Origin of the sequence: Bradyrhizobium sp. SZCCHNRI2009 (genome assembly GCF_032485115.1) — a bacterium.
Taxonomy (GTDB): domain Bacteria; phylum Pseudomonadota; class Alphaproteobacteria; order Rhizobiales; family Xanthobacteraceae; genus Bradyrhizobium.
The window spans coordinates 1-56,007 of sequence record NZ_JAUEUH010000015.1 but is presented as its reverse complement, the minus strand read 5'-3'; the positions used below and the strand labels follow the sequence as shown (position 1 = coordinate 56,007).

The 56,007-nt window shown below is 66.1% G+C and carries 54 protein-coding genes (1 of these 54 only partly in view); 30 read left to right on the top strand and 24 right to left on the bottom strand.

Features of this window, described 5'->3' with window-relative positions; all coding sequences use genetic code 11:
* Positions 1-593: the 3' portion of a hypothetical protein gene (locus tag QX041_RS33410; protein ID WP_316168047.1), read on the top strand. The gene continues 307 nt to the left of window position 1, outside the view; the window shows 593 of its 900 coding nt (coding positions 308-900); its start codon lies beyond the left edge, outside the window; it ends in the stop codon at positions 591-593.
* 62 nt (positions 594-655) lie between these two features.
* Here the strand turns inward: QX041_RS33410 and QX041_RS33405 are convergent, their stop codons facing one another.
* The 3 genes from QX041_RS33405 to QX041_RS33395 all read right to left on the bottom strand — a co-directional run bounded on the left by QX041_RS33405 (position 656) and on the right by QX041_RS33395 (position 2,829).
* A complete protein-coding gene (locus QX041_RS33405) occupies positions 656-1,132 on the bottom strand; it encodes a hypothetical protein (RefSeq protein WP_316168046.1) in 477 nt (158 codons plus the stop codon).
* A 294-nt stretch (positions 1,133-1,426) separates the two neighbouring features.
* Positions 1,427-2,023, bottom strand: a complete 597-nt coding sequence (locus QX041_RS33400) for a Fic/DOC family protein (RefSeq protein WP_316168044.1) — start codon at positions 2,021-2,023, stop codon at positions 1,427-1,429.
* 467 nt (positions 2,024-2,490) lie between these two features.
* Positions 2,491-2,829, bottom strand: a complete 339-nt coding sequence (locus QX041_RS33395; protein ID WP_316168043.1) for a putative quinol monooxygenase — start codon at positions 2,827-2,829, stop codon at positions 2,491-2,493.
* A 584-nt stretch (positions 2,830-3,413) separates the two neighbouring features.
* Between QX041_RS33395 and QX041_RS33390 the strand changes: the two genes are divergently transcribed.
* The 4 genes from QX041_RS33390 to QX041_RS33375 all read left to right on the top strand — a co-directional run bounded on the left by QX041_RS33390 (position 3,414) and on the right by QX041_RS33375 (position 7,996).
* Entirely contained in the window at positions 3,414-4,652 is a 1,239-nt protein-coding gene (locus QX041_RS33390) for an FAD-binding protein (protein WP_316168042.1), read from the top strand.
* Positions 4,649-5,971, top strand: a complete 1,323-nt coding sequence (glcF, locus tag QX041_RS33385) for a glycolate oxidase subunit GlcF (protein ID WP_316168041.1) — start codon at positions 4,649-4,651, stop codon at positions 5,969-5,971. Before QX041_RS33390 ends, glcF begins: the two co-directional genes overlap by 4 nt.
* Before the next feature lie 75 nt (positions 5,972-6,046).
* Positions 6,047-6,514, top strand: coding sequence for a hypothetical protein (locus tag QX041_RS33380; RefSeq protein ID WP_316168040.1), 468 nt, complete (start codon positions 6,047-6,049; stop codon positions 6,512-6,514).
* Between the two features lie 486 nt (positions 6,515-7,000).
* The gene (locus QX041_RS33375) at positions 7,001-7,996 is read left to right on the top strand and encodes a TorF family putative porin (protein WP_315753412.1); all 996 of its coding nucleotides are present in this window, start codon (positions 7,001-7,003) and stop codon (positions 7,994-7,996) included.
* An 85-nt stretch (positions 7,997-8,081) separates the two neighbouring features.
* Here QX041_RS33375 and QX041_RS33370 read toward each other — a convergent pair whose 3' ends face one another.
* Positions 8,082-9,842 carry an ABC transporter ATP-binding protein/permease gene (locus tag QX041_RS33370; protein WP_316168039.1) on the bottom strand — a complete coding sequence of 587 codons (1,761 nt, stop codon included), beginning with the start codon at positions 9,840-9,842 and terminating at the stop codon, positions 8,082-8,084.
* Between the two features lie 322 nt (positions 9,843-10,164).
* On the opposite strand from QX041_RS33370, the gene QX041_RS33365 reads away from it, so the two are divergent.
* Positions 10,165-11,829 (top strand): L-lactate permease, encoded by a 1,665-nt coding sequence (locus QX041_RS33365; protein WP_315825401.1) that lies wholly within the window; start codon positions 10,165-10,167, stop codon positions 11,827-11,829.
* A gap of 198 nt (positions 11,830-12,027) precedes the next feature.
* Complete coding sequence (locus QX041_RS33360; protein WP_315825400.1) at positions 12,028-12,387, top strand: META domain-containing protein; 360 nt, start codon at positions 12,028-12,030, stop codon at positions 12,385-12,387.
* 340 nt (positions 12,388-12,727) lie between these two features.
* Here the strand turns inward: QX041_RS33360 and QX041_RS33355 are convergent, their stop codons facing one another.
* From QX041_RS33355 to groES, 3 genes are all read right to left on the bottom strand, one after another.
* Positions 12,728-13,918: a hypothetical protein gene (locus tag QX041_RS33355; protein WP_315825399.1), complete on the bottom strand. Its 1,191-nt coding sequence runs from the start codon at positions 13,916-13,918 to the stop codon at positions 12,728-12,730.
* Positions 13,919-14,058: 140 nt separating this feature from the next.
* On the bottom strand, positions 14,059-15,702 hold the full coding sequence (groL, locus tag QX041_RS33350) for a chaperonin GroEL (RefSeq protein WP_315716666.1): 1,644 nt from the start codon (positions 15,700-15,702) through the stop codon (positions 14,059-14,061).
* Positions 15,703-15,823: 121 nt separating this feature from the next.
* Positions 15,824-16,120 (bottom strand): co-chaperone GroES, encoded by a 297-nt coding sequence (gene groES, locus QX041_RS33345; RefSeq protein WP_008961387.1) that lies wholly within the window; start codon positions 16,118-16,120, stop codon positions 15,824-15,826.
* 330 nt (positions 16,121-16,450) lie between these two features.
* Here groES and QX041_RS33340 point away from each other — a divergent pair, with 330 nt between their 5' ends.
* Positions 16,451-16,960 (top strand): hypothetical protein, encoded by a 510-nt coding sequence (locus tag QX041_RS33340; protein WP_315716667.1) that lies wholly within the window; start codon positions 16,451-16,453, stop codon positions 16,958-16,960.
* Between the two features lie 115 nt (positions 16,961-17,075).
* On the opposite strand, the gene QX041_RS33335 is transcribed toward QX041_RS33340, so the two are convergent.
* Entirely contained in the window at positions 17,076-17,855 is a 780-nt protein-coding gene (locus QX041_RS33335) for a protein phosphatase CheZ (protein ID WP_315716668.1), read from the bottom strand.
* Between the two features lie 307 nt (positions 17,856-18,162).
* On the opposite strand from QX041_RS33335, the gene QX041_RS33330 reads away from it, so the two are divergent.
* Entirely contained in the window at positions 18,163-18,954 is a 792-nt protein-coding gene (locus QX041_RS33330; RefSeq protein WP_316168038.1) for a L,D-transpeptidase, read from the top strand.
* A gap of 89 nt (positions 18,955-19,043) precedes the next feature.
* On the opposite strand, the gene QX041_RS33325 is transcribed toward QX041_RS33330, so the two are convergent.
* From QX041_RS33325 to QX041_RS33300, 6 genes are all read right to left on the bottom strand, one after another.
* Positions 19,044-19,847 (bottom strand): DUF2076 domain-containing protein, encoded by an 804-nt coding sequence (locus QX041_RS33325; RefSeq protein ID WP_316168037.1) that lies wholly within the window; start codon positions 19,845-19,847, stop codon positions 19,044-19,046.
* A 211-nt stretch (positions 19,848-20,058) separates the two neighbouring features.
* Positions 20,059-20,901 (bottom strand): ChbG/HpnK family deacetylase, encoded by an 843-nt coding sequence (locus QX041_RS33320; protein WP_315753418.1) that lies wholly within the window; start codon positions 20,899-20,901, stop codon positions 20,059-20,061.
* Positions 20,898-21,941 carry a glycosyltransferase family 2 protein gene (locus tag QX041_RS33315; protein ID WP_315716673.1) on the bottom strand — a complete coding sequence of 348 codons (1,044 nt, stop codon included), beginning with the start codon at positions 21,939-21,941 and terminating at the stop codon, positions 20,898-20,900. Before QX041_RS33315 ends, QX041_RS33320 begins: the two co-directional genes overlap by 4 nt.
* 70 nt (positions 21,942-22,011) lie before the next feature.
* Entirely contained in the window at positions 22,012-22,989 is a 978-nt protein-coding gene (gene hisG, locus QX041_RS33310) for an ATP phosphoribosyltransferase (protein WP_316168036.1), read from the bottom strand.
* A complete protein-coding gene (locus tag QX041_RS33305; protein ID WP_316168035.1) occupies positions 22,986-24,146 on the bottom strand; it encodes an ATP phosphoribosyltransferase regulatory subunit in 1,161 nt (386 codons plus the stop codon). Before QX041_RS33305 ends, hisG begins: the two co-directional genes overlap by 4 nt.
* 119 nt (positions 24,147-24,265) lie before the next feature.
* Positions 24,266-25,018: a 16S rRNA (uracil(1498)-N(3))-methyltransferase gene (locus QX041_RS33300; protein WP_316168034.1), complete on the bottom strand. Its 753-nt coding sequence runs from the start codon at positions 25,016-25,018 to the stop codon at positions 24,266-24,268.
* Between the two features lie 208 nt (positions 25,019-25,226).
* Here QX041_RS33300 and QX041_RS33295 point away from each other — a divergent pair, with 208 nt between their 5' ends.
* From QX041_RS33295 to ubiA, 3 genes are all read left to right on the top strand, one after another.
* On the top strand, positions 25,227-25,661 hold the full coding sequence (locus QX041_RS33295; RefSeq protein WP_315716677.1) for a hypothetical protein: 435 nt from the start codon (positions 25,227-25,229) through the stop codon (positions 25,659-25,661).
* A gap of 266 nt (positions 25,662-25,927) precedes the next feature.
* Entirely contained in the window at positions 25,928-26,605 is a 678-nt protein-coding gene (locus QX041_RS33290) for a hypothetical protein (RefSeq protein ID WP_409998679.1), read from the top strand.
* The gene (gene ubiA, locus QX041_RS33285) at positions 26,602-27,534 is read left to right on the top strand and encodes a 4-hydroxybenzoate octaprenyltransferase (protein WP_316168033.1); all 933 of its coding nucleotides are present in this window, start codon (positions 26,602-26,604) and stop codon (positions 27,532-27,534) included. Before QX041_RS33290 ends, ubiA begins: the two co-directional genes overlap by 4 nt.
* On the opposite strand, the gene QX041_RS33280 is transcribed toward ubiA, so the two are convergent.
* Positions 27,535-28,059 (bottom strand): DUF6101 family protein, encoded by a 525-nt coding sequence (locus QX041_RS33280; protein ID WP_315753424.1) that lies wholly within the window; start codon positions 28,057-28,059, stop codon positions 27,535-27,537.
* A 284-nt stretch (positions 28,060-28,343) separates the two neighbouring features.
* On the opposite strand from QX041_RS33280, the gene QX041_RS33275 reads away from it, so the two are divergent.
* From QX041_RS33275 to lpxK, 6 genes are read left to right on the top strand one after another with little or no spacing between them, the layout of a single operon-like run.
* On the top strand, positions 28,344-29,732 hold the full coding sequence (locus QX041_RS33275; protein ID WP_409998678.1) for a TldD/PmbA family protein: 1,389 nt from the start codon (positions 28,344-28,346) through the stop codon (positions 29,730-29,732).
* Position 29,733: 1 nt separating this feature from the next.
* Positions 29,734-30,537, top strand: a complete 804-nt coding sequence (locus QX041_RS33270; RefSeq protein WP_316168076.1) for a 3'(2'),5'-bisphosphate nucleotidase CysQ — start codon at positions 29,734-29,736, stop codon at positions 30,535-30,537.
* 58 nt (positions 30,538-30,595) lie between these two features.
* Complete coding sequence (locus tag QX041_RS33265) at positions 30,596-30,835, top strand: DUF4170 domain-containing protein (protein WP_009031572.1); 240 nt, start codon at positions 30,596-30,598, stop codon at positions 30,833-30,835.
* Between the two features lie 17 nt (positions 30,836-30,852).
* Positions 30,853-31,593: a lysophospholipid acyltransferase family protein gene (locus tag QX041_RS33260; protein ID WP_316168032.1), complete on the top strand. Its 741-nt coding sequence runs from the start codon at positions 30,853-30,855 to the stop codon at positions 31,591-31,593.
* Positions 31,529-32,893, top strand: a complete 1,365-nt coding sequence (locus tag QX041_RS33255; protein WP_410051907.1) for a 3-deoxy-D-manno-octulosonic acid transferase — start codon at positions 31,529-31,531, stop codon at positions 32,891-32,893. The genes QX041_RS33260 and QX041_RS33255 overlap by 65 nt, the downstream gene beginning before the upstream one ends.
* The gene (lpxK, locus tag QX041_RS33250; protein WP_316168030.1) at positions 32,886-33,911 is read left to right on the top strand and encodes a tetraacyldisaccharide 4'-kinase; all 1,026 of its coding nucleotides are present in this window, start codon (positions 32,886-32,888) and stop codon (positions 33,909-33,911) included. The genes QX041_RS33255 and lpxK overlap by 8 nt, the downstream gene beginning before the upstream one ends.
* Here the strand turns inward: lpxK and QX041_RS33245 are convergent.
* Complete coding sequence (locus QX041_RS33245) at positions 33,881-34,108, bottom strand: DUF2093 domain-containing protein (RefSeq protein WP_315716685.1); 228 nt, start codon at positions 34,106-34,108, stop codon at positions 33,881-33,883. The two genes, lpxK and QX041_RS33245, sit on opposite strands and share 31 nt — an antisense overlap.
* Before the next feature lie 201 nt (positions 34,109-34,309).
* Between QX041_RS33245 and QX041_RS33240 the strand changes: the two genes are divergently transcribed.
* Entirely contained in the window at positions 34,310-35,140 is an 831-nt protein-coding gene (locus tag QX041_RS33240; RefSeq protein WP_315716686.1) for a dienelactone hydrolase family protein, read from the top strand.
* A 7-nt stretch (positions 35,141-35,147) separates the two neighbouring features.
* Here QX041_RS33240 and xseA read toward each other — a convergent pair whose 3' ends face one another.
* Positions 35,148-36,764 carry an exodeoxyribonuclease VII large subunit gene (xseA, locus tag QX041_RS33235; RefSeq protein WP_316168029.1) on the bottom strand — a complete coding sequence of 539 codons (1,617 nt, stop codon included), beginning with the start codon at positions 36,762-36,764 and terminating at the stop codon, positions 35,148-35,150.
* Positions 36,765-36,957: 193 nt separating this feature from the next.
* Between xseA and QX041_RS33230 the strand changes: the two genes are divergently transcribed.
* From QX041_RS33230 to QX041_RS33195, 8 genes are all read left to right on the top strand, one after another.
* The gene (locus tag QX041_RS33230; protein WP_316168028.1) at positions 36,958-37,884 is read left to right on the top strand and encodes an alpha/beta hydrolase; all 927 of its coding nucleotides are present in this window, start codon (positions 36,958-36,960) and stop codon (positions 37,882-37,884) included.
* Positions 37,885-37,897: 13 nt separating this feature from the next.
* Positions 37,898-38,446 carry a hypothetical protein gene (locus tag QX041_RS33225; protein WP_315753434.1) on the top strand — a complete coding sequence of 183 codons (549 nt, stop codon included), beginning with the start codon at positions 37,898-37,900 and terminating at the stop codon, positions 38,444-38,446.
* Between the two features lie 4 nt (positions 38,447-38,450).
* Entirely contained in the window at positions 38,451-38,765 is a 315-nt protein-coding gene (locus tag QX041_RS33220) for a transcriptional regulator (RefSeq protein WP_315716689.1), read from the top strand.
* Between the two features lie 69 nt (positions 38,766-38,834).
* Positions 38,835-40,118: a phosphoribosylamine--glycine ligase gene (purD, locus tag QX041_RS33215; protein WP_315825390.1), complete on the top strand. Its 1,284-nt coding sequence runs from the start codon at positions 38,835-38,837 to the stop codon at positions 40,116-40,118.
* Positions 40,119-40,234: 116 nt separating this feature from the next.
* A complete protein-coding gene (locus QX041_RS33210; RefSeq protein ID WP_316168027.1) occupies positions 40,235-43,465 on the top strand; it encodes an AAA family ATPase in 3,231 nt (1,076 codons plus the stop codon).
* A gap of 50 nt (positions 43,466-43,515) precedes the next feature.
* Complete coding sequence (locus QX041_RS33205; RefSeq protein WP_315825388.1) at positions 43,516-44,010, top strand: hypothetical protein; 495 nt, start codon at positions 43,516-43,518, stop codon at positions 44,008-44,010.
* Entirely contained in the window at positions 44,007-44,723 is a 717-nt protein-coding gene (locus QX041_RS33200; protein WP_316168026.1) for a class I SAM-dependent methyltransferase, read from the top strand. Before QX041_RS33205 ends, QX041_RS33200 begins: the two co-directional genes overlap by 4 nt.
* Positions 44,723-46,015, top strand: coding sequence for a cytochrome P450 (locus QX041_RS33195; RefSeq protein ID WP_316168025.1), 1,293 nt, complete (start codon positions 44,723-44,725; stop codon positions 46,013-46,015). Before QX041_RS33200 ends, QX041_RS33195 begins: the two co-directional genes overlap by 1 nt.
* Positions 46,016-46,036: 21 nt before the next feature.
* On the opposite strand, the gene QX041_RS33190 is transcribed toward QX041_RS33195, so the two are convergent.
* Positions 46,037-46,483 carry a nucleoside deaminase gene (locus tag QX041_RS33190; protein ID WP_315716695.1) on the bottom strand — a complete coding sequence of 149 codons (447 nt, stop codon included), beginning with the start codon at positions 46,481-46,483 and terminating at the stop codon, positions 46,037-46,039.
* Positions 46,484-46,614: 131 nt separating this feature from the next.
* Between QX041_RS33190 and QX041_RS33185 the strand changes: the two genes are divergently transcribed.
* A complete protein-coding gene (locus QX041_RS33185) occupies positions 46,615-48,735 on the top strand; it encodes a pseudouridine synthase (RefSeq protein ID WP_316168023.1) in 2,121 nt (706 codons plus the stop codon).
* A gap of 9 nt (positions 48,736-48,744) precedes the next feature.
* Positions 48,745-49,299 (top strand): 16S rRNA (guanine(966)-N(2))-methyltransferase RsmD, encoded by a 555-nt coding sequence (rsmD, locus tag QX041_RS33180; RefSeq protein ID WP_316168022.1) that lies wholly within the window; start codon positions 48,745-48,747, stop codon positions 49,297-49,299.
* Between the two features lie 35 nt (positions 49,300-49,334).
* Here the strand turns inward: rsmD and mutL are convergent, their stop codons facing one another.
* On the bottom strand, positions 49,335-51,188 hold the full coding sequence (mutL, locus tag QX041_RS33175; RefSeq protein ID WP_316168021.1) for a DNA mismatch repair endonuclease MutL: 1,854 nt from the start codon (positions 51,186-51,188) through the stop codon (positions 49,335-49,337).
* 198 nt (positions 51,189-51,386) lie between these two features.
* On the opposite strand from mutL, the gene QX041_RS33170 reads away from it, so the two are divergent.
* Positions 51,387-51,698: a ribbon-helix-helix domain-containing protein gene (locus QX041_RS33170; protein WP_315716699.1), complete on the top strand. Its 312-nt coding sequence runs from the start codon at positions 51,387-51,389 to the stop codon at positions 51,696-51,698.
* 196 nt (positions 51,699-51,894) lie between these two features.
* Here QX041_RS33170 and QX041_RS33165 read toward each other — a convergent pair whose 3' ends face one another.
* The 5 genes from QX041_RS33165 to arfB form a co-directional block, all read right to left on the bottom strand.
* The gene (locus QX041_RS33165) at positions 51,895-53,463 is read right to left on the bottom strand and encodes a GMC family oxidoreductase (protein ID WP_315716700.1); all 1,569 of its coding nucleotides are present in this window, start codon (positions 53,461-53,463) and stop codon (positions 51,895-51,897) included.
* A gap of 36 nt (positions 53,464-53,499) precedes the next feature.
* A complete protein-coding gene (locus tag QX041_RS33160) occupies positions 53,500-54,048 on the bottom strand; it encodes a gluconate 2-dehydrogenase subunit 3 family protein (RefSeq protein WP_315716701.1) in 549 nt (182 codons plus the stop codon).
* A gap of 49 nt (positions 54,049-54,097) precedes the next feature.
* The gene (locus tag QX041_RS33155) at positions 54,098-54,493 is read right to left on the bottom strand and encodes a VOC family protein (protein ID WP_315716702.1); all 396 of its coding nucleotides are present in this window, start codon (positions 54,491-54,493) and stop codon (positions 54,098-54,100) included.
* 1 nt (position 54,494) lies between these two features.
* On the bottom strand, positions 54,495-54,812 hold the full coding sequence (locus tag QX041_RS33150; protein WP_315716717.1) for a c-type cytochrome: 318 nt from the start codon (positions 54,810-54,812) through the stop codon (positions 54,495-54,497).
* A 221-nt stretch (positions 54,813-55,033) separates the two neighbouring features.
* Positions 55,034-55,453, bottom strand: coding sequence for an alternative ribosome rescue aminoacyl-tRNA hydrolase ArfB (gene arfB / locus QX041_RS33145; RefSeq protein ID WP_315716703.1), 420 nt, complete (start codon positions 55,451-55,453; stop codon positions 55,034-55,036).
* Positions 55,454-56,007 lie beyond the last annotated feature (554 nt).

The following is a 56,007-nucleotide window of genomic DNA, read 5'->3' as shown; positions in this document are numbered from 1 at the left end:
AATCGAAGCCAATCAGCCAAGTCGCCGAAGATAAGGATACGCAACGCACGATTGATGCTCTCTCGACCCAAGTGCGCCAGATGAGTCGCGATCTTGCGAAGGCAAATCAAGAAAGAGATGAAGCTCTCTCCAAGTCTGCTTCGGCGACTCCTCCGAGCGGAGGGCCAATAAGATGGAACTCGCCGGAGGCGCAGCAGCTCTTTGTAGTAAGTTGGGCCGCGGACGGATTCGTCGTGAATGGCGCGCTTTTTTGGGGGACCAGCACCGAGTCAGTTTCGATCACAGAGGCATATGTCACCTCAGGGCTGACAGGGCACAAGCTGCAGCTTCAGGCTAACGTCGCGAACAAGGGTTACTTTCCCGTTGATAAGGTTGATATCCCGCCTGGTGCACCCGTCCATCTTGACGCCGTTTGGAATCCTCCCATCCCCATCAAAGCTTTCATGAACGAGTGGGGCAAGTTCCGCGCGGTGATTGTTTATAACGGCACTAGGTATGAACGAGATTACGACCTCGATTTGGTGCGAAAGAAGCTGCAGGAGCACGCGCCGGATATGTTCGGGCCTCAGATGACCCCGCGGGAAGACAAGTAGGCCGGGGAAAATCCGGGGAAAGCCCATTCCGGAGCAGTTTCTATAGGGCGGATTCCGGTGAACTAAAGGGCCTTTTTCTTCGATGGCCTCGTGCGAGTTTCACTCGTGTAAGAGAGGGGGCCAAAACTAAAGTTGAAGGACTTTCTGTGAAATGTTTCGAGGGCGTTGTTCGCTGTCTCGATGGCGGTGTTGGCCTGATGGACGACTTTGGAAACCTCGATTGTCTGCTCGGGTGAAAGATTGCCGCGATCAACTAGAGGAATAATGGCGGCAAGCATACCTTTAACATCCTCAAGATTGCCGTGTACTTGCTCGATCTGATCGGATGCCTTGTCCTGAGCGAATCGGTTCGTTTGTTGGTACTGGATGCGTAAAAAATTCCACCAGAATAGTCCGACACCGACAAAGGCAGCCGAAAAGCTGACCCACGACGAGGTTACGTTAGGCCAAGTTGAATAGGTTGCTATCGCCGCGGGAGGTCCAAACTCGATTACACATCGTAGTGCGATCCTGAGCCAAATTCGATAATCGAGCAGCATAGTGCCCCCAATAACAGGACGCCCGAGCGACGTACCAAAGCGTGCACTATTTCAGAGCCGCTACCAAAACGAAAGCCCTACTAAGACAGCTTTGTTCTGCGCTGACTGTCTCCTTTTCGCCGGTCCTTAGGAACGGGGGCGGTGATCCCGCCATGAGGTATGGCATTGCGGTGCAAACGCTCGACGCAGATCGCGCACGGCCCGCCTTGCTCTTATCGTCGTCCACGGGGATTACGGTGACTCTGCTGGTCTACACTAAATTGCGACGCTTTCACCGGACGGAAGGCTTGCCGGTTACGACAACTCTCTCGGATCCTCATCTTCAATGAGCCCTTGAATGGCGGCGGCGAGAGGCGCCTCATCGCCGTCGAAGCTCGCAATCATCGCATGCAGAAAGGCATCCGGATCGAGGGCATCGAGGTCGATGGTGTGCCCGGCCTGATCTGCCAGCAGAAGAAAGAACGAGAGCTGCGTGCGGCCGTTGCCTTCCCTGAAGGCATGGATCACGTTGAGGGTTGCGAGAAACTCTGCCGATTTCCTGGCAAACTCCGTCGGCGAAAGGTCCTGCAGGAAGTTGTCGTTCGCGAGTTTCGTGAAAAGCCGCTTCGCCTCTCTCTCGATATTCTCGGGGAAGCAGAACGTGCTCTCGCCTTTTGAAATGCGGACGGTGCGCGGCTCTCCCGCCCAGTCGTAGACGTCTTGAAAGAGATGGCGGTGGACGGCCTTGAAATGCTCGAAATCAAGATCGCCGGCCGGGAGTTCCTCGTCGGCCCTTGCGTCACTGACCTCGGCCTCGAAAGCCGCGAGTTCCTCGGAGGCCCGGATGTCGAGCTTGTTCTTCAGGACGGTCGTGCCGGGATAGCAGTACTCGTCGGCGACCGCGTCGTACATGGCGGCCTAGGGTTTACGATAGGCTTCGATGATCGACTTCCGGCGTTCCTCTGGGGAAAGGGCCTTACCCGTCGAAGACGAGGCTCCCTTCATCTTGGGAGAGTACTGGATTCCCTCGACGGCGCTGATCTTGCGAAACCGGGCGCTGCCGATCACGAAGCCACCGGCTTTGGTCTTCTTCGAAGAGGGTTTCTTTGGGGCCATGACGAAACACTAGCACAAGTAGGGCGATGTCGCACGACGAGAAAATAGGAGATCGGGGAGCGTGGCTGGAAGCCGTAAAGGAATGCCTTTGGTAAGCGATCTTCTCTCACAAAATGGAGGCATTGCGACCTCCAGCGCCCCGCGGCGTCTCTGCTCGATCGCTTCCGCCGCGGAGTACAGGATGCTCCGCCGGCGCGGAGCATGACAGCATCGGGGGGCGAGAGTTCGACCCATCCAAGAGCGCGATTCAGGTAAATGCTCGTCTAGATCAGCCCATACTGCATCCGCTCGCGCCGTGCCAGCAGCGGCAGGGCCTGGCCGGCGATATACGTCTTGAAATGCTCGCTCTCCTGGTGGGCCTTGAACGCGGCTTCGTCGCGGAACAGCTCGTAGAACAGGAACTGCGCCGGGTTGTCCTTGGCGCGGGAGATCAGGAACAGTTTTGCGCCGGGCTCGCGCTGCGCCTCGGGCAGGAAGCGCGACAGGATCTCGGCGACGCGGTCGGCCTCGCCGTCCCTCGCCTCCCATTGCGCCACCACCAGCAGGCCGCCGCCGCTGACGGCCTCGTTCACGGTTTTCGTCTCGACTGCATATCCGGTCATCGTGATCGGTCCTTTCGTTGAAGTGCTGCAAGGGCATTGATACCTCGGCTCGCGTGACCGATCCTTCGATGGCGGACGAAGGATGGATGTGCACATGAGGGCGTAGGGCGGATTGGCCGAAGGCGTCATCCGCCATGTGTCTCGGAAGGTCGGCGGGTTACGCTTCGCTCACCCGCCCTACGGGCTGGGGAGCACGCGATGCCGGGGCTTGTTCCGCCTGCGCGGCCCGGCGCCTCGCGGGGCGAAGGCCCGGCATCGACGTCTTTCCTTCTCCGGGTTCGACGACGTGGATGGCCGGGCCTTCGCCGCGCCGAAGCGGCTTCGGCCGCGCAGGCCGGGACAAGCCCGGCCATGACGACGTTGAAACAGCTCGGCCGGACTCTGACGGCGTTATATGCGATAGTCCCGCAGGCAGCGAGGCCTCGATGCCGCAGAGCACGACGGCGGGGCCATGCAGATCGCGTGTGAACGTTCCGTCCGGCCCGCCCTTGTGTCCGGCTCGCAACGCTTTAGAAAGGCCCCAACACGGGTGGCCGCGCGTTGCGCTCGACCATCGCCATCATCAACGAGCGAGGCGAGCAGCGGTGGACGCTCTCAAGGTACGCAACGCAGCCGACGTGGAGGAGGTGGTCCGGTCGGCGATCGCCAGCGAGCAGCCGCTCGACGTCATCGGCCATGGCTCGAAGCGCGGAATCGGGCAGGTCACCTCGACCAATGCCGTGCTCGACCTGTCGGCGCTGAGCGCGGTCGTCTCCTACGAGCCGAACGAGCTGATCATCACGGCGCAGGCCGGGGCGCCGCTCGCCGATCTGCTGTCGCTGATCGATTCGAAGAGCCAGCAATTCGCGTTCGAGCCGATGGACACGGGACCGCTGCTCGGCACGGCCGGCCGCGGCACGCTGGGCGGGATGATTGCGGCGGGGCTGGCTGGTCCGCGGCGCATCCGCGCCGGCGGGGTGCGCGACCATCTGCTCGGGGCGCATGCCGTCTCCGGCTTCGGCGAGAGCTTCAAGACCGGCGGCAAGGTCGTCAAGAACGTCACCGGCTACGATCTCTGCAAGCTGCTGGCGGGCTCCTGGGGCACGCTGGCGGTCATGACCGAGGCGACCCTGAAGGTGATGCCGCGGCCGGAGTCGGAGCGCAGCCTGGTGCTGCGCGGGCTCGATGACCTCAAGGCCAACCGGGCCATGACGGCGGCGCTCGGTTCGCCGTTCGATGTATCCGGAGCCGCGCATCTGCCGGCCTCGACCTTGCGGCCGGAGGTCGAAGGCCTAAGCCCGACCGGCTCGCCGCGCGAGGCGGTCACGGTGATCAGGCTGGAGGGCATCACGGCCTCCGCCGCGCATCGGGCGGCGTCGCTTGCCCGGCAGCTCGCGACCTACGGTGCGGCCGAGATCATCGCGGACGACGCCTCCGCCGATGTCTGGAGCGCCGTGCGCGACGTGCTGCCGTTCGCCGCCAACGGCCCGCTCGGGGCCTGGACGGTGTGGCGGATCGTCTGCCCGCCGGTGTCGGGCGGCGCCATCGGGCAGGCGTTGACGCGCCAGACCGGCGGCGAGGTGATCTATGACTGGGGCGGGGGGCTGATCTGGGCCGCGCTGCCGCCGCAGCCCGATGCGTCCGCGGGGCTGGTGCGCAAGCAGGTGGAGGCCGTCGGCGGCCACGCCACCCTGCTGCGCGCGTGGGACGAGATGCGTCTGGCGGTCGACGTCTTCCACCCGCAGCCGCCGGGTGTCGCCGCGCTGGAGGAGCGGGTTCGCGTCTCCTTCGATCCCAAGACCATTCTCAACCGCGGCCGTATCCGGCGGAGCGTTGCGTCATGAAGACCGAATTCACCTTGGCGCAGCTCGCCGATCCCGACATCGCGGTCGCCGACAAGATCCTGCGCGCCTGCGTGCATTGCGGGTTCTGCACCGCGACCTGTCCGACCTATGTGCTGCTCGGCGACGAGCTCGACAGCCCGCGCGGGCGCATCTACCTGATCAAGCAGATGCTGGAGAAGGACCAGGCGCCGACATCAGACGTGGTCAAGCACATCGACCGCTGCCTGTCCTGCCTGTCCTGCATGACGACCTGCCCCTCGGGCGTCCACTACATGCATCTGGTCGATCAGGCGCGGGTGCGAATCGAGCAGCGCTACCAGCGCCCGCTGACGGACCGGTGGCTCCGCGCCGTGCTCGCCTATGTGCTGCCGCGGCCGCGCGAGTTTCGGCTGGCGATGACCCTGGCGCGGCTCGGCCGGCCGTTGAAGGCGCTGCTGCCGGCGTCCTCCGCGTCGCGAACACCTGCGCCGGGCCTGCTGCGGCGCGTCAGGGCGATGCTCGACCTGGCGCCTGCCGCGGCGCTGCCGCCGCCGGGGCCGGCGGGCGGCAGCGTGTTCGCGGCGCAGGGCGCGCGGCGCGGCCGCGTGGCGCTGCTGCAGGGCTGCGCGCAAGCGGCGCTCGCGCCACGCATCAACCAGGCTGCGATCAGCGTCCTGACACGGCACGGCGTCGAGGTCGTGCTGGTCAGGGACGAGCAATGCTGCGGTGCGCTGACCCACCACATGGGGCAGGATGCCGACGCGCTGGCGCGGGCGCGCGCCAATGTCGACGCGTGGACCGCGGAGATGAAACGCGGCGGTCTCGACGCCATCCTGGTGACGACCTCGGGCTGCGGCACCGTCATCAAGGACTACGGACACATGCTGCGCGAAGACCCGCAATATGCGGCGGCCGCGGCCGCCGTGTCGGCGATGGCGAAGGACATCACCGAGTATCTCGCCGGTCTCGAACTGGCCTCCGCCTCTCGGCGCGACGACATCGTCGTGGCCTATCACTCGGCCTGCTCACTGCAACATGGGCAGAAAATCACGAGCATTCCGAAAGAATTGCTTTCCAAGTCCGGATTCGTGGTGAAAGATATACCGGAGAGTCATTTGTGTTGCGGTTCGGCGGGGACCTACAACATTCTCCAGCCTGACATCGCGATGAAGCTGCGCGATCGCAAGGTCGCCAACATCGCGACCGTCAAGCCGAATGTGATCGCGGCGGGCAATATCGGCTGCATGATGCAGATTGCCAGCGGCACCTCTGTCCCCGTCGTGCACACCGTTGAGCTTCTCGACTGGGCGACGGGCGGTCCGCGGCCAGGAATGATTTGACGGATGGGCGCGTGCTGACTGCCGGCCCGTCCCGCCGGACGAGCTGATCGAACGGCGGCAACTGGAGGGTTTCTGATGGCGAAGGACAAGAAGGCGAAGAAGGACAAGAAAGAAAAGAAGAAGCTGATGGCGCAGGCCAAGTCAGCGAAGAAGGCGACGAAGAAGTCCGCCAAGAAGGCTGCAAAGAAGTCTGCACCGAAGTCCGCGAAAAAGGCCGCCAAGAAGGCTGCCAAGGCGCCCGCCAAGAAGGCGAAGAAGACCGTGAAGGCCGCGGCGAAGAAGGCGGCCAAGAGCCCGGCCAAGGCGCCTGCCAAGAAGGCTGCTGCGAAGAAGGCGCCCGCCAAGAAGGCCAAGACGTCGGCCGCAAAGGCTCCCGCCGCGCCGAAGAAGAAGGCCGCCAAGAAGCGGGCTCCCAAGATGGCTCCGCTGGTCGAGACCCCGGCAGTGAACGAGACCGAATCGGCTGCCGAGACCAGCTGGGCGATGCCGAGCGCGGCCCCCGAGGAGCACGAAGACGGCGAGGGGACCGCCTCCGGAAACTGATCTTTCCGGTCCGGATCGTTCTCACCACCAGACGAATTCACATCGGGAGGCCGCGGCGGCAACGCTGCGGCCTTCTCGTTTGTTGCCGGCGCCTGTCGTCTGGCTTCTGGCGTCTGCGTCGGCTCCTAATTGCCGATGGATCTGTTCGTCGGAGCCGTCGCCCCGCAGATCTACGGCCGGGCGAATCCGACCTCGTTACGCCGCGTCGTTTTGCTTGGGACACCACGATTCCAGCGCGTCGGCACAACCGAATGTGCGTCCTGGCGTGCGTTCGGACACGGAGATTTGTTGTTCAAATGCAACACGCGCTGACTACCTGCCGTAGAATTGTCAAAACGCCCAAAAAGGCGGCAGATGCCGCGCTTTTTTGCTTCACGTGCGGCGAGACCCTGGCACAAATTGTGTCTGGATGACGCAGCCGGTCTTGTTTGCGCCCTGGGGGGCCAAGGTGGGGCAGGCTTTTCGAAATAGGTAATGGGGATCGTCATGAAGAAGTGGGCTTTGCTGGCAACGGCGCTGGCAATGGTTTCGGGATCGGCTTCGGCGGCGGACATGGCGGTCAAGGCCTACAAGGCTCCGCCTCCGGTCGCGTTCGAGCCGTGGGACATCGCGTTCGGCGCGGCGATCATGAACGACTACGTGTTCCGCGGCGTCACCCAGTCGAACCACAAGCCGTCGGTCGCCGCCTATTTCGAGCCGCGCTACAACGTCAACAAGGACCTGCAGTTCTACGTCGGCGTCGCCGGCGAGAGCATTTCCTTCCCGAACCGCGCTGCTGCCGAGATCGACATCTACGGCGGTGTCCGCCCGACCTTCGGCGCCTTCGCCTTCGACATCGGCGTCTGGGGCTATCTGTATCCGGGCGGGACCTGCTATTACGGCGGTGGCGCCACGACGGACTTCGCCGGCCGCGCCCTGAGCGCCGAGTGCCAGGCCAACACCCTGACCAACCTCAACGTGATGAAGAAGGACGTCTCGTTCTTCGAAGTCTACGGCAAGATGAACTACACGGTGAACGATAACTGGACGTTCGGCATCACCGAGTTCTACTCGCCGAGCTTCCTGAACACCGGCGCCTGGGGCAACTACGCATCGGTCACCGGCAAGTGGACCGCGCCCAGCACCACCTTCGGCTCCAGCGGCGTCGGCATGTATGTGTCGGGTGAGTTCGGCCGCCAGTGGTTCGGCACCTCCGACTCGTTCTACGGCACGGCCGCCTTCCCGAATGGTATCAAGTATGCCGACTACAACACCTGGAACATCGGTGTCGGCTTCACCTACAAGGTGTTCACGCTGGACCTGCGCTACTCCGACACCAACCTCTCCAAGGGTGATTGCAACGCCTTCACCAGCGACTTCACCGGCAGCGGCACGACCAACGTGACCGCGATCAACCCGACCGGCGTCGGCTCGAAGTGGTGCGGCGCGACCGGCATCGCCAAGCTCTCGGTCGACCTGACGGCGATGACCAACCTGAAGTAATCACCGCAAGGCGGATCGAACTCATCACGAAGGGCGGCAGAGCAATCTGCCGCCCTTCTGCTTTGCTGGCGCAGCGGCGCTCGCGTCAGCTGCCTCCATCCGCGGTCGCGTCGGCCGCCTGTCCGGCCGGCCGCAGCGAGAACCGGTCGCCATCCCGAATCAGCTCGACCTTTCGATCGTGGAACTCGTGCAGGGTCGAGCGGTGGCCGATCGAGACGACGGTGGTCTGCGGCAGCCGTTCGGCGATGACCCGATAGAGCCTGGCTTCGCTCGGCTCGTCGAGCGAGGCCGTGGCCTCATCGAGGAAGAGATATTGGGGCGCATGCAGCAGCGCGCGGGCAATTCCGAGCCGCTGCTGCTCGCCGAGCGACAGCATCCGGTTCCAGTGCGAGTCCTCGTCCAGGCGGTCCGCCAGTTGCGGCAGACCGACGGCCACCAGCGCCTCCCTGACCTGCTCGACGCTGAAAGCGTCCGCCGCCGCGGGATAGACGATCGCCGCCTTGAGCGCGCCGATCGGGAAGTAGGGCCGCTGCGGCAGCATCATCAGCTTGGCATGCGAGGGCACGCTGATGGCGCCGCTGCCGAACGGCCAGACGCCGGCGATGGCGCGGAACAGCGTCGACTTGCCGGCGCCGGAGGGCCCGGTCAGCAGCGTGCGCTCGTTGTTGCCGATGCTGAACCCGTCGGCCGCGACCAGCGGCAGGCCATTGGGCAGCTTCAGCAGCAGCTGGGCGAGATCGATGCTGTCGCCGGCATGGTCGACGACATCGATCGTCTGCGGCTCGCCCGAGAGCTTGTGCGCGCTCTCGATGGACATGTCGAAGCCGTCGAGGCGGGCGACGGTCGAGCGCCAGTCGGCAAGCGTCCGGTAAGTCGTCACGAAGAACGACAGCGCGCCCTGCACCGTCGAGAACGCGGACGCCGTCTGCATGATGCCGCCCATCTGGATCGACTTGGCGAAGTAGGCAGGCGCAACGAGCACATAGGGAAAGATCACGGCCGCCTGCGAATAGCCCGCCGTGAAGGCCGTCAGCCGCTTGGTCCGGCTCATGATCTGGTACCAGTTCTGCACGACCCGGCCGAAGCGGGTTCCGAGCTGACCTTGCTCGGCGCCTTCGCCGCGCAGCAGCGCGATCTGCTCGGAGCTTTCGCGCACCCGCACCAGGTTGAAGCGGAAGTCGGCCTCGTAGCGCTGCTGCTCGAAGTTGAGATTGACCAGCGGCGAGCCGATCCAATGCGTCAGGATGGTCCCGAAGATCGCATAGATCAGCGCGATCCAGACCAGGTAGCCGGGGATCGCGATGTCGGTGCCGAACAGCTGCAGTGGGGCATCGGTCGACAGCCCCCAGAGCACCACCATGAACGATGCGAGCGAGACGATCGAGCTGAGCAGGCCGATGGTGATGTTCAGCGTCTTGTCGACGAACAGCTGCACGTCGTCGGCAATGCGCTGGTCCGGGTTGTCGGCGATGTCGCCCTTGAGCTGCATGCGATAGTGCGTGGCGTTGTCCAGCCAGCGGCGCAGGTAGACGTCGGTCATCCACCGCCGCCAGCGGATCTGCAGCCATTGATTGAGATAGAGCTGGTACACGGCCAGGATGATGAAGATGGTCGCCAATACGGCGAACACGCCGATTTCCCAGATGAAGCTGTTCCAATCATACTGCTGCAGCGCGTTGAAGAACCTGTTCTGCCACTGGTTCACCAGCACCTGGATCGCAACGAGCGACAGTTCGATCGCAATGACGGCGGCGAGCAGGACGCGCCCGGCGACCTTGTCCTCGGAGCGGAAGTAGGGAATGGCGATCCGCCAGACGGTGGCGACGGTCGAGCGCAGATTGTTCACAGAGGGGCTGCTCCTGAGAAAATGTCTTAACGGGCTGACGAAAAACGAGAAAATCGCTGGTGTCGCCGCCTGCCTAGACTAAAGTCGTAATCTGGCGGGTGGCCGCCGGCTTGTCGGTCGCGTGTGACAAACCGTAGCATGGGGCAGGGGAGAGGGACTGCGACCGCCGCCAGATTTCGCGAGAATTTGAGCAGAGTTGGGCGTTGCCGGTTTTGTGATCTGCTTTTCCGACCTGTGCCAGGCTTGGGGGCCTGGGCGAGCAGACCTGATCCGTCCCGCCGGCCTCAGGTCCAACAACAAGAACGTGGGGGGAGAAGTCACGATGTGGAATCAAATCTACGACCCGCTGGGGAGCCCGGCGCTGTCGACGCTGGCCGCCGCCGTCCCGGTGGTGACGCTGCTGGTGCTGATCGCCAGCGGCAAGGTCAAGGCACACATCGCGGCGATCATCGCCGTGATCCTGACCAACCTGATCACGATCTTCGTCTTTACGATGCCGGCCAACATGTCGCTGCGCGCGACGTTTCTGGGCGTCATCACCGGGTTCTTTCCGATCGGCTGGATCGTCCTGAACGTCATCTTCCTCTACCAGGTCACGGTCTCCACCGGACGGTTCGAGCTTCTGAAGCGCGCCATCGGCGGCGTCACGGAGGACCGGCGGCTGCAACTGTTGCTGGTCGCCTTCTCCTTCGGCGCGTTCTTCGAAGGCGCGTCCGGCTTCGGCACCCCGGTGGCGATCACCGGTGCCGTGCTGATCGGTCTCGGCTTCTCGCCGCTCGCGGCCTCCGGCCTGTCGCTGATCGCCAACACCGCCCCGGTCGCCTATGGCGCGCTGGGCACGCCGATCCAGGGCCTCGCCTCGGTCACCGGTCTCGACCCTTACATCCTCGGCGCGATGGTCGGCCGGCAGCTGCCGGTGTTCTCGCTGATCGTGCCGTTCTGGGTGATCTGGGCGTTCGCGGGCTGGAAGGGCATGAAGGACATCTGGCCGGCGATCCTGGTCACCGGCGTCTCCTTCGCGGTGCCGCAATTCCTGATCTCGAACTACATCAATCCGTGGATCGTCGACATCGGCGCCTCGCTGATCTCGATGGGCGCGCTGATCCTGTTCCTGAAGGTCTGGCAGCCCAAGCAGCTGTGGCTGTCGCCGGCGTTGCGCGGGCGTGACGAATCGGCCGCCACGATGACGGCGGCGAAGCCGCTGGACCGCACGCCGCTGACGCAAGCCGAGCTCTGGGGCGCGCTGCTGCCCTGGATCATCGTCTGCGTCATCATGCTGATCTGGGGCAACGGCGCCTTCAAGGCCTGGGCGAACTCGATCTTCACCTGGAACTATCCGGTGCCCGAGCTCGACAAGCTGATCAACAAGATGCCGCCGGTGGCTGCGAAGCCGACGCCGGAAGGCGCGGTGTTCTCGTTCACCTACCTGACCTTCACCGGCACCGGCATGCTGATCGCCGCGATCATCTCCGGCTTCCTGATGGGTGTCGGACCGGGCAAGCTGATCGCGGAATACGGCCGCACCATCCGTCTCTGCGCGATCTCGCTGATCACGATCTCGGCGATGCTCGCGATCGGCACGCTGACCCGGCTGTCCGGCGTCGATGCCACGCTCGGCTTGGCCTTCGCTGCGACAGGCGTGCTCTATCCGTTCTTCGGCACCTTGCTCGGCTGGTTGGGCGTGGCGCTGACGGGATCGGATACGGCCTCGAACGTGCTGTTCGGAAACCTGCAGAAGATCACCTCCGAGCAGCTCGGCCTGTCCCCTGTCCTGATGGCGGCCGCCAACTCCTCCGGCGGTGTCATGGGCAAGATGATCGATGCGCAGTCGATCGTCGTCGCCTCGACCGCCACCAACTGGTACGGCCACGAGAGCTCGATCCTGCGCTACGTCTTCCTGCATTCGATCGTGCTGGCCTGTCTGGTCGGCCTGTTCGTCACCTTGCAGGCCTATGTCTATCCGTTCACGGCGATGGTGCTGAAGTAGCAACACCGGCAGCGACAAAAGCCCCGCGCCGTAGCTGCGGCGCGGGGCTTGCTATGTTTGGAACACATTTGTGCGGGAGCCGTGCTGGCGGTCGCCGGGCCGATCGCTTAAGAGGCGAGCCCTGCACGTGATGATGTGTCGAGAGGAACGATGCGAGTAGTGAAGCGAGCTTGCGCCAAACTGGCTGCGGCCCTGTTGATGTCGGCCGTGCCCCTTGCCGCCGCCTCGGCGGAGGAATTTCCCTTCGGCATGGAGATGACGCTGGATGCGCTGCCGCAGCCGGGCTCGAAGCGGGTGCCGGATCTCGACATCGGCGACAACGGTGATGCTGTGCTCGAGCTGTGGTGCAAGGGCGGCAAGGGGCAGTTCTCGGTCGCCGGCAACACCATCGTGTTCATCGCCGGCAAGATCGAGGACCGCAACTGCCCGGTGGCGCGCGCGCAGGCTGACGACGAACTGATCGCGGCGCTGAGCGCGGTGACGAACTGGAAGCGTCAGGGCGACCTGATCATCTTCATCGGACCGAAGACGCTGCGCTTCCGGCTCAACACCAATTGAGCCGAGACGGCCGTTTCCAAAGTCCTGGTGGGGACTGTCGAGGGCTCAAGCTCGAGCATGATGCGTTCCACTTTCCGCATCATGATTTGAGCAAACAGCCTTGCGCACGCTCGCGCTTCCGCAGTGTGCACCCTTGAGGTCTGCCCCGCGGTCACCCTCCCCTGGAGGGGGAGGGTCGCCTCTCATGAGCGCAGCGAATGGGAGGCGGGGTGGGGTGATCTCTCCACGTGCCCCGGTGCCCGCGGCGTCACCCCGCTCGCCCGCTTCGCGCGCGATCGACCCTCCCCCTCCAGGGGAGGGTGGCATCTGAGATCGCGGCGCCATGCCGTCATGGCTCGCCTTACTTCCAGACCGAGTTGTCCGCATCCCAGCGCTTGGCCTTGAAGGCCTTCGCCAGCTCGTCGATGGCGCCGCCATCATCCCGCGTGTCGCCTTCCTCGTCGCCCGAGGATTCGTCCGACAGGATCAGCTTGGCGCTCGAGGCCTCATCGATGGTGGTCGTCGTCGGGCTGCTGATCCAGAGCATCAGCGCGTCGGCGCCGCCCGGCTTGTCCGCCGAGACGAGGCCGGTGACCTCGATGACGTCGGTCAGCTCGAGCGCCGGCATCAGCTGGCTCGGCCGCTTCAACGTCAGCTTCAGCTTGCCGCTGACCGGATTCCACGCCGCACTCGTCGGCTTGGCATTGTAGGTCTTGGCCAGCACGTCGGAGATGGCGCCCGCCAGCTTGTCCTTGTTGATCTTGTCACCGTCGCGCCAGTCGGCCGCCGCAAAGCGGATGGTGCGGTCCATCTCGACCGTGCCGGCGGTCCAGCCGGCAGTGACGACGCCGTTCATGGTCCGCGCCTTCGCGATCAGCGCGCCGGCTCGTTCGGGGTCGACGGTCATGCTGATGGTCTGCTCGCCCGCGCGCAGTGCGTCGCAGCTCACGATGAGGCTCGACAGCGAAACTTCGACGTTCTCGCCCTTCAGGCTCTTGAGGAAGTCGGTCACCGCGTCTAGCTTGAGCCGGACCGAGATCGCCTCGGGCGAGACGTCAGTGAAGTCCTTCGGCTGGGCGCTGATGCCGTCGTCGCTCGACTGGCTCTCCTGGAACTCCTTCTCGCTGACGTCGGAATTGTCGGTCGACGCCACCTCGGTGACGGTCTTGCCGATCGCGATCTGTCCGCGGAACTCGAACGTGTCGCCGGTCGGCTTGCGATTCAGCTTCACCGTGACCGGCTCCTTGGCGCCGTTGCTCTGGGTCGCACCGGTCAAGGTCTGGCCATTGACGGTGAGGCTGACCACGAAGCGGTCCTTGCGATCCGAATTCTTTGCGACGGGATAGCAGACGTCGAGCGTGGCGGCGGTGACGGTCTTGCCCTGGCGCGTCTCCTTCAGGATCACGTCGGCATTGCCGTCCATCAGGCCGTCGATCGCGGTAAAATACCGAGTCTCGTTGGCGGGGGCCTTGGTCCCGCTCTTGCTCTGGGCCCAACCGAGTTCCGGCGCGGCCGCTGCAATCACGGCCAGCGCAAGCAAAATCGCGCGCATCTGAAAATCCTTGTGGGGGCAGAATCGGCTTTAAGCTGTAGCGCCGATTTGCGGTCGCTGCACCCCCGGTGCGGACACTCGGCCAAAAAGAAGGCCGCCCGGAGGCGGCCTTCCTGAATGTGAGATGTCGAAAGCAGGGCTCAGAAGCCCATGCCGCCCATGCCACCCATGCCGCCGCCGGCCGGCATCGCCGGAGCAGCATCCTTCGGCAGCTCGGCGACCATGGCCTCGGTGGTGACCAGGAGGCCTGCGACCGACGAGGCGTCCTGCAGCGCGGTGCGGACCACCTTGGCTGGGTCGATGATGCCCTTGGCGACCATATCGACATAATCCTCGGTCTGCGCGTCGAAGCCGAACGTCTCGGACTTCTCGTCCAGGATCTTGCCGACCACGATCGAACCTTCGACGCCGGCGTTCTCGGAGATCTGGCGAATCGGAGCCTCGAGCGCCTTCAGCACGATGTTGATGCCGGCCTGAACGTCCGAATTGGCGTTGGTGATGCGGCCGACGGCCTTCTTGGCGCGCAGCAGCGCCACGCCGCCACCAGGGACGATGCCTTCCTGCACCGCAGCGCGGGTCGCGTTGAGGGCGTCCTCGACGCGGTCCTTCTTCTCCTTGACCTCGATCTCGGTCGCGCCGCCGACGCGGATCACCGCGACGCCGCCGGCGAGCTTGGCCAGACGCTCCTGCAGCTTCTCACGGTCGTAGTCCGAGGTGGTCTCCTCGATCTGCGCCTTGATCTGGCCGACGCGCGACTCGATGTCGGCCTTCTTGCCGGCGCCGTTGACGATCGTGGTGTTCTCCTTGTCGATCACGACCTTCTTGGCGCGGCCGAGCATCTTGATCGTGACGTTCTCGAGCTTCATGCCGAGATCTTCCGAGATCAGCTGACCACCGGTCAGGATCGCGATGTCCTCGAGCATGGCCTTGCGGCGATCACCGAAGCCCGGCGCCTTGACGGCGGCGACCTTGAGGCCGCCGCGCAGGCGGTTGACGACCAGCGTCGCCAGCGCTTCGCCCTCGACGTCCTCGGCGATGATCAGCAGCGGGCGGCCCGACTGCACCACGGCTTCGAGCACCGGCAGCATGGCCTGCAGGCCCGACAGCTTCTTCTCGTGCAGGAGCACGTAGACGTCGTCCAGCTCGGCGGTCATCTTCTCGGCATTGGTGACGAAGTAGGGCGAGAGATAGCCGCGGTCGAACTTCATGCCTTCGACGATGTCGACCTCGGTATCGAGCGACTTGTTCTCCTCGACCGTGATGACGCCCTCGTTGCCGACCTTCTGCATCGCCTGGGCGATCATCTTGCCGATCGCGGCGTCGCCGTTGGCGGAGATGGTGCCGACCTGGGCGACCTCGGAGGACGAGGCGACCGGCTTGGCGCGCTTCTCGATGTCCTTGATCACGGCGGCCACCGCGATGTCGATGCCGCGCTTGAGGTCCATCGGGTTCATGCCGGCGGCAACCGCCTTGGCGCCCTCGCGCACGATGGCCTGGGCCAGCACGGTCGCGGTGGTGGTGCCGTCACCGGCGGTGTCGTTGGTCTTGGAGGCGACCTCGCGCAGCATCTGCGCGCCCATGTTCTCGAACTTGTCCTCCAGCTCGATCTCCTTGGCGACGGTGACGCCGTCCTTGGTGATGCGCGGAGCGCCGAAGCTCTTCTCGATGACGACATTGCGGCCCTTCGGGCCGAGCGTCACCTTGACGGCGTTGGCGAGAATGTCGACGCCGCGCAGCATGCGGTCGCGTGCGTCGCCGGCGAATTTGACGTCCTTGGCTGCCATTTCAAAATTCTCCTGGAGTAGACCTCGACGGCGAGGGGCGTGATCGCCCGTCTGTCGCCGGAACGAGGTTGCAGAGCATTTTCGCCCGGGGCGGCTGATCGCCGCCCCCGACAGGTCGGGATCAGGCGACGACGCCCATGATGTCGGACTCCTTCATGATCAGGAGTTCCTCGCCGTCCAGCTTGACCTCGGTGCCGGACCACTTGCCGAACAGCACGCGGTCGCCGACCTTGACGTCGATCGGGATCAGCTTGCCGCTCTCGTCGCGGCCGCCCGGGCCGACGGCGACGACTTCGCCCTGCGAGGGCTTTTCCTTGGCGCTGTCGGGAATGATGATGCCGCCCTTGGTCTTCTCTTCGGCGTCGATGCGCTTAACCACGACGCGGTCGTGCAGGGGACGAAACTTCGATTTGGCCATGACGGATCCCTTTTGGGGTGCTTGGATAAGTGTTGCTGTCGGAGGAAATCTGAATGCGGCCACATTGAACGCCCACTTGGCGCCAACTGGCTCGCAGCCTTAGCAATCCCGCCCTCCGAGTGCTAAAGACCGCTCGGGGAAATATGGCTTGCGGCTGTTCCTGTCAAGCAACGGCCAGCCGTTAAGCCGTTCTTGAGGCTGTTAGGGGATGTTGTCCCGGGCCAGACATGTTAGTGGAGCGGCGTCGTTATCCGACGTCATTGCTCTGACGAGCGTTTTGCGCTTGGTTGCCGGACGGGGCAGCCATGATCTTGTTCCTAAGGGGATGCCATGACGAGTTCACGGTGCGCGCGGCCGGTTGCCAATCTCGCGATCGCGTCGGCGCTCACGATGCTTCTGGGAGCGTGCACGGGCTTCAGCCTGTCGCCGTCGACCCCCATGCAGCAGACCGAGGCGCCGGTCGAGCCCGAGGTGCCGGCCACGATTCGCGCCGAGGATCTCGTGGGCAAATGGGGGCTTGCCGCCTACAACAACCCGAATGACCGCCCGCGCACCGAAAAGATGGCTTTGGCGCAGTGCAAACAGCCCTACGTCATCGGGGCAGGCACGTCCGGCGGTGTCGTGATGCACCTGGCCGACCAGGCGACTCCCCAGGAACTGCGCTTGAAAGGGTCGGCCAGCGGCAAGAACTACATCGGCCCGGCCGGACCGCCCGGCGGCGAGCAGGACCGCGAGGTCGTCTCCTTCGACGGCCGTGTGCTGATCACCCGCTTCGTCGACAAGGATGCGGCGACCCGTTACCAGACGATGGTCTACGTCCGCTGCGGACCGCGCGCCTGAGATCCGGGCGAACATCCCGCAAAGGTCGAGAGTCGAACGAAAAACGCCGGCGATAGCGCCGGCGTTCCTGTATGGTGACGTTGCCTGGAGCGGTCGCTGGGACTGGCCGACGAGGTCAGTTGAACATCGCGTCGATGTCGTCCTGCGAAGCGTGGCCGACGTCGCCTTCCGCCTTCGGGCCGTTCAGCAGCCGGGCGTCGCCCTCGCGGTGGTCGACGATCGGCGGCGTATGCGCCTTGATGGCGTCGACGCCGCCCCAGATGTCCATCATCACCACGATGTGGTGCTCGATGAACTTCATCGTGGTCATGACCTTGTTGATGCGCTGGCCGGTCAGGTCCTGGAAGTTGCAGGCCTCGAAGATCGAGACCACGCGCTCCTGGATCTCTTCGCTCAGGATCTTCTGCTGGTCGGCCGAGTCCACCTTGGACAGCGCGCTGGCGGCTTGGTCGATCGCCTCCGCGGCTTCCAGGATCTGCTGCGTCGCCTGCTCGGTGCCGCCGACGACCGCGCCGAGCTCGCCGTTGACCTTGGCCATCTCCTCGCCGTTGAAGCTCTTGGCATGGAGGGTCGCGATCTCGCCCTTGGTGCGGTTGATCGCGTCGTGGATCAGGTCGAGCTCGACCTTGAGCTTTTCGCACTGCTCGATCTGGGCGCGATAGGTCTCGAGCAGCGCGCGCGCTTCGGCGACCTCGCGTGCGGCGGACTCTTCGATGGCGGCGTTTGCCGTGTTGCTGCCGCCGCTGCGGATCGCATTGGCCATCTGGGAGCGGATCGCGCGCAGCTCGTCCATGATTTCCTTGTGGTTGGGGCCGATCTCGCCGCCCACGAATTCAGGCTCCGGCATATGGCCGACGATTGCTTCTTCGATACGGAAACGCTTCCGAACAGCCATGATAGTATCCCTGACCTTTTGCTCGGATCAGTTCTACGCAGAGGCTATTTAACATCGCGTTCACGCCAGGAACCGCCGTTGAGCAACGCTGGCGTGCATCGTGCGTCAACTATTAACCATGCTCCGCCGGCCTTCACGCAAAATAAACGCTAGCGATCAAAACCGCCGACGTATGCAGCGATGGTGAATCCCGGCGCCTCCCGCGTTTACCAAAGCGATCGGGTTTTGCTCTTTATTGACGATACGCGGCGGCGTTGCCGCCTCGCGCGACGAACAGTCTCCAGACGAAACAGTACAGAGTACGTCGATGTTCAAATCATTCTCCACAGCGCTGCTGGCCGGCGCATGCGCATTCCATTCAGGTCTGGATCGGGCTGCGGCCCAGGGATTTCAGCAGCCGACCGTGATTTACAACGGGCCGCCGCAGCAGTCCGCGCCGGTGCGCACCGCCTATGTCGAACGCTCGCGCATGGGTGGCGGCTTCATCGAATTCCTGTTCGGGGATCCGCAAGGCGGCCGCGGCGCGCCTCCGCCGGGACAGCCGATGTACCAGCAGCAGCCGTCCTACTACGAGCCGCAGCGGCTGGCGCCGGGCATGGTCCCGCAGCAGGGAGTACCGGATGAGGAGGCCTATGAGCAGACGCAGCGGCCGCTCGATCCGAAATACGAGAAACAGATCGTTGACTACGACGGCAAAGAACGGCCGGGCACGATCGTCATCGATACGCCGAACAAGTTCCTCTATCTGGTTCAGGGCGAGGGCAGGGCGCTCCGCTACGGCATCGGCGTCGGCCGCCCCGGCTTCACCTGGTCGGGCGTGAAGACGATCTCGGCCAAACGCGAATGGCCGGACTGGACGCCGCCGCCGGAAATGCTCGCGCGCCGGCCCGACCTGCCGCGGCACATGGAGGGCGGACCGCAGAACCCGCTCGGCGCACGCGCGATGTATCTCGGCTCGTCGCTGTATCGGATCCACGGTTCGAACGAGCCATGGACGATCGGCACCAACGTTTCGTCAGGCTGTATCCGGATGCGCAACGAGGATGTCATCGACCTCTATGGCCGCGTGAACGTCGGTGCTCGGGTCATCGTGCTCTGACGACCGCCGCTGCACGACATCCGCAACTGAAAAAGGCCGCCCGTGGGGGCGGCCTTTCGCATTCTTCAGTTCGCTGCGACCCGGGAGCATCAAGCGTAGTCGCTGCCACCGTCGTCGTCGCCATAGCCGTCATCGGCGTCGAAGTCGGCCGCGTCGTTGTCATTGCCGCTGTCGTCATAGTTCGCCTGGTCGAACAGGCCGGCACGGCCGCCGTCGCCGCCCGAGCGGCCGATGTCGTCGAGACCGGCGTCGCGCGCCAGCGAGCCGCTGGACTGGTCGCCGCTCCACGGGCCGGCACCACCGCCGCGCTCCTCGATGATCGTGGTGTCACCGAACGCCTGATGCGACCCGCCGCCCATCATCGAGCGGATGCCGCCGAGCAGCAGCGAGCCGCCGACCATGCCCGCCGCAGCGGCCGCCGCCGTGCCGAGGAACGAGCCGCCTCCACCGCCGAACATGCCGCCACGCGGCTGGCCGAAGCCGCCCTGATCGTAAGGGCCGGGCTGACCGGGATAGCCGGGCTGGCCCTGATAGCCCGGGGGCATCGCCTGACCGCTGTTCCAGACCGGTCGGCCCTGCGACGGCGGCGGCACGTTGGGGACCGAACCGCGGCTGCCCGAGCCGAAGATGCTGTCGCGCATCGAATCGAGGAAGCCGCCGGACTGCGCCTGCTGCGGGGCCTGGGCGTGCTGCAGCTCCTCGATGCGGGCATTGGCGCGCTTCAAGGCTTCGTCCTGCACCAGCACCGTCTGCACCAGCGCGTAGACGGCATTGGGAGCACGCTGCAGCGCCTGGGCGATGGCGGCGGCGGCCTCCGGATCACGCGGTGCACTCTCCAACTTGGCAAGCCGGTCGAACAGATCGTCGATGAGTTGGCGTTCTTGCGGTGTCATGTCGTTCTCCTGCCGCTTGCCTTGTTCCGGCCAAGCGCGGCCAAGATTTAGGGGGACTTTGTGGCCCGGCCAGCCGGGGCGCGGATTAAATTTCCGTATGCGACACAGCGTCTCTCGGGCTTGCGCAGCGTTTTGGACCTCGATGTTGCCCGCACTACAGGAGGAACGCAGCCGGGCGGCCTTTTGTTCGTCGCAGACCCGCAAGATCCGTTCAGGCCAGCGTCATCCGCCGGCGGTCGAGCAGCGCTGGAAAATGCTCGCCGGCGAGATAGGCGTGCTCATGCTCGCGCTGGACGGTCAAGGGATCGAGCTCGATCAGGACGTCGTCGACGAAGCCGGGGTGGCACATCACCAGCCCGTCCTCGGGCAGCTCGTCCAGGAAGCCGTCCATCAACGTGGCGAAATCCGAGGTCTTGCTGAAGTCGTAGGCGCCGGCGAAAGCAGGATTGAAGGCGATCTCGGCCCGCTTGGCATGACGGCGGAATTGGGCGCTCAGGACGTCCAGCAGCAGCGCCTTCGGTGCCGTCAGCCGCTGCATCAGCGGCACGTTCCGCCCCCCCTGACGCACCCAGGCCGCCGGCGCGGCTTCCTTGACCGCGGCGAGGAAGCCCTCGCGCACCTGCGGATAGAGCTGGGCATGCTGATGGCCGTCGACGAAATCCGGGGCGCGGCCGAACAGCTCGCCGAACGCCGCAAGCTGGACCAGCACCTCGGCGCGGATCAGCTCGGGATCGAGCCGGCGGGACATTCCGGCGCGCAGCAGCTTGGGAAAGGGCAGGAACATGCCGCCTTCCGACGGGCGGAAGTGCATGGTGAGGGGCCGGAATGGCGCGGTCAGCGTGACATGCAGGCCGATGGCGCAGCGCGGGCTGTCGGACGCGACCTTGGTCAGCTCCGTCACCTCGTCGCGTCCGATCGCGGCGCCCACAGTCATCACCGAGGTAGCGTTCAGCCGACCGCGCGCGATCAGGTCGCGGATGGCGCTGTTGACCCCGGGGCTGATGCCATAGTCATCGGCGCACAGCCAGATGCGCCGGTGCGGGGTGGCGCTCATTCGGCGGCGTTCCTCTCGGCGCCGTCGCTCCGTGCATCGAGCGCTGCACGCTTCTCGCTGTGCTCGGCGACGAAGTAGATCGGACGCGCTTTCAGCTCGGACAGGATCTTGCCGATATACTCGCCCATGATGCCGATCATGATCAGCTGCACGCCGCCGATCGTCATCAGGCCGACCATCAGCGAGGGATAGCCAGGCACCGATTTGCCGGTTGTGAAGGTCTCCCAGAGGATCGAGAGGCCGAACAGGAACGCGGCCGAGGCCAGCAGGATTCCGAGCAGACTGGCGAAGCGCAAAGGCGCGACCGAGAACGAGGTGAGACCTTCGATCGACAGGCCTAGCAGGCCGGTCAGGTTGAAGGTTGTGACGCCATGGGCGCGGGCCGCTGGCTCATAGTCGACGCGGATCTGACGGAAGCCGATCCAGCTCGCCAGGCCCTTGAAGAAGCGGTTGCGCTCGGGCAGCTGCCGTAGCGCGGCCACCGCGCGCGGCGAGAGCAGGCGGAAGTCGCCGGCATCCTCCGGAATCTTCTGCCGCGCCCCCCAGTTGATGAGCGCGTAGAAGCCGTGAACGGCGACCCGGCGCAGGAACGGCTCGTTGTCGCGATGCGCCTTGGCGGTATAGACGACGTCGTAGCCGTCCTTGATCCAGTGCGTGACGAGTTGCTCGACCAGGGCCGGCGGATGCTGGCCGTCGCCGTCCATGAACAGCACCGCGCCGCGCCGGGCATGATCGAGGCCGGCCATCAGCGCGGCCTCCTTGCCGAAATTGCGCGACAGCGACACGACCTGCACATCGAGCGCATCGGCCTGCAGGGTCCGGGCAATCGCGAGTGTGTTGTCGCGGCTGCCATCGTCGACATAAACGAGCTCACAGGCGAGACCGAAGCGCTGACGCAGGGTGCGTGCGAGATTATTCAGCCGCTCGTGCAGCGCCGTCAGTCCCGCGCCCTCGTTATAGACGGGGATAACGATCGACAGTCCCTGCGACGCGGCGTCGGCCGCGGTCGTGGTCAGGTCGGACACGTCAGTTCCCAGCATCGCTCAGAGTCCTCGTTCTCCTACCAACATATGGTAGTCGCGCTCACCTGTCGCTACGATGAACGGCGATTTATGATCGCAGGAAGGCCTCGAGGCGGGCAAACAGCGGATTCTCGCGGTCGAGCACGTAGTCGAGCGAGGCGACCGAGACGGTCTCGGCACCATGCGCGCGCAGAAAGCTGCCGAGCGCGTAGATCTGCGCTGGCGGGCAGTGCAGGGTGAGCATGCCGGACGAGGTCGGGCCGCCGAACGGCGCCACGACGCCGAAACGGTTATGCGCCTCGGTCAGCATTGCTGCGTCGCACCCTTTGAAGCGGGTGCGGACCTCGCGGTATTTGCTGGCGCGGGCGCGGGCATGGATGTGGTCGAGAATGATCCGGGCGCTCTCGCGCGGACCCTCCGACCACTCGGCGTCGCGCGAGGCGACCAGGTTGGCCTGGCTGCGCAGGATCACGCCGTCGTCCAGCACCTTCAGCCCGTTGGCGGCGAGCGTCGAGCCGGTGCTGGTGATGTCGACGATCAGCTCGGCCGTGCCGACCGCGGGCGCGCCCTCGGTGGCGCCGGCGCTCTCGACGATGCGGTAATCGACGATGCCGTGGGCGGCGAAGAAGCTGCGCGTCAGGTTGATGTACTTGGTGGCGACGCGCATCCGGCGATTGTGCTGGGCACGAAAACCGGTGGTGACGTCATCGAGATCAGCCATGGTCCGGACGTCGATCCAGGCCTGCGGCACCGCGACGACGACGTTGGCGCCGCCGAAGCCGAGCGTATCGATCAGCAGCACGCGCTTGTCGGCATCGGTGATGCTCTCGCGCACGAGATCCTCGCCGGTGACGCCGAGATGCACGCTGCCGCGCGCCAGTTGCGAGGCGATCTCACTCGCAGAGAGATAGGCGATCTCGACATTGTCGAGACCTGCGATGGTGCCGCGATAGTCGCGCGCGCCGCCGGGCTTGGACAGGTTCAGCCCGGCGCGGCCGAAGAAGGCTTCGGCATTCTCCTGCAGACGTCCCTTGGAGGGAACGGCGAGGACGAGGGGGCCGCTCATGATGCTCTCCCGACCGGGGACTTGCCCACGGCGCTGCTCTGGGCCAGGCGCTCGATCCAGATCGAGAAGCCGACGGCCGGAATCGACTCGGCGGCGCCGAGCTGGCTCAGCAGGCCGTCATAACGGCCGCCGGCGACCAGCGGCTCGTCGCCATTGTCAGGATGATGCAGCTCGAACTCGAAACCGGTGTAGTAGTCGAGGCCGCGGCCGAACGACGTGGCGAAGCGCACCTTGGCGATGTCGATGCCGCGCTGGGCCATGAAGCCCGCGCGGGCCTCCAGCGCGTCGATCGCGGCCGAGATGTCGAGCTTGGCATCGGCGGCGAGGGCGCGAAGCTGCTGGACGGCTTCGGTCGGGCTGCCGCTGATGGCCAGGAAGCGCTTGATGCGGTCCAGCGCGTCACGCGGCAGCGCCCCGCTCTTGAGGGTGGACTGCTCGAGGAAGCGGTCGGCGATCTCCGCCACCGTGCGGCCGCCGACGGCGGTTGCGCCGGCAATCGACATCAGGTCGGTGACCAAAGCGAGCGCCGCCTTGCGGTCGGAGCCGGCCAGAGCGGCGAGCACGCCCTCATACTCGTTGCGCGGCGCCACCGAGGCGATCGCCAGCCGCTCGAGGTCCAGCGCCAGGGTGCGCTTGCGGTTGAAGTCCTTGATCAGCCGCCGCCGCCAGACCGGATAGAGATCGAGGGCGTCGATCAAGGCCGTGAACAGCGCGACGTCGCCGGTGCGGATATCCACCGCGGCAAGGCCGGCGGCGGCGGTCGCCTCGATCGCCAGCGCCAGCATCTCGGCATCGGCGGCGGGCCGGTCCTGGCGGCCGAACGATTCGATCCCGGCCTGCAGGAACTCGCTCGGGCGGCCCTCGCGGTAGCGAAATACTGGACCAAGGTAGCTGAAGCCGGCCGGCTGCCCGGCGCGGGCCGAGGCGAGGTAGTCACGGGCGACGGGAATGGTCAGGTCGGGGCGCAGGCACAGCTCTTCGCCAGCGGCGTCGCTGGTCAGATAGAGGCTCTTGCGGATGTCCTCCCCGGAGAGGTCGAGGAACGGCTCGGCCGGCTGCAGGATCGCCGGCTCGGCCCGCTCATAGCCGGCCTGGGCGAAGGATTGCAGCAGCGTGTCCGCCCACGCGGCGGGTCCGGTCGGAGCGGGTCCGGTCATGTCGATTCGAGTTCCAAAATGGCTTGGGCGCCCGCTGGAAGCGGCGGCTGCCCCTTAGCATGGCCGTTTGACGGTTTCGACTGGGAATGGCCGCGGCGCGCCACAATTGGTCGGATGCCTTAACCGCGGGCTCCGGCCCAGTCTCCGAGCGTCGCCTGAATCACGGCGAGGGCGGCGACGCCGGCCGTATCCGCGCGCAGGATGCGCGGGCCCAGGGCCAGCCTGATCACATGCGGCTGGCGCAGCAGCAGCGTCCGTTCATCGTCGGCGAAACCGCCCTCCGGTCCGATCAGCAGGTCGATGCCGGCCGCATTCTGGCCGCCGCGCAAGGCCTGCAGCGGATCGGCCAGTTCGGCCGCCTCGTCGCAGAACACCAGCAGCCGCTCGGGTCGCCGCTGCGCGAGGAAGCGCTCCAGCGGCACCGGGTCCTTGACGTCGGCGAGGCTGAGGATGCCGCATTGCTCGGCGGCCTCGACCACGTTGGCGCGCATGCGCTCGCCATTCACGCGCGACACCTGGGTGCGACGGGTGATCACCGGCTCCAGCCGCGCGGCGCCCATCTCGACCGCCTTCTGCACCATGTAGTCCAGCCGCGCGTGCTTGAGCGGTGCGAAGACGTAGGCGATGTCCGGCAGCTGATCCTGCGGCCGGCTCTGCTGCTGGATCGTCAGGCCATCCGGCCGCTTGCGGCCCTCGATCACGGCCCGCCATTCGCCGTCGCGGCCGTTGAAGGCCAGCACGTGATCGCCGGCGCCAAGGCGCAGGACGTTGCCGAGATAATTTCCCTGGTTGCGGTCGAGCGCGACCGAGCCTCCCTCCTGCAGGGGCGCGTCGACGAACAGGCGCGGGGCGTTGAAGTCGTATGCGGGCATGGAGCGAAGCGGAGCCGATGATGGACGTTGCTTACCGGACCCACGCGCCAGCCGCAAAGCCGGAAGAGCCGTCACGTGGTGTTGTATCGGATATCGGCGATGGCGCCTTTCGGCCGTGCTGTCGACAGATTTTACCGTTTCGATCCCGCCGGTCGTCCCCCGGGACGGACATCCGACGATTCCGTAAGCCTCGATGCGGAGAACGGCCTTGATCTTGAGACATTCGACTTCGGCGCTTGCGATCTGGGCGCTGGTCGCGATCATCGCGGTGATGGTCGCCGCGCCGTCCCGGGCCGATGACAAGGCGGTCGCCGCGCCGCCGCAACGGGCGGCCCCCGCGGTTCCGGGCGGTGCCGGCGTGGCTGGCTTCCGCCCGCCCGAGACCTGCCTGAAGGAGTTTACCCCGCTGCGGGACGAGACCGCCCGCCGGGCCAAGCTGCTCAAGGCGGCGACCGAGCGGCGCTTTGCGCCCGGCGAGGCCTGTCAGCTGGTGCATGACTACGAGCTCGCCCAGACCAAGATGATCGACTACGCCGTCGCGCATGCCTCGCTATGTGGAATCCCCGCCAAGATCACCGATCAGCTGAAGGCGAATCACGAAAACACCCTGGCCGTGATGCGCAAGGTGTGCACGGCGACGTGAACCGTCCCGCCGGCCGCTGAACTGGCGACTCCGGCTTGACCAGGTGGGCGAGGGCGCGGAGTGAACGGATTTTTGGGCTCCGACGTTCGGGAAGGGCCTCGTTTTGGGCCTCCGCGCCGGTTGGAACCCGGCTGCGTCTCTGCGCCGCGGATGTGATCAAATCCGCGGTTGTGCTGGACGGGCGAGAATCGTAAAAGCCCCGGATCGGATCGTGCTTTCATCCGGAAGTGTTGAGGATTCTTGGTCTTGCCGGAGAACCAGCCTTGATCGTCCGCCAGTCTTTCATGCCGCTCGCCATTGCCGCGCTGGTGCTCTCCACAGGGCAGGTCTTCGCGCAGAGCTCGTTTCCCGCGCCGATGCCTGGCCAGGCCCAGACCAGCAATTCGCCGTTTCCACCCATCAACGGTGCGGCGCCGACCCGGGCCGCAGCCCCGGCAAGTCCGTTCCCCAGTCCAGGCGCCTCGGCGTTCGGCGGCGGTGGCGGTGGCGGCTTCCAGCCGGCCCCGATGGGAGCCGCGCCGCAGGGTGGCCCGCCGGAGAGCTGCATGAAGGAGTTCATGCCGCTGCGCGAGGAAGCCGAGCGTCGCGGCAAGCTGATCAAGGCCGCGAGCGACCGCAAGGCCTCGCCTGACGAGGCCTGCAAGCTGATCGCCAATTTCGGCAAGGCCGAAGTGAAGATGATCAAATATGTCGAGGCGCATGCGGCGAGCTGCGGCATCCCCCAGCAGATCTCCGATCAGCTGAAGGCCGGTCACAAGAACACCGACGCGCTGGAAAAGAAGGTCTGTGCCGTGGCGGCGCAGATGCAGTCGGGGGCCGGAAGGCCCGCGGCTCCGAGCCTGAGCGACGTGCTGGGCTCGTCGGCTGCGCTGCCTGAGGCCAACACGACGAAGAAGGGCGGTTCCGCCTTCGACACCATGACTGGCAACGTTCTCACCCGATGAGCACGACCGCCGTCCGCGTTGCTGACGCGACCGGCAACTGGGTCGACACGCTGGCGCCGGTGTGGAGCCGGCCTTACCTGCGGCTCGCCCGCTTCGATCGCCCGATCGGATCCTGGCTGCTGCTGATGCCGTGCTGGTGGTCGGCCGCTCTGGCGGCCGGGATCGGCGGGGATCTGTCCATGCTGCCGGCGTGGATCGGGCTCTATTTCGTCGGCGCGTTCGTCATGCGTGGCGCCGGCTGCACCTGGAACGACATCACCGACCGCGATCTCGACGCCAAGGTGGAGCGCACTCGTTCGCGACCGATTCCGGCCGGGCAGGTCGGCGTGAAGCAGGCGCTCGCCTTCCTGGTGGCGCAGGCCCTGATCGGCTTGGTGGTACTGCTACAGTTCAACCGGTTCGCAATCGCCACCGGCATCGCCTCGTTGCTGATCGTCGCGATCTATCCGTTCATGAAGCGTGTCACCTGGTGGCCGCAGGTCGTGCTGGGTCTCGCCTTCTCGTGGGGCGCGCTGATGGGATTTGCGGTTGCGTTCGGCCGCATCGATGCAACCGCGCTGCTGCTCTACGCCGGGTCGATCTCGTGGGTGATCGCCTATGACACGATCTACGCACATCAGGACGCTGAGGATGACGCGCTGATCGGCATCAAGTCGACCGCGCGCCTGTTTGCCGAGCGGACACATCTGGCGCTGGTCGTCTTCTACAGTTTGGCCGTGATGCTGATAGGGGCCGCCTTCGCGACTGCCCATGTGCATGTCGCGGCGTGGCTCGGACTCGCGGGTTTTGCCGCGCATCTCGGCTGGCAGATATGGCGTCTGGATATCGCCGATCCGGCGCTGTGCCTGCGGGTGTTCAAGTCGAACCGCGATGCTGGGCTGCTGCTGTTCGCAGGGCTGCTGGTCGATGCCGTGCTACGCGCAACCTGATCAGTTGCGCGCGATGATCTCGCGCTCGCCGCGATGGACCGAGGCCGGATTGAGCTGGTAGCCGACACGGCGGCGCATCAGGAAGCGCGGGCGGCGCGAGCGGATCGCGTTGCGGCGACGGCGGCGCGGCGTCGCCTCGCGGCGCGCGTCCTGCAACTGCGGCAGCGCGAACGTCTCGCTCCACATCGCCCACGCAGCAACGATCTCGTTCTGGTCGTCGCTGACGCAGAGCGGGATGGTCAGGGAGGGGTCGCGGTGGACGAGCACCAGCATCACCTGCGTGGCGTCGATTTCGCGCACGCCGATGCCGAGGAAGTCGCTGACGCGGAGGTTCAGGGCCATGCGCATGCCGCTGACGGCACGCCGCAGGACCACGCGCTCCCGGTGCAATTCGATCTGCCGGATCCCGCCATCGGCACGGGTATCGTGCGCGCTGTACGAGACGGGCAGGGAAAGAGGGTCGAGCCGCAGGACGCGGCCCGACCCAGCGGAATTGCTTCCGCCTGTTGCTGTTTGACGCCTCACGGCTTGGTCTCCCCGCCGGGATTATGCTCCCGGTCGATGCGTGTGACCTTGCCACGCGGATCGCCCGTATCGGCTTAACAAGCCTGGTTAATCAGATCTCACGCATGATCCTCTCACCGTCATGATTGACAAGCGCTTGCCCCGCATGATTGACGAGACCTTGCCGATTTGCCGACAATCCGATGTGCCGTCTGCCGTCCTGCTTGAAGTCGGCGTGAACAGGCCACATTTCGTTTGGATTGAGCCGTCTTCGCCGCCCACCTGACATCGATCGGATCGTGTTCGTGACCTCTTCCCCAGCCTCATCGTCGACATCAGCCCAATCAGATCTGCTCGACCAGTCCGCCCTGCGAACGCTCGCCGAGCGGCTGGTGGAAGCCGCGAGGAAGGCCGGCGCCGATGCCGCCGATGCCATCGCGGTGCGCGGTATCTCGCAAGGCGTCGAGGTCCGTGACGGGCGAGTCGAGGAATCCGAGCGCTCGGAAGGCGACGATGTCGGCCTGCGCGTTCTCGTCGGCAAGCGCCAGGCCGTGGTGTCGACCAACGACGTCAGCGGCGACGGCGTGGCGCGGCTGGCCGAGCGGGCCGTGGCGATGGCGCGGGTGGCGCCTGACGACCAATATGTCGGCCTCGCCGATCCGGCGCTGCTGGCGCGCGATATTCCCGAGCTCGACCTGCTCGATCCGCAGATTCCCTCGACCGCAGAGCTGGAACGCCGTGCCCAGGAGGCGGAGGCCGCCGCGCTCGGCGTGAAGGGCGTGACGAAGTCCGGTGGTGCGTCGGCCTCGACCGGCATCGGCGGCATGGTGCTGGTCACGAGCGACGGTTTTCACGGCGCCTATCTGCGCTCGAGCCAGAGCATCTCGACGACCGCCATTTCCGGCGAAGGCACCGGGATGGAGCGCGACTACGACTACACGGCGGCTCCGCACGGCGCCGACCTGCTGGCGCCCGCGGCCGTCGGGCGCAGCGCTGGCGAACGCGCGGTGGCGCGCGCCAATCCGCGCAAGGTTGCGACGTGCCAGGTGCCGGTGGTGTTCGATCCCCGCGTGTCCGGCTCGCTGGTCGGACATCTGGTCGGCGCCATCAACGGCGCCTCGATCGCGCGCAAGACCAGCTTCCTCAAGGACAAGCTCGGCGCGCAGCTCTTCGCCAAGGGCATCCGCATCATCGATGATCCGCTGCGCAAGCGCGGACTGCGGTCGCAACCGTTCGACGCCGAGGGCGTGAAGGTGAAGCAGACCGCGCTGGTTGACGATGGCGTGCTGACGACGTGGCTGCTGGACTCGGGCACCGCGCGCGAGCTCGGCATGGTGACGACCGGCCACGCCCATCGCGGCGTGTCGTCGTCGCCTTCGCCCGGTCCGTTCAATCTGCATCTCGAAGCCGGCGTCGTGACAGCCAAGGAGCTGATCTCGGACATCAAGCAGGGCTTCTACGTCACCGACCTGATCGGCTCGGGCGTCAACGGCGTCACCGGGGACTACAGCCGCGGCGCGTCCGGCTTCTGGATCGAGAATGGCGAGATCGGCTATGCCGTGAGCGAGGTGACGATCGCCGGGCATCTGTTCGAGATCTTCAAGTCGATGACGCCCGCCAGCGATCTGGAATTCCGCTATGGCGTCAATGCGCCGACGGTGCGCATCGAAGGATTGACGCTTGGCGGACGATGAGATCGAGAAACCGAACGAGACCAGCCTCGCGGCAGACGCCAGGCTCCTGAAGGAGGCGGTCCGCGAAGCCGGCGAGCTCGCACGTTCGATGTTCGGAACGGAGCTGCGCAAATGGACCAAGGGGGCGTCGTCGCCCGTCTCCGAAGCCGACATGGCGGTCAATGCACTGCTCGAACGCAGGCTGCGATCCGCAACGCCAGATTACGGTTGGCTGTCCGAGGAGAGCGCGGATGATCGGGAAAGACTCGGCCGGTCGCGGGTCTGGATCGTCGATCCGATCGACGGCACGCGGTCCTATCTCGGCGGCCGCAACGACTGGTGCGTGAGCGTTGCGCTGATCGAGCACGGTGCGCCGATACTCGCCGCCGTGCATGTCCCGGTCAGCGAGGAGTTCTTCTTCGCCGCCCGCGGTAGTGGCACCACGTTGAACGAACAGCCGGTTCGGGTGGCGCCCGGACGAGAGCTCGAATTCTCGCGCGTGGCCGGTCCAAAACCGTTGGTTGAGCGGCTGGCTCCGGATTCGGCGCGAATTGAACTCCATCCGCGAATCGGATCATTGGCGCTGCGCCTTTGCCGTGTCGCGCATGGCGGGCTCGATGCCGCTTTTGCAGGCGGGCAAAGCCGCGATTGGGATCTTGCGGCGGCTCATTTGATCGTGCAGGAAGCGGGGGGTAAAATGACCGCGTTGTCCGGCGAGGCGATCCTCTATAATCGTCCGGAGGTGGTGCACGGGGTGCTGGTGGCAGCGGGCCGCGACCGACATGCCGACATCGTCGCGCAGTATCGCAGGTTACCGCCGGACTGAACGCCCTGGATCGCACCCTCCACGTCGCCTGCAAGGCGTTGACTAGGAAACGATACCGATGACAGATAGCGCCTCGCAGCAGCTCCTTCACCTCGTGATCGGCGGCGAGCTCATCAATCTCGACAAGAACGAATTCAAGGATCTCGACAAGGTCGATATCGTCGGCGTCTATCCGAACTACGCGGCGGCCCACGCCGCCTGGCGAGCCAAGGCGCAGATGACGGTCGACAACGCCCACATGCGCTATTTCATCGTTCACCTGCACCGGCTGCTCGATCCCGGTCAGGATGCGAAGTAAGACGCAAAGCTCGCGACTTGAAACATCTGATCCGTAATACGCTGCGTAGCGGCTGGTTCCAGCGTGCCGTCGGGTTCCTCGCGGCCGAGTACCTGCGGTTGGTGTGGCTGACCAACCGCTTCACCTATGAGCCGCCGGAGGTCTACGACATCGTCGAGCCGCAGATGCCGGCGATCTTCGCGTTCTGGCACGGCCAGCATCTGCTGACCCCCTTCATCAAGAACAAGCCGAGCTATCGCGCCAAGGTGCTGATCTCCCGGCATCGCGACGGCGAGTTCAACGCGATCGCCGCCGAGCGGCTCGGCATCGGAACCATCCGCGGCTCCGGCGATCATGGCTCCTCCTTCCACCGGAAAGGCGGGGTGGGGGCGTTCAAGGAGATGGTGCGGGCGCTCGAAGACAACTATAATGTTGCATCGACCGCCGATGTGCCGAAGCGGGCGCGGATTGCGGGTCTCGGCATCATCATGCTCGCGCGCGAATCAGGACGTCCGATCATGCCGTTCGCAATGGTCACGAGCCGCTTCATCCGCCTGAAGAACTGGGACAGCACCACCATCAATTTGCCATTCGGCCGCGGCGCATTGGTGGGAATCAAGGAAATCAACGTGCCGCGCGATGCCGACGCCGCGATGATGGAAGAGGCACGTCTCGACCTCGAGGCGACGCTGAACGAATGCATGCGCCGCGCCTATGAGATCGTCGGCCGTCCCGAGGCCTGTCCTCGGCCGGTCGCGTCGGGAGCATCGAGTGCCTAGCCCCCTGCCGATGGCCCTGCGTGTCTACCGCGGGTTGTCCTCGGCGGCGGTGCCGCTTGCGCCGGCACTGATCAGACAGCGGCTCAAGCATGGCAAGGAGGATCCCGAGCGGACCGACGAGCGGCGCGGCCTGAGCCATGACACGCGCCCGCTGGGTCCGCTGGTCTGGATTCACGGTGCCAGCGTCGGCGAGGTGCTGGCGGCGGCGGCGCTGATCGAGCGGCTGCGTGAGCTCAACATCCGCATCCTCATCACGTCCGGCACCGTGACGTCGGCCGCCATCGTGGCCAAGCGCTTCCCGCCCGACGTGATCCACCAATACGTGCCCTATGACACGCCGCGCTTCGTGGAGCGGTTTCTCGATCATTGGCGTCCCTCGCTCGGGCTGTTCATCGAGTCGGACCTCTGGCCGAATCTCATCCTCGCTGGCGCCTCGCGGCGGGTGCCGATGGTGGTGATCAACGGCCGCATGTCGCCGCGCTCGTTCCCGCGCTGGCGCCGCATGTCCGGCACCATCTCCGCCTTGCTCGGACGCTTTGATCTCTTCCTGACGCAGTCGCAGGCGGATGCCGACCGGTTCGCCGCGCTCGGCGCGCGCAACGTCATCACCACCGGCAATCTCAAGCTCGACGTGCCGGCGCCGCCCGCCGATCCGGCGAAGCTCGATCGGCTCACGGCGATGACGCGCGGCCGTCCGGTCGTCGTCGCCGCCTCCACGCATCCCGGCGAGGACGAGATCCTGATTGCGGCCCACAGGGCCTTGTCGGTGTCCTATCCGTCGCTGCTCACCGTGATCGTGCCGCGCCATCCGCATCGTGGCCCGGCGGTCGCCGAGCTCGTCGCAAGTGCCGGCCTGCGGGGCGCCTTGCGGTCGCGGGAGGACCAGCCGCTCGCCGGCACCGACATCTACGTCGCCGACACGATGGGTGAGCTCGGCCTGTTCTACCGGCTGGCGCCGGTCGTGTTCATGGGCGGCTCGCTGGTCGAGCATGGCGGCCAGAATCCGATCGAGGCCGTCAAGCTGGGTGCGGCCATCGTGCACGGGCCGCACGTGTTCAACTTCACCGACGTCTATGAGTCGCTGGACAAAGCCGGGGGAGCCAGGCTCGCCCACGATCAGGAGGCGCTGATCCGCCAACTCCGGCAACTGCTCGCTGATCCCGCAGCCGGCAACAGCCTGGTTGCGGCAGGAACGCGGGTGGTCGATCAGCTCGGTGGCGCGCTGGAGCGGACGCTGTCAGCGCTCGAGCCGTATCTGTTGCAGGTCAGGCTCGAGATGGGGGCCGCCGGCGATGCGTGAGCCGGCCTTCTGGCATCGGCCGGCCTCCTGGCAATCGCGTCTGCTGTCTCCGCTCTCGACACTCTACGGCGCCGTTGCCGCACGTCGGATGGCGCAAGGCGGCGTCGATGCCGGCCTGCCGGTGATCTGCGTCGGTAATTTCCACGTCGGCGGAGCCGGCAAGACGCCGACCGTGCTGGCGCTGACGGATATTCTGCGTGACCTCGGCGAGCGGCCGGTGGTGCTGAGCCGTGGCTATGGCGGCCGGCTGGGCGGTCCCGTCGTCGTCGATCCTGCGGTCCATGAGGCTGCCGATGTCGGCGACGAGCCGCTGATGATGGCCGCGCGGGTGCCGGTCGTCGTGGCGCGCAATCGCGCCGACGGCATCGGTCTCGTCAAGGCGCAAGGCGCCACCGTCATCCTGATGGACGATGGCTTCCAGAATCCGTCGATCACGAAGGATCTCGCGCTAATCGTGATCGACGGCGCGCGCGGCCTCGGCAATGCCGAGGTGTTTCCCGCCGGACCATTGCGCGCGCCGCTGCCGCCGCAACTGGCGCGCACCGACGCATTGGTCGTGATCGGCAGCGGCCGAGCCAGCGAGGCGGTCGCCTCACATGTGTTGTCGGCCGGCAAGCCGGTGTTTTCAGCCGCGTTGCAGCCAGATCCGCAGATCGTTGCGGCGCTGCGGGGCAGGCCGTTGCTGGCGTTTGCCGGGATCGGCGACCCCGCCCGCTTCTTCCGCACCCTTCGCGGCGCTGGTCTCGACGTCAGGCGCGAGCGTGCCTTTCCGGATCACCACCCGTTCACGGCGGGCGACGTCGTGGCCCTCGCCAACGAAGCCAGGCGTGATGGATTTGCCCTGGTGACCACGGAAAAGGATCTCGTGCGGTTCCGCGGCCACGAGGCCGCGCCCGATGTCATGGCATTCCCGGTCACACTGCAGTTCGACGATCTCGCCGCGTTGCGCGCGCTGGTTGTGCAACGGCTGTCAGCGAAGCGCAAAGATCAGCCGTTGGCCTTCAACGCGCCCGGATAATGCCGCTGCAGCACGGCGCTCGGCAGGGCGTAGGCTTCCTGCAGATCGACACTCCAATACTTCAGCTCGTCCAGCGGAATCCGCACATCGGTGACCGCGCAGCGCACATAGCTTCCCGGTGAGATCACCCGGAAATCGCCATCCAGATACTGCACCTGCGCCTCGCCCTGGCCCGAGGGACCAAACTTGTTGAGCACGTCCGCGATCTCCAATTCCTTGACGTGAAGTCCCCCTACGCGGGCGCCGCGCGCACACGACAGGCCGAATTTCGATGATTTCCTAGCATAGATGGGGGACGCTGTCCCCCCGCGCAAACCCACTGATTTGTGATGCTTCTGCTCGAAACTCCGTGCTAGCTAGATTGCGATATCCGCCGCTTGTCCCGCCCGGCTGGTTTGATGCGCTCCCTCGTCGCCATCGTCGTCTCACTGCTCTGCGCCACGGCGTTTCCAGCCTTGGCAGAGCCGTTGCCAGCGCCCGTCGCGGTCGAGATCCCCTCGGGAAGCTATGTGCTGCACGCCCAGCTCTACCGGCCGAAGGGGGCCGGCCCATTTCCGGTCGTCGTCGCGCTCCACGGCTGCGGCGGGCTTTCCGGCCGCTCGGAGCCGGTGCTGCCGCGCTATCGCGACTGGGCCGAGGAACTCGTCAGGGACGGCAAGGCCGTCCTGCTGCCGGACAGCTACGGCTCGCGCGGGTTGGGCCCGCAATGCCGCGTCAAGGAGCGTCGTATCAGCGGCCGGCGCGAGCGTGTCGCCGACATCGTGATCGCGCAGAAATGGTTGGCCGAGCAAGCCTGGGCGATGCCCGACCGGGTCAGCCTGGTCGGCTGGGCGGCCGGCGCGAGCGCGCTGTTGTGGGCGGTGCGCCCGCAATTGCCCGAGCATGTCTCGCCGGATTTTCGCTCGGCGGTGGCGTTCTATCCGGATTGCCGCGCCTCGTCCGGCCTCGGCTGGAGCACGCGCGTCCCGACATTGGTGCTGATCGGCGGCCTGGACGACGTCTATTCGCCGCCCGCGTGCCGGCAGATGATCGATGGCGCGCGCGGCCGCAGCGCGCTGACCCGCATCGTCATCTATCCCGGCGCCTATCACGATTTCGATCGTGTGAACCTGCCGCTGCATCAGGTCGCGGGATCCGACGCCGGGGCGCCCGAGCGCGGCCATGTCGGCTCGGATCCCGAGGCGCGCGCCGATGCGCAGAAGCTCGTGGCCGATTGGCTGGCGCGCTGAAGGCCACTCAGAAGAGGCTGCCTTGGTCGGCGGGATCGGGCGTGCGCTTCGGTGCCGGAGGCTTGGCCTCGCGCGCAGGTTTCGGCGATGACGGCGCTGCCGGCGGAAGTGGGCGGTCCGCGCCCGCCGTGGCCGCGACCTTGCCGTCCGCAAATTCGATCGAGAGCGCATCGCCCGGACCGATGCTCGCGGCATGGTGCAGCGGGTGGCCGGCCTCGTCACGCACCAGGGCAAATCCACGGGCCAGCACGCTGCGATAGGACAGCGCGGTGAGGAGCTTCTCGTTCTGGCCGACGCGGGCCGACAGGCGCTGAAGCTGGGTCAGCAACGCGCGCCGGGCCCGCTCGGCAAGACGTTCGGTTCGGTCGCGCTCGCGACCGATGGCCTGGCGCTTGGCCTGGGCGTAGGCTTGGCGCGAGGCCTTGAAGCGGGCGTCGAGCGCCTCGAATCGCTCGCGCCGCCGGTGCAACTGGCCGCGCGACGACAGCGACAGCCGCTCGGACGACGCGATGAGACGATGGCGTGATTGCGCGATCTGCGCGTGCAGCACGCGCAGAGTGAGCTTGGCGCTCGCCGCCGCGAATTGGCGAAAGTGTACATGCGTGTTGGTCTTCAGCGCGCGTGGCAGGCCGGCGGCCGCCGAATCCAGCCGCTGCCTGGGAATGGCGAGCAGATCGCTAGGGCCGGGCAGGGCGCGCGCGGCGGCGCGCAGCTCGTTGCGGCGGCTCTCCTGGCTGCGCTGCCAGCAGACGCCGACACGGCGCGCGAGGCTTGCGACCTCCTGCATCAGCTCGCTGCGCACCGGCACCGCCATTTCCGCGGCTGCGGTCGGCGTTGGCGCACGTTTGTCGGCGGCGAAATCGATCAAGGTCACGTCGGTCTCGTGGCCGACCGCCGAGATCAGCGGGATCATGCTCTCGGCCGCGGCGCGGACCACGATCTCCTCGTTGAACGACCACAGGTCCTCCAGCGAGCCGCCGCCGCGCGCGACGATCAGCACGTCGGGCCGCGGGATCGGGCCATCCTGCGGCAAATCGTTGAAGCCGCGGATCGCGGCGGCAACCTGCTCGGCCGAGCCTTCGCCCTGCACCTTCACGGGCCAGACCAGCACGCGGCGAGGAAAGCGGTCCTCGAGCCGGTGCAGGATGTCACGAATGACGGCCCCGGTCGGCGAGGTGACGACGCCGATCACCTCGGGCAGCCATGGCAGCAGTTGCTTGCGTGCGGGATCGAACAGTCCTTCGGCCCCGAGCTTCCGCTTGCGCTCCTCCATCAGCGCCATCAGCGCGCCGATCCCGGCCGGCTCCAGCGCCTCGATGACGATCTGGTATTTCGACGAGTTCGGATAGGTGGTGAGCTTGCCGGTGGCGATCACCTCGAGCCCCTCCTGGGGCTTGAAGCGCATGCGGCCATGCACGCCCTTCCAGATCACCGCCTCGATCTTGGCGCTCTCGTCCTTGAGCGCGAAATAGCAATGCCCCGAGGAATGCGGCCCGCGAAAGCCGGTGATCTCGCCGCGCACCCGGACGTGGCCGAACTGGTCCTCGACCGTGCGCTTCAGCGCCGAGGACAGCTCGGTGACGGTGAATTCGGGCGCGTTGGGCAAGGCTTCCGCAGGCGGCATCGCTGTTTGATTCGGTTCGGGGAGCAGCAGCCAAGGTAGGGGCTTTCCGCGTCCGCCGCCAATCAAGCCATTGCCCTTTCGATAACTCTATAATACAGAGTACTCTGTAAAATGCAGAAAGCTGGAGGACAGCGTGCGACGCGGCGCGAAGTTCCTGTTTCGGGTCCTAGGATGGGGGCTCTGCCTCTTGGGCATGCTCGCTTTGGCCCTGGCTGCGATGATCGCGACGCCACTGGTGCGCCCGCCCGAGCTCAAGTCGATCTCGGAGACGGCCGGCCAGGTCGACCGCAGCACCATGCCCGGCCTGCAGCGCTTCAGTGCCCGCGATGGCACCGAGCTCGCCTATCGCCACTACCCGGCGCGCGGAACGGCTGTCGGCAAGGTCGCCATCGTGGTCCACGGCTCCTCCGGCTCCAGCGTCGCCGTGCATGCCCTTGCCGATGCGTTGGCGGCGCGCGGCATCGATACCTTCGCGCCCGACATTCGCGGCCATGGCGGCTCCGGCACCCGCGGCGACATCGGCCATCTCGGACAGCTCGAAGACGATCTCGCCGACCTCGTCGCCGAGGTCAGGAGGTCGATTCCGGCCCAGCCGATCGTGTTGCTCGGCCATTCGGCTGGCGGCGGCTTCGCGCTGCGCGCGGTGAGTGCCCCGATCCAGGATCTGTTCACGCGCACCGTGCTGCTCGCGCCCTATCTGGGTTACGACGCGCCGACCAACCGGGAGAATTCGGGCGGCTGGGCCGGTCCCGACATTCCGCGCATCCTGGCGCTCGGCGTGCTCAGGCGCATCGGCATGCCGTGTTGCGAGGCACTGCCTGTGCTGGCCTTTGCTGTCAGGCCGAACTCGGAGAAATTCCTGGCGCCGACCTACAGCTACCGGCTGTTCCGCAATTTCGCGACCCGTGGCTACAAGGCCGATTTCACTGCGGCGAAGCACCCGGTGACCGTCATCGCCGGCGCCGATGACGAGCTGATGCTCGCCGACAAATATGCAGATGTGGTGCACGCCGTCGTGCCGGGCGTTGACGTGAAGCTGATCGCTGGCGTCAATCACATGGAGATCGTGTCGGCGCCGCAGGCGGTGAGCGCGATCGCCGAGGACGTGGCGACGCACTAGAGGTCCAAACCGCATGATTGACAGCCTGGAAGCCGCGCGGGCGCTCAGCGACATCGAGGATGTGACGAAGCGCGTGCGGCAGTCGCAGATCTATCGGCTGTCGAGCCTGCTGATGATCCTCTGGGGCGTTCTCGTCTTCGCCGGCAATCTCGTGACCTATCTCGCGCCCAACTACGCCGACAAGGCCTGGCTATCGGTCTATGTCCTCGGTCTGGCCGGGTCGCTGGGGTTGGGCGCGACGGAGAAGGCGCGTTCCGGCGTACGCAGCTTCGATCTCCGGGCGCTGCTCGCCTTCGTCATGTTCTTTGCGTTCGGCTTCTTCGTCGAAGCGATCGGCCATTTCGGACCGCGCGAGATGGGCGCATTCTGGCCGATCTATTTCATGCTGTTCTACGGCCTCGCCGGCTTGTGGTTCGGCGCGGCGTTCACGGTGTTCGGCCTTTGCGTCACCGCGTTGACCCTGGTCGGCTACCTCTTCATCGGCAAGGCTTTCCCGTTGTGGATGGCGTTCGTCAATGGCGGTGGCCTGGTTCTCGGCGGCTTGTGGATGCGGCGGAGCTGACGGTTTGGCGGAGCTTGACGAGATCATCCACCAACCGCTGCGGCTGAAGATCATGGCGGCGCTGAATGCCCTGCCTGCCGTGGCCGGGCTGGAATTCGTCCGGCTGAAGAAGCTGACCGGCGCCACCGACGGCAATCTCGGCGCGCATATCGACACGCTGGCGCGGGCCGGCTACGTCGCCGTGGACAAGGCCTTCGTCGGCAAGAAGCCGCAGACCACGGTCACGGCGACCGCGGCCGGCCGTGCGGCCTTCGCCCGCTATGTCGCGAACCTGCAGGGCATCATTGCCGGCGCTGCCGCGAAGCCGCCGGAGCCATGATTTGACTCCGTTGCGAGGGCCGGGCAATTGGGGCGTCCAAATTGGCCCACCCCTGCGACGGCATCGACGATGAACATTCTGCTCCTTGGTTCCGGCGGCCGTGAGCACGCGCTCGCCTGGAAGATTACCGGCTCGCCGCTGCTCACCAAGCTGTGGTGCGCACCCGGCAATGCCGGGATCGCCAAGGAGGCCGAATGTGTCGCGCTCGACGTCGCCGATCATGCGGCGGTGATCGCCTTCTGCCGGGCGAACAAGGTGGATCTGGTGGTGGTCGGCCCCGAGACGCCGCTCGCCGCCGGCATCGTCGATGATCTCGAGGCTGCCGGCATCAAGGCGTTCGGCCCATCCAGGCTCGCCGCCAAGCTCGAGGGCTCCAAGGGATACACCAAGGATCTCTGCGCCGAATACGACATCCCGACCGGCGCCTACTGCCGCTTCGACAATGCCCCCGAGGCGCTCGCTTATGTCCGCGAGCACGGCGCTCCGATCGTCGTCAAGGCAGACGGACTCGCGGCCGGCAAGGGTGTCGTCGTGGCCAAGACGGTTGCCGAGGCCGAGGACGCCATCAAGATGATGTTCGAGGGCGGCTTTGGCGTCGCTGGCGCCGAGGTCGTCATCGAGGAGTTTCTCGAAGGACGGGAGGTGTCGTTCTTCGCGCTGTGCGACGGTGAGACCGCGATACCGCTGGCCTCCGCCCAGGACCACAAGCGGGTGTTCGATCACGACCAGGGACCGAACACCGGCGGCATGGGAGCGTATTCGCCGACGCCGTTCGTGACGCAGGAGATTCATGACGAGATCATGAATCAGATCATTCAGCCGACCATTGCCGGGATGAGCGCCCGGGGCACACCCTTCAAGGGCATTCTCTATGCCGGCCTGATGCTGACGGCTCAGGGGCCGAAGCTGTTCGAATACAACGTGCGCTTCGGCGATCCGGAATGTCAGGTGCTGATGCTGCGGATGATGTCGGATCTCGTGCCCGCCATGCTGGCCGCCTGCGATGGGCAGTTGAAGAATTTCGACCTGCGCTGGTTTCCCGACGCCGCCGTCACCGTGGTCATGGCCGCGAAGGGCTATCCCGGCGACTACGCGAAGGGTGGTGTCATCGAGGGACTCGACGATGCCGCGAGGATCGAGGGCGTGGAGATCTTCCACGCCGGCACGGTGGCGAAGGACGGCGCCATTCTCGCCAATGGTGGGCGCGTCCTCAATGTCTGCGCGTCGGGAAAGAGCGTCGCCGAGGCTCAGGCGCGGGCCTATCAGGCCGTCGACCGCATCAAATGGGCTGACGGCTTCTGCCGGCGCGACATTGCCTGGCAGGCGGTGGCGCAGGAAAGCGGTCGGGGCTGAGCATCGTGATCGCCGCAGTCGGCCCCGCAAGGCTATTTTTCCCGCGAGAATTGTGGCAGTTCCATAGACTCATGCCGTGATGGGATGAATCAGTTCCGCCGTGGAACGGAGGGGCCATGGAATGCGCGCGGTGCGGCAGGCAGAATCAGCCCGGGAGAGCCTCGTGCGACCGGTGCGGCGAGCCGCTCAGCCTCAGATGTGAGGCGTGCAACCAGACCAACAGCCCGTCGAATCGCTTCTGCGGCCAATGCGGCGCGCCGTTGCCGGGCCGGCTGGCTCAGCCGGATCAGAACGCCCAGCGGGTGCTACGGACCCTGAGCAGCAAGGGCGGTGAGCGCAAGCGACTCACCATCCTGTTTGCCGACATTCGCGACTCGACCCAGCTCATCGATAGTCTCGGCGATCCCGAACTCGCGATGCAACGGCTCGATCCGGTCCTCAACCTCATGAAAGAGGCCGTCCACCGCTATGACGGCGTCGTCAACAAGACACAGGGCGACGGCGTCATGGCCCTGTTCGGCGCGCCGGTGCCGCACGAGGATCACGCCGTGCGTGGCTGCCTCGGTGCGCTCGCGATGCAGGACTCGATCGCCCGCCTGGCGGATCCGCATCTGCAGGTCCGCGTCGGACTGCACACCGGCGAGGTGATCGTCCAGGTCGTCGAGAACAGCATGTACCAGACCTACGATGCGGCCGGCGCCAACGTGCATCTGGCCAATCGTCTGGAGCACATGGCCGAGCCAGGGACCATCCTCATCAGCAAGGAGACCTACACCGGCGCCAGGCAGTTCGTCGAAGCCGAGCCGCTCGGCACCCGCACGCTGCGCGGCATTGCCTCGCCGGTGTCGATCTACAAGCTGATCGGCCGCCTGAACGCGCCGGCGAGCGACGTCTTCCGCAGCGGCCAACGCCTGTTGCCGCTGATCGGGCGCAACGCTCAGCTTGCGGTGCTCGAACGCGAGCTCGACGACGTCCTGGCGGCGCGTGGCGCTGTGGTCGGCATCGTCGGCGAGGCCGGCATCGGCAAGAGCCGGCTGTGCTTCGAGTTCGCCGAGCACTGTCGCCGCCAGGGCATTCGCGTCTACGAGGCGCGCGTGCTGGCACATGGCCGCGCCACCCCGTTCCAGCCGGTGCTCGAATTGTTGCGCGACTTCTTCGGCATCCGGGCGAAGGAGCCCGTCGAGGTGTCGCGACAGCGCGTGGTCGACAGACTCGAGGCCCTCGGCATTCCCGATACGGCGCTGGTGCTGCTGCTGGACTTCATGAGCCTTGCCGATCCGTCTCGTCCTGCGCTTCGGCTCGATCCGGGCGTGTTCAAGACGCGTCTCCTCAACGTGTTCAAGACGTTGTTCCGCTCGGCGCCGGCGGATGGCGCCGTGGTGATCATGATCGAGGACCTGCATTGGCTCGACGAGGCCAGCGAGGAGTTCGTCGAGGCGCTCGCGGAGGCCTCGATCGGCACCAAGACGCTGCTGGTCGTGAACTACAGGCCTGGTTTTGCCGCGTCCTTCATGCAGCGGGCTCCGTTTCACGAGCTGCACATCGTGCCGCTCGCATCCGCCGAGGCGCGCAAACTGCTGCGCGGCGTCTTCGGCGACGACGCATCGCTCGAGACGCTGGTCGGCGACATCATCGAGCGTGCGCAGGGCAATCCCTTCTTCCTCGAGGAGCTGGCGAGCGCGGTCTCGGAGAGCGGCGGGTTCGAGGGTGAGCGCGGCGCCTATCGGCTGAAGGGCGGGATCGGCCCGATTCCGCTGCCGCCGACGGTGCATGCCGTGGTAGCGGCCCGCATCGACCGTCTGAGCGAGACCGCCAAGAGCGTCCTGGAAACAGCGGCTGTGATCGGCCGCTCGGTCGCGCTCGCCGTGCTCAAGCCGGTCGTCGGGCTCAGCGAGGCGGACCTGTTCGACGCGCTCGCACAACTGAGGCATGCCGATCTTCTCTATGATCTGCCGCCGTTCGACATGGGCGTGCTCGCCTTCCGCCATCCGCTGATCCAGGAGGTGGCCTATGCCATGCAGCTGCGCTCGCGCCTGAGCGGCGTACACGTGGCCGTGGCCAAGGCGATCGAGGCGCTGGATTGGGGCACGCAGGACGAGTTCGCCGCCCTGATCGCCTCGCACTACGAATTCGCCGGCCAGACCATGCAGGCAGTCGAGCATCTGCAGCGCGCGGCGCGCTGGATCGGCCGCACCAATACGGCCGAGGCACTGCGGCTTTGGAAAAAGATCCGCTCCATGCTGCAGACGGTGCCGCCATCCGAGCACGTCGATCGCCTCAGGGCGCTTGCCAGCGGCCAGATCCTCAATTGCGGATGGCGGGAGGGCATCTCGGCCGAGGAGGTGAGGCCTTTCGCCGAGGAGGCGCTGCGCTATGCGCGCTCCTCGGACAAGATGCACGAGCCGATCCTGCTCGGCGCTTACGGCCGCGTCCTCGCCTCGACCGGCGCAGCCGACGACTACGTCAACCTCGTGCAGAATGCGGTCAAGCTGACCTCGGAGGAGGGCGATGTCGGCCGCTATGCGACCGTCAACGCCATGCTGGCGCAGGCGCTTCTGCTGTCGGGGAGAGCACGAGACGCGCTAGCAGCGGCGAACACGGCGCAGGCGACGATCGCTAACCAAGGTGGTTTTGACAGTAGTGTGACTCTGGGGCTGACGCCAAATCAGATCCTGGGATTCGATGTTGAATATTGGATCAAGTGCCTCAGGACGCGAATCCTGGTCCAGCTCGGCTGTTTCGCTGAGCTCGAAATTCAGCTTTTCGAATTGTTGAATACCCCTCCCGAACAGTTGGCTCCGGTGGTCCGTTTTATCCCGCACTTTGCCGCTGTCGAATTTGCTCGATGGCAAGGTCGTGCTGAGGCCGCAGCTCTGCACTCGGCCGAGCTGCTTCAGATCGCTGAAGCGTCGGGCATGCCGTACATTCGGGTGCAGGCGTTGGCAGGGGCTGGTCTTGCTCGGGCGGCTGCAGGCGATTTCACTCACGCCGCGTATGATCTCAGGGAAGCGATCGAGTACTCGAGGCGCGCCAGGGCAGGTCTCGAGTTCGAAGCGCGCATGATGAGCGATCTGGCTGACGTCCTTTATCGCGCAGGAGACCTCCGTGGTGCACGCGACGTTGCTGAGGAAGCCAGCGTCATCGCCCGACGCAGGACGGATAGGATCGGTGAACTCCACGCGGTGCTGCTGCGATGTTTGATCAGTTCGTCCGACTCCGATTTTCGGAACGACGCAGAAGCTGTCGGATCGCTGCTCGACGCCGAGCGCCTGCTGGAAGTCTCGGGTGCCGAGGTCTACAAACCCATGTTGATAGCGTGCCGATCCTCTCTTGAAGGTACTAGATGACCCGTGCAGTATGCCCGCTTTCCATGAAGCATTATTAGGAGGCTGGGCGCATGGGGATGATGATTAAAGACAGTACTACGCTCGATATTCTTGTGCAGTTGAACAGGCGTTTCGAGGCTGAAGCTTTGCCGGAAATGGTCGAGCTGCAGCGCGAGTTTGGAGTTTTTTCACTGCAGCATGACTTGCAGCAATCGTTCGCTTTGCTGGGGATCGTGCCGCAGGATTGGACTGAGCGTCGCCGGTGGTACCGTTTCTTGGAACACCTCAGGACCTATCCCTCCGATCTTGATGGCGTGAATGGTCACGACCGTGTCATCCGGGCGTTCAAGGACGACCTGGAATCCGAGAAGCCGCTTCCTGTTTCGATTGTCTGCCATTCGGCAGCGGACGATCCTCGGGTGACGGTTACGCAAGGCCGTCCGGTCGTGTTCTCGCTCGAAACGCATGTGATCGTTTCGATACCGACCACTCCCGGACGAGAGGCGCGTCAGAACCTGGCCGAAGTTGCTCGCACCAGGCGTGTTCAGAAGCGCGGCAAAAAATGAGCCTGACCGCAGGCGACGGCGCCGGACAAAAGGCTCCTTCTATTCAGGCCATTTGCTCCGACGTCGATGCCTACTACACCGCATGCGTCGCGCGTCATGGCGCGACGCCGCGGGGCGTCGACTGGTCATGCGAGGCGACGCAGGGCCTGCGCTTCGTGCAGCTGATGAAGCTGTGCGATGCGTCGGCGCCGTTCAGCCTCAACGACATCGGCTGTGGCTATGGCGCGCTGGTGCCGTTTCTGGCTGCACGCTATCCGACCTGCGAGATCGACTATCTCGGCATCGATCTGTCGCGCGCCATGATCAGCCGCGCCCGTCGGCGCTTTGCTGGCCCGCAGCGGCGTTTCGTCGTTGCCGCGGAGAGCCCGCGCATCGCCGACTACTCGGTCGCGTCCGGCATCATGAACGTCAATGTCGGCTATCCGCGCCAGGCCTGGGAGAGTTACATCAAGGGCCTGTTGCGGCAGATGTTCGCCACCAGCCGCCGCGGCTTCGGCGTCAACTTCATGCGGGCCCACGGTGACGATGACGAGGCCTCCGATGCCGCGACGGCGCGGCTGTACCGGACCACGCCGGAGATCTGGGCGGCCCATTGTGAGCGCGAGTTTGCCGCGCCGGTCGAGGTCATCGGCGGTTACGGCATGAAGGAGTTCACCCTGCTGGTGCGCCGCAGACCCGAGGCGGCCGTCTCGGACGGCGATCCGTCGCACTGATGTCCGCAGCTCCGTTGCTCTCATCCAAGCCCGGTCGACACGCTGCCGCGATCGCGCGCGCGGTGGATGTGCTGATCTCCTCGAAAGGTCACGCCAGCCCCTTGCGGCTTGAACGGGCCTGCGCACTGTTGCGCCAGCATGCGCCGCTGCACTGGGTCGAGCGCCCGGGCGTGCGTCCGTTCTGGGCCGTCACGCGCTACGCCGACATCGTTGCGATCGAGACGCGGAGCAGGGATTTCGCTGCGGGACCCCGCACCTATCTTGCCAGCGAAGCCTCGGAGGCCGTGCTGCAGCGGGTCACCGGCAAGCCGCAGGCCGTCCGCAGCCTCACCGAGATGGATGCCCCGGATCACGCCGCCTATCGCGCGGTCATCCAGGGCGCCTTCGCGCCGCCGGCTCTGCGCGCGATGGAGAGCTGGCTGACGCAATGGGCCTCCGAGATCCTCGACCGTGTTGCCGTGCGCGGTGATGCTTGCGATTTCGCACGCGACGTCGCGCTGCCTTTCACCTTCCGCGTCATCGGTCGCATGCTGGGCACGCCCGAAGCCGATGACGCACGGCTTGCCCGGCTCGCCCAGGCGTTCGTGGCCGCCGAGGATCCGCAGCGGCGTTTTGCCGAGGCGCCCGGCGACACCATGCGCATGGCCATGCTGGCGCTCCGCGACTACTTCGAAGCCGTGGTCGCCGACCGCCGCGCCAGCCCGCGCGACGATCTCGCCAGCCTGATCGCGGAGAGCGCGCCGCATGGCGCCGCAATGCCGCATTACGAGCTGATCTCCTATTTCATCCTGCTGGTGACGGCCGGCCACGACACCACCTCGCTCGCTTTGGCCGGCGGGCTCGAGGCGCTGCTCGCGGACCCGGGCCAGCTCGAGCGGTTGCGCGCCGAGCCTGAGCTGCTCGATCCGGCGATCGAGGAGATGCTGCGCTGGACCACGCCGGTGCGCCATTTCATGCGGACGGCGGTCGGCGACACCGAGGTCGCCGGCCAGGTCATTCGCGAGGGCGAGGCGCTGGCCTTGTTCTTCCATTCCGGCAACCGCGACGAAGCCATGTTCGACGAGGCCGGCACGTTCCGGATCGATCGCAGTCCGAATCCGCATATCGCCTTCGGCCGCGGCCCGCATGTCTGCATGGGGCTGCAGCTGGCGCGGATGCAGATGCGTGCGATGTTCGCGGAGCTGCTCCGTCGTACGTCGCATATCGCGCTCGCCGGACGGGTGCGCCGGGTCGAGTCGCCGTTCATGAGCGGGGTCAGCGGCCTTCCCATCCACATCCGCTTTCGCGAATGATGCGGCCGGGGCGAGGTCTCGTCAGCGCCGCGCCTTGAAGAAGTCCTTCAGCATCTGCGACGCCTGCTGCTCGCCGACGGCCGAGTAGACCTCCGGCGCGTGGTGGCAGGTGGGCTGGCAGAAGAACCGCACGCCGGATTCGACGGCGCCGCCCTTGGGATCGGCGGCCCCATAATACAGCCGGCGGATGCGGGCGAAGGAGATGGCGCCAGCGCACATCGTGCACGGTTCCAGCGTGACGTAGAGGTCGCAATCGACCAGCCGTTCGCTGCCGATCGCCTGCGCGGCTTGGCGCAGCGCCAGGACCTCGGCATGGGCGGTGGGGTCGCGGTCGGTCAGAGTGCGGTTGGCGGCGGTGGCGATGACCACGTTGTCCCGCACCACGACGCAGCCGATCGGCACCTCGCCGGAAATTGCGGCCGATTCGGCCGCTTTCAACGCCAGATCCATGAAAGAAGGAGCGTTCATGGCTCGTAATGCCCGGATAAGTCTGGTACTGCATCGCCCTTCAGCAAAACCGGACCTCGATTTCCCGCGTGACAGGCGCTGCTCAGAGCGCGCGTACCACGCGACGTCCCGCACCTCAAAGTGAGACTTTCATGCCCCGCGACACCGACAAAGACAACGATTCCCGCGGCCGCCGCGGCGGCGCCCCGCGGGGGCGTTCCGAAGGGACTAAGGGACGCTCGGGCGCCGCGCGGGGCCCGGAGAAGAAGTTCGCCAAACGCGGCTTCGGCGACAAGGCGGCGGGGCCCAAGGGCAAGCGCTCGTTCGACGAGGGCCGTGCACCGCGCCGCCGCGACGACGGCGATGCGCCGCGCAAATCCTTTGGCGAAAAGCCGCGCTTTAACCGCGATGAGCGTCCGCGCGGCGACCGTCCGTTTGCCGCGCGTCCGCCGCGGGGTGAGAACGGCGAGAAGCGCGCCTTCAAGCCGCGCGGCGACCGGCCGAAATTCGACCGTGACGCGGGTGGCGGCAGCAAGCGTCCCTACGCGCCGCGCGCCGATCGCGACGAGGCCCGTCCGGCGACGCGATCCTCCGAGCGCAAGTTCGGCGAACGCAAGCCCTACGCGCCACGCGAGCGCGACGGTGAGAAGCGCCCCTATACGCCGCGCAGCGGGGGCGCCCGCGATCGCGGCGACCGTCCGCGCACCGAGCGCAGCTTCGGTGACCGGCCGCCGCGTGGCGATCGGCCGGAGCGGAAGTTCGGCGGCGAGAAGACATTTTCCCGCGGAGCTGACGGCGATCGCGGCCAGCGCAAGTTCGGTGCCGGCCCGCGCGGTCCGCGCAAGGAATTCGGCGACCGTCCGGCCCGCGGCGAGTCCAAGCCGTGGCAGAAGCGTGAGGGCGGCGATCGACCGGAGCGCAGCGCCCGCCCGCCCCGCGATGGTGCGCGCAGCTTCGACCGTCCGAAGTTCGACCGTTCCGCCTCCGATCGGCCGCGCGGGGACCGTCCCAAGTTCGACCGGCCCACATCCGACCGTCCGAAATTCGACCGGCCGCGCGATCGCGGCGACGACCGGAAGTCCGATCGCCCGCGTCAACGCCCCGAAGGCCGCAGCGAGTGGCAGGAGCATCCGCGCGGCGAGGGTCGCGGCGGTGATTTCGCCGACCGGCCGCGCCGCGACAATGAGGACGAGAGCCGGGTCTTCGCCAAGCGTCCGGCGTTCGGCGGCCGCGGTCCGTACCGCGAGCGCAAGCCTGAGACCGACAAGCGTACCAAGCGCGTCGTGCCCGACGAGGCGCCGAAGCCCGGCAAGGCTGGCGAGCGCATCGCCAAGGTGCTGGCGCGTGCCGGCCTCGCCTCGCGCCGTGATGCCGAGGAGATGGTGACGCAGGGCCGCGTCACCGTGAACGGCCGCATCATCAACTCACCGGCGCTCGACGTCACCGAGAACGACGTGATCCAGGTCGACGGCGCGCCGTTGCCGGAGCGTGAGCGCACGCGGCTGTTTTTGTACCACAAGCCGCGCGGGCTGATGACGACGCACAGCGACCCCGAGGGGCGCCCGACCGTGTTCGACAATCTGCCGGAAGGGCTGCCGCGCCTGATCTCGATCGGCCGGCTCGATTTCAATACCGAGGGGCTGCTGCTGCTCACCAATGACGGCGGGCTGGCGCGCGTGCTCGAACTGCCGGACACCGGCTGGACACGCCGCTATCGTGTCCGCGCCCATGGCGAGATTACGCAGGCGCAGCTCGACCAGCTCGCTGCAGGCGTCGAGGTCGACGGCGTGAAATACGGCCCGATCGAAGCGACGCTGGAGCGCGACCAGGGCGCCAATGTCTGGCTGGTCGTTGCGATCCGCGAAGGGAAGAACCGCGAGGTGCGCAACGTGCTCGCCCATCTCGGCCTCGAGGTGAACCGCCTGATCCGCGTCTCCTACGGTCCGTTCCAGCTCCTGGAGCTGCCCGAGGGCGAGGTGCAGGAGGTTAAGACGCGGGTGCTGCGCGAGCAGCTCGGCGAGAAGGTCATCGCGCAGTCGGGCGCCGATCTCGGTCCGGCCGGCAAGGGTAATCGCGAGCCGTTGCCGGATCCGAAGCCCAAGCCGAAGCGCGAGGTCGTCGCCGACCGCAAGGGCCGGCGCGTGCTGGTCCAGCGCACAGGCAGCGAAGAGGCACGCGAGCGCCACGAGGCCGAGGCGCGCTTTCCCGGGCCGCCGCGGCGGCCGAAGCGCGGCTATCACGGCAAGCGCGATATCACGCCGCAGGACGAGTAGGGTGGTGCGATGCGTGTCGTCGGTGGACGGCTGAAGGGCCGCAACATCGCCTCGCCCGCCTCGCGCGACATACGGCCGACGCAGGACCGGCTGCGCGAGGCGCTGTTCAACATCCTCGTGCACGCCTACGAGGATCCGATCGAGGGCGCACGCGTCCTCGACCTGTTTGCCGGCACCGGTGCGCTCGGCATCGAGGCGGCCTCGCGTGGCGCAGCGTTCACGCTGTTCGTCGACAACGGCGCCGAGGCAAGGGCGCTGCTGCGCAACAATGTCGAGGCGCTCGGCCTCGGCGGTGTCACCAAGGTCTACCGCCGCGATGCCACCAATCTCGGTCCGGCGCGCCCGGTCGAGCCGTTCTCGCTGGTGTTTCTCGATCCGCCCTATGGCAAGGGTCTGGCCGAGAAGGCGTTGGCCTCGTTGCGCGACGGCGGCTGGCTGGTGCCATCGGCGCTGCTCGTGGTGGAAGAGTCCAAGGCCGCCGCGTTCAAGGCGCCCGAGGGGTTCGAAGAGCTCGAGCGTCGCGCCTATGACGACACCGAGTTCGTGTTCTTGCGTGGCGCTTGATCCTTGCGAATGGCTCGTTGCGGAGGGCGTCGGCGCTATCTCCTCCCGAACAGCTTCTCGACATCGGCGAGCTTGAGCTCGACATAGGTCGGGCGGCCGTGATTGCACTGGCCGGAGTTGGGCGTGTCCTCCATCTCGCGGAGCAGCGCATTCATCTCTTCCGGCTTGAGGCGGCGGCCGGCGCGCACCGAGCCGTGGCAGGCCATGGTAGCGGCGACGTGCATCAGGCGGCGCTCCAGCGGCAGCGCCTCGCCCCATTCCTCCATGTGCTCGGCGAGATCGCGCAGCAGCCCCGCCGCATTGATCTTGCCGAGCAGCGACGGCGTCTCGCGCACCGCGACCGCGCCGGGACCGAACGATTCGATCGCGAGGCCGAATGAGGCAAGCTCATCAGTCCGCGCGAGCAGCGTCTCGACGGTGGCTTCATCGAGCTCGACGATGTCCGGGATCAGCAGGATCTGCCGCTGCACACCATGCGCCGCGAGCGAGGCCTTGAGCCGCTCATAGACGATGCGCTCATGGGCGGCGTGCTGGTCGACGATGACGAGGCCGTCGCGGGTCTGCGCCACGATGTAGGTGTCGTGGATCTGGGTGCGCGCAGCGCCGAGCGGACGGTCGAGCAGGTCGGGCGCGGCCGGCTGCTCGTGCAGACGAAGATCGGCGCGGGGCGTGCCGACGTCGAAGGCCGCTTGAGAGGATTCCGCAAGCCCGAACGACCCGAGATCTGGTGAGGGCGCCGCCGCAGGGACGGAGCCGCCGAAATGCGGCATCACCGGCGCCGACGGCGAGCGCTGCCAGTCCCAATTCATCGGACCGACGTTGGGCCGCGGTGGCGCGAAGGCCGGGCGGAACGCGGCGATGGTCGCGCCGCCGTCATTGGCCGCGGTGCGGCGGCCTTCGCGGGCGAGACCTTCCTTCAACGCGTGGATGATCAGCGCGCGCACCAGGCCGGCATTGCGAAAGCGCACCTCGGTCTTGGCCGGATGCACGTTGGCGTCGACCTCGCGCGGATCGAGTGTGACGAACAGCGCCACGACAGGATGGCGGTCGCGCGGCAGATAGTCGGCGTAGGCTGCGCGCACGGCGCCGAGGATCAGCTTGTCGCGCACCGGGCGGCCGTTGACGAACAGATACTGCCCAAGCGCATTGGCGCGCGTCAGCGCCGGGGCCGCTGCGAAGCCTTCGACCACGACATGATCGCGCTCGCTGCGCACGGCGATCGCATGGCTGCGGAAGTCGGCGCCGAGGATGTCGCCGAGCCGCGTCAGCTGGCCCGGCGCGCCGGGCAGCGCGGCGGCCCAGGTCACCGGCGCGCGCTCCTCGCCGGCGAGCGTGAAGGCGATGTCGGGCCGCGCCATCGCCAGCCGCCGCACCACCTCGCGGATCGCCTCGGCCTCGGTGCGGTCGGTCTTGAGGAACTTCAGCCGGGCCGGCGTGGCGTGGAAGAGATCGGCGACCTCGACGCGGGTGCCCTGGTTCAGCGCGGCCGGCACGATCGGCGACTTGTCGCCGCAATCGACCGCGAGCGCCCAGGCATGCGGCTCGCTCCTGTGCCGCGTCGTGATCGACAGCCGCGCCACCGAGCCGATCGAGGGCAGCGCCTCGCCGCGGAACCCGAGGGTGCGGATCTGCAGCAGGTCCTCGTCGTCGAGCTTCGATGTCGCGTGGCGCTCGACCGCGAGCGCAAGATCGGCCGCCGTCATGCCGCCACCGTCGTCGGTGATCGCGATCTTTCGCCGGCCGCCACCGTCGGTGAAGATGTCGATGCGGCTCGCGCCGGCATCGATCGCGTTCTCGACCAGCTCCTTGACGACGCTCGCCGGCCGCTCAACCACCTCGCCGGCGGCGATGCGGTTGACGATCTGTTCGGGAAGCTGGCGGACGGGCATGGTGCGAACGAACTTGAAAGCTGGCTGGCTTGGATATTGAAGGCGCGCGGCGCTGCGGCGGTCACGTTGCAAATGTGGGGTGAGAATAGCTTTTTTCATGCGCTGCGGCAGAGAAAAGCAACCTTCTCCAACGGGATTGTGAGGCGGGCGGGGCCAGTATATCGTTTCGCAAAAATAACGATCAGCCGGAGGAAGCCCATGTGCCATCTGTTCGCACACCAGCCTCAGCGCGATTATGAGTCGCAGACCCGCTCGTTGCGGATCGGCGGCCATAGCACGTCGATCCGGCTCGAAATGGCGTTCTGGGACACGCTCGAGGAGATCGCCGCCAAGGAAGGCATGAGCCTCGCCAAGTTCGTGACCACGCTGTACGCCGAGGTGCTCGACCATCACGGCGAGGTGAAGAATTTTGCGTCGCTGCTGCGCTGCTCCTGTCTGATCTATCGGGCAAAGGCGACTGCGACGCTGCCGGAATTTACCGCGGCGGCGATCATGGACGCGGCCGAGTAGCCACGGCCCCGCTGTCTTGTCTCCCTCCCCCGCTTGCGGGGGAGGGCGAGGGTGGGGGCGCCACAGCGGCAGTCCCGCCGCAGCGTTCCCCCACCCGCATCGCATCTTCGATGCGATGCGACCTCCCCCGCGAGCGGGGGAGGCGCTGACCGTCATCGTCGCAAGCCGTGTACTCAACACAGCAAGGACTTGCCCATCAGATCTCCTTCTTCTGCATCGCGCCAGCAATGTAGTCCGCCTGGCGGATCGCCAGCGCCACGATGGTGAGCGTCGGGTTGCATGCCGCTCCCGTAGTGAACTGGCTGCCGTCGGAGACGAACAGGTTCTTGACGTCGTGGGTCTGGCCGAACTTGTTGACGACGCCGTCCTTGGCCTTCTCGCTCATCCGGTTGGTGCCGAGATTGTGCGTCGAGGGGTAGGGCGTGGTCGGGTAGGTCACGGTGGCGCCGACCGCCTCGTAGATCGCCGAGCCCTGCTTGTAGGCGTGGGCGCGCATCGCGACGTCGTTGGGATGATCGTCGAAATGCACTGAGGCGACCGGCATGCCGAACTTGTCCTTGGCGACAGGATCGAGCGTGATGCGGTTGGTCTCCTGCGGCATGTCCTCGCCGACCAGCCACATGCCGGCCATGCGCGGATAGGTCTCCATCGCCGCCGTGAAGCTGCGGCCCCAGGCGCCGGGATTGAGGAACGCGGCCATGAACGGCAGGCCGAGCGAGAGCGTCTCCATCTCGTAGCCGCCGACGAAGCCGCGCTTCGGATTGAACGCCGCCTCGTCGCGGACGATGCCGGCCATGGTGGTCCCGCGATACATGTGCACCGGGTTCTCGAACGTCGCATAGACGCTGCCGGTCATGTGCCGCATGTAGTTGCGCCCCACCTGGCCGGAGGAGTTGGCAAGTCCATCCGGGAACATGTTCGAGGCGCTGTTGAGCAGAAGCCGCGGGCTCTCGATCGAGTTGCCGGCGACGGCGACGATACGGGCCTTCTGCAACTGCATCTTGCCCTGACCGTCGGCATAGACCACGCCGGTGACCTTGCCCGAGGCGTCATGCTCGATCTTGATCGCCATGCTGTTGGGCCGCACCTCGAGATTGCCGGTGGCCTCGCCCTTCGGGATCTCGGTGTACAGGGTCGACCATTTCGCACCGGACTTGCAGCCCTGGAAGCAGAAGCCGATCTGCTGGCAGGCGCCGCGGCCGTCGCGCGGCTGCGAGTTGATCGCCATGTTGCCGGTGTGCACGGTCTTGTAGCCGATCTTCCGGGCGCCGGCTTCGAGCACCTTGAAATTGTTGTTGCCGGGTAGGCCCGGAATGTCGTTGGTGCGGGTGACGCCCATCTTGAACTCGGCCTTGGCGTACCACGGTTCCATTTCGGCGAGCGTCACCGGCCAGTCCAACAGGCTCGCGCCGGGCAGCGCGCCATAGGTGGTGCGGGCCTTGAACTCGTGCTCATCGAAGCGCAGCGAGGCGCCGGCCCAGTGCACGGTCGAGCCGCCGACCGCCTTGACGATCCAGGCCGGCAGGTTGGCGAAGTCCTTCGCCACGCGCCAGGTCCCGGATGTCGTGCGCATGTCGGTCCAGGCGAGCTGGGTGAAGCTCTCCCATTCGTCGTTGATGAAGTCGGGAATCTCGTAGCGATTGCCCGCCTCGAGAATGACGACCTTGATGCCCTTCTGCGCGAGCTCGTTGCCGAGCGTGCCGCCGCCGGCTCCCGAGCCGATGATGACGACGACGCTTGAATCGTTCTGGTCGAATTTTGCCATGGTGGTTTCCTCCGTGTTTTCTGTTGTTCGCCGGCGTCAGGCTTTCGGCAGCCAGTCGATGTCGGAGAAGCCACGGTTGATGTAGCCGCCATGCTCGGCGGAGGAGCCCTCGTAGCCGAACTTCGGCCAGAGCTCCTTCTGATTGTAGAGCGACACCACGAGGTCGCCGCGGAGCGTCTTGAAGAAGGTCGTCTGCTCGATGCCCTGGAGCAGCGCGACGCGGTCGGCCTCCCACGGCACCTGAGCGTAAGGCACCTTGTGGCGGTCACGCGCGTCCTGGTCGAGCCGGGCGACGCCGTCATTGATCATTGCCTTCACGGCGGCATCCTCCGCGGCCTTACCGTCCCACGGCTTGACCGCGGTGATGTAGTAGCGGTCGGCGAGGAAGTCGTGCGGATAGATGTCGCGCGCGACCTTCACCAGCGTCTTCAGCGTCGCCGGCGTCAGCGCCTTGGCATCCTCCGCCCAGGCATCGGCAATGCCAAGGCCGGTCGCGGAAGCCACGGCTGCGGCCGGCACGGTCGAGGCCGCGCCCTTGAGAAAGACGCGGCGGTCGTATTTGTTGCGGCGATCGACTTCTCTCATGGGTATCCTCCGTTGGTTTTTTGTTTGGTGTATTTTCGTGGTCAGCGGCTCATCCGAAGCGGCCGCCGCGCTGGATGACCTCGATCTTGTAGCCGTCGGGATCTGTGACGAAGAAGAAGCGCGCGAGTGTCGCACCATTGTGCTTGAAATCGCGCAACGGGCCTGGTGCCAGGTTCTCGCGCTCGAAACGGGCATGCTCGGCATCGAGATCGTCGACCACGACAGCGAGATGGCCGTAGCCGTCACCGAGCGTATACGGCTCCTTGCGGTCGTAGTTGACGGTGAGCTCGACCTCGAAGGGCGACGACGGATGGCGCAGATAGATCAGCGCGAAGCCGTCGAAGCGCAGATTGTCTGATATCTCCAGGCCGAAGGCGCGCTTGTAGAAGTCGAGCGCCTTGGCCTCGTCGAGCACGCGGATCATGGAATGAACGGGTTTGGCCATCTCAATTGTCCTTCAGGTAGTTGATGATCGCGGCGCGCACGTCGGGCTTGGCCTGGCGATACGCCATCACGGCGCCGGGGATCAGCTCTTGCGGGTTGGTCAGCCAGGCATCGAGCTTGGTCTCGTCCCAGGTGAAATCAGCTTTCGCGAAGCCGGCCGAATAGCGGAAGCCTTCGACGGAGCCGGCGCGGCGGCCGACGACCTTCGACAGCGGCGGCCCCTGGCGCATCGGCTCGGCGCTGCTCAGCGTATGGCAGACGCCGCATTGCTGCTTGAACAAGGTCGCGCCGTCGGCAGGCTTGGGCGACGGCAAGGCCATCTGCGCCGATGCAATCGTGGTGCTCAGGACTGCGCCGCACCATCCTAGTCCAAAAACAATCAGCAGCTCTTGCGCCGTACGCCGTCTCGACATCGATCCTCTCTCATCATTTTTGATGAGACTAGGTGGCAGCGAGAGCGCCGTGGTAGTAGCGGGCTGTTTCGGCCGGAACAAAGCGTGCGCAGGACTTGTCCAGTCGCAGGATATGTCAGCGTTGCGGACTAATCGTCGAAGCGGCGCCCGCCGCGTCCCGCCTTGACATCGCTGCGGATCTTCTTGCCTTCGAGCCGGCGCTGCTTGGAGCCGAAGGTCGGCTTGGTCGGGCGCCGCACCTTCGGCCGGATCATCGCCTCCTTCAACAGCGTGACGAGACGCTCGATCGCATCGGCCTTGTTGCGCTCCTGGGTGCGGAAGCGTTCGGCCTGGATGACGATGACGCCGTTCTTGGTCATGCGCTGTCCAGCGAGCCGCGCCAGCCGTGCGGCGGCGTCCTCGGGCAGGGTGATCCGGGTCGTGTCGAAGCGCAGCTGCGCCGAGGTCGACAGCTTGTTGACGTTCTGGCCGCCGGGGCCGGAGGCGCGGACGAACGAGATCTCGATGTCGTCTTCGTTGATGGCGAGGTCGCGGGAGATCCGCAGCATGGGGCACCAGTGGAATCGAGGTTTTCGCGCCCACCATAGCGGGTTTAGGGGAGGTGTGCGCGGGGCGTCATGGCGAGGCGCGGTTGGCGGCCCGAGACCGCCGCCAGAATCTCCACTGTCATCCCGGCGAACGCCGGGATCCATAACCCCAGGGAGCAGTTTGGGGCAGGCTGGCCGCTGACACCTCCCGCCTCAAGTCGGCTGCGGCGTATGGGTGCCGGATCTGCGCCGCGCTGGCGCGCGTCGCAGCTTGTCCGGGACGACGGCGGTGTGCGAGGCGGATTCACGGTTCAAACAGCGGCCGCAGGCGACGACATGTCAGCGCGTTCTCGCGGCATCTGATGCCCGAGGTCTGCGATCAGTTCGTCCCTCGCGAGCATGCAGAGGGCGCGGGGAATGCCGGGCGCTGGCCGCACCCATGGCCCGCCTGCGAAAAAAATGCAGGCGGCAGGTACCACAGGTTCAGCCGAGGCATCCGGCGGGCTCAAGCGGTGGTCGCAACACCAAGTGTTTTCATTCGTGACAGCAGCTCGTCAAGCGCTTCTGCTGGAGTT

Excerpts from the sequence above, each read along its gene's own strand:
- QX041_RS33405 (WP_316168046.1), bottom strand. The coding sequence starts at position 1,132 with ATGCTGCTCGATTATCGAATTTGGCTCAGGATCGCACTACGATGTGTA.
- QX041_RS33400 (WP_316168044.1), bottom strand. The coding sequence starts at position 2,023 with ATGTACGACGCGGTCGCCGACGAGTACTGCTATCCCGGCACGACCGTC.
- QX041_RS33395 (WP_316168043.1), bottom strand. The coding sequence starts at position 2,829 with ATGACCGGATATGCAGTCGAGACGAAAACCGTGAACGAGGCCGTCAGC.
- glcF (WP_316168041.1), top strand. The coding sequence starts at position 4,649 with ATGAAGACCGAATTCACCTTGGCGCAGCTCGCCGATCCCGACATCGCG.
- QX041_RS33380 (WP_316168040.1), top strand. The coding sequence starts at position 6,047 with ATGGCGAAGGACAAGAAGGCGAAGAAGGACAAGAAAGAAAAGAAGAAG.
- QX041_RS33375 (WP_315753412.1), top strand. The coding sequence starts at position 7,001 with ATGAAGAAGTGGGCTTTGCTGGCAACGGCGCTGGCAATGGTTTCGGGA.
- QX041_RS33365 (WP_315825401.1), top strand. The coding sequence starts at position 10,165 with ATGTGGAATCAAATCTACGACCCGCTGGGGAGCCCGGCGCTGTCGACG.
- QX041_RS33360 (WP_315825400.1), top strand. The coding sequence starts at position 12,028 with ATGTCGGCCGTGCCCCTTGCCGCCGCCTCGGCGGAGGAATTTCCCTTC.
- QX041_RS33355 (WP_315825399.1), bottom strand. The coding sequence starts at position 13,918 with ATGCGCGCGATTTTGCTTGCGCTGGCCGTGATTGCAGCGGCCGCGCCG.
- groL (WP_315716666.1), bottom strand. The coding sequence starts at position 15,702 with ATGGCAGCCAAGGACGTCAAATTCGCCGGCGACGCACGCGACCGCATG.
- groES (WP_008961387.1), bottom strand. The coding sequence starts at position 16,120 with ATGGCCAAATCGAAGTTTCGTCCCCTGCACGACCGCGTCGTGGTTAAG.
- QX041_RS33340 (WP_315716667.1), top strand. The coding sequence starts at position 16,451 with ATGACGAGTTCACGGTGCGCGCGGCCGGTTGCCAATCTCGCGATCGCG.
- QX041_RS33335 (WP_315716668.1), bottom strand. The coding sequence starts at position 17,855 with ATGGCTGTTCGGAAGCGTTTCCGTATCGAAGAAGCAATCGTCGGCCAT.
- QX041_RS33330 (WP_316168038.1), top strand. The coding sequence starts at position 18,163 with ATGTTCAAATCATTCTCCACAGCGCTGCTGGCCGGCGCATGCGCATTC.
- QX041_RS33325 (WP_316168037.1), bottom strand. The coding sequence starts at position 19,847 with ATGACACCGCAAGAACGCCAACTCATCGACGATCTGTTCGACCGGCTT.
- QX041_RS33320 (WP_315753418.1), bottom strand. The coding sequence starts at position 20,901 with ATGAGCGCCACCCCGCACCGGCGCATCTGGCTGTGCGCCGATGACTAT.
- QX041_RS33315 (WP_315716673.1), bottom strand. The coding sequence starts at position 21,941 with ATGCTGGGAACTGACGTGTCCGACCTGACCACGACCGCGGCCGACGCC.
- hisG (WP_316168036.1), bottom strand. The coding sequence starts at position 22,989 with ATGAGCGGCCCCCTCGTCCTCGCCGTTCCCTCCAAGGGACGTCTGCAG.
- QX041_RS33305 (WP_316168035.1), bottom strand. The coding sequence starts at position 24,146 with ATGACCGGACCCGCTCCGACCGGACCCGCCGCGTGGGCGGACACGCTG.
- QX041_RS33300 (WP_316168034.1), bottom strand. The coding sequence starts at position 25,018 with ATGCCCGCATACGACTTCAACGCCCCGCGCCTGTTCGTCGACGCGCCC.
- ubiA (WP_316168033.1), top strand. The coding sequence starts at position 26,602 with ATGAGCACGACCGCCGTCCGCGTTGCTGACGCGACCGGCAACTGGGTC.
- QX041_RS33265 (WP_009031572.1), top strand. The coding sequence starts at position 30,596 with ATGACAGATAGCGCCTCGCAGCAGCTCCTTCACCTCGTGATCGGCGGC.
- QX041_RS33255 (WP_410051907.1), top strand. The coding sequence starts at position 31,529 with ATGAGATCGTCGGCCGTCCCGAGGCCTGTCCTCGGCCGGTCGCGTCGG.
- lpxK (WP_316168030.1), top strand. The coding sequence starts at position 32,886 with ATGCGTGAGCCGGCCTTCTGGCATCGGCCGGCCTCCTGGCAATCGCGT.
- QX041_RS33240 (WP_315716686.1), top strand. The coding sequence starts at position 34,310 with ATGCGCTCCCTCGTCGCCATCGTCGTCTCACTGCTCTGCGCCACGGCG.
- xseA (WP_316168029.1), bottom strand. The coding sequence starts at position 36,764 with ATGCCGCCTGCGGAAGCCTTGCCCAACGCGCCCGAATTCACCGTCACC.
- QX041_RS33230 (WP_316168028.1), top strand. The coding sequence starts at position 36,958 with ATGCTCGCTTTGGCCCTGGCTGCGATGATCGCGACGCCACTGGTGCGC.
- QX041_RS33225 (WP_315753434.1), top strand. The coding sequence starts at position 37,898 with ATGATTGACAGCCTGGAAGCCGCGCGGGCGCTCAGCGACATCGAGGAT.
- purD (WP_315825390.1), top strand. The coding sequence starts at position 38,835 with ATGAACATTCTGCTCCTTGGTTCCGGCGGCCGTGAGCACGCGCTCGCC.
- QX041_RS33210 (WP_316168027.1), top strand. The coding sequence starts at position 40,235 with ATGGAATGCGCGCGGTGCGGCAGGCAGAATCAGCCCGGGAGAGCCTCG.
- QX041_RS33205 (WP_315825388.1), top strand. The coding sequence starts at position 43,516 with ATGGGGATGATGATTAAAGACAGTACTACGCTCGATATTCTTGTGCAG.
- QX041_RS33200 (WP_316168026.1), top strand. The coding sequence starts at position 44,007 with ATGAGCCTGACCGCAGGCGACGGCGCCGGACAAAAGGCTCCTTCTATT.
- QX041_RS33195 (WP_316168025.1), top strand. The coding sequence starts at position 44,723 with ATGTCCGCAGCTCCGTTGCTCTCATCCAAGCCCGGTCGACACGCTGCC.
- QX041_RS33190 (WP_315716695.1), bottom strand. The coding sequence starts at position 46,483 with ATGAACGCTCCTTCTTTCATGGATCTGGCGTTGAAAGCGGCCGAATCG.
- QX041_RS33185 (WP_316168023.1), top strand. The coding sequence starts at position 46,615 with ATGCCCCGCGACACCGACAAAGACAACGATTCCCGCGGCCGCCGCGGC.
- rsmD (WP_316168022.1), top strand. The coding sequence starts at position 48,745 with ATGCGTGTCGTCGGTGGACGGCTGAAGGGCCGCAACATCGCCTCGCCC.
- mutL (WP_316168021.1), bottom strand. The coding sequence starts at position 51,188 with ATGCCCGTCCGCCAGCTTCCCGAACAGATCGTCAACCGCATCGCCGCC.
- QX041_RS33170 (WP_315716699.1), top strand. The coding sequence starts at position 51,387 with ATGTGCCATCTGTTCGCACACCAGCCTCAGCGCGATTATGAGTCGCAG.
- QX041_RS33165 (WP_315716700.1), bottom strand. The coding sequence starts at position 53,463 with ATGGCAAAATTCGACCAGAACGATTCAAGCGTCGTCGTCATCATCGGC.
- QX041_RS33160 (WP_315716701.1), bottom strand. The coding sequence starts at position 54,048 with ATGAGAGAAGTCGATCGCCGCAACAAATACGACCGCCGCGTCTTTCTC.
- QX041_RS33155 (WP_315716702.1), bottom strand. The coding sequence starts at position 54,493 with ATGGCCAAACCCGTTCATTCCATGATCCGCGTGCTCGACGAGGCCAAG.
- QX041_RS33150 (WP_315716717.1), bottom strand. The coding sequence starts at position 54,812 with ATGGCCTTGCCGTCGCCCAAGCCTGCCGACGGCGCGACCTTGTTCAAG.
- arfB (WP_315716703.1), bottom strand. The coding sequence starts at position 55,453 with ATGCTGCGGATCTCCCGCGACCTCGCCATCAACGAAGACGACATCGAG.